This window comes from Planotetraspora kaengkrachanensis (assembly GCF_016862895.1).
Classification (GTDB): Bacteria; Actinomycetota; Actinomycetes; order Streptosporangiales; family Streptosporangiaceae; genus Planotetraspora; species Planotetraspora kaengkrachanensis.
This window is the reverse complement of the sequence record NZ_BONV01000017.1, coordinates 57128-112185: the sequence shown is the minus strand read 5'-3', so window position 1 is coordinate 112185 and position 55058 is coordinate 57128. Positions and strand designations below refer to the sequence as shown.

Below are 55058 nucleotides of genomic sequence, written 5' to 3'. Positions count from 1 at the left end.
ACGTGCCGCCGCGATCGGATCTGCGAAAAAGCGAGGAAGGCGAGCGCCCCCAATGTGACAGATGAAAGGGTCGTCGTACTGGATATGTTCACCGCGCCGAGCACGGTGAAAACGAGGGCGGTGAAAACGAGAATGTAGAGGTCGACGTTCTCATCACGAAGGGCCTGGGCGAAGGACTTCATGAGCCGGCGCATGGGGTCATTAGAGCACCGGAGGTCACCGGCGAACCACCCGCGTTCTTCCGCGGCCTCCCTATTGGTACTTCAGGCGGGCCTGGCGTGGGACGTCGCCGAACTTGCCGCCGTGGAAGTCCTGGAAGGCCTTGGTGATCTCGACCCGGCTGTTCATGACGAACGGCCCGCCCATGGCGATCGGCTCCATGATCGGACGGCCGCTGTAGATCATCAGCTGGGTGGGCCGTTCGCGGTCCCGGGTGTCGACGCGCAGTGTGCTGTCTCCCTCGGCGCCGGGCAGCGGATCCGACCAGGCGATCTCGCCGGCCAGGGCCCGGCGTCCCGCGATGGCGGCCTCGCCGGCGAGCACGTACGCGAAGGCCCGGTGAGACGCGGGGAGGTGATGGTCGACGGACGTGCCCGGCTCGAGGGTGACGATGGCGGCGGTGATCGGCCAGTGGTTGAGGGCGGGCCCTTCGACGCCGCCCGCCGAACCGGAGATCACGTCGACGGTCACACCGGGCCGGACGGTGGACACGGGACGCTTCGCGGCGAGCAGGTCCTGATAGCGCGTGTCGACCATCTTGGAGCGCGCGGGCAGGTTCAGCCACAGTTGCAGGGTGTGGGCGTGTTCGTCGCGGAAGGCCAGTTCACGGTGGATGATTCCGCGCCCGGCGGTCATCCACTGCACGTCGCCGGCCTGGAGCACCCCGGCGTGTCCGGCGTTGTCGCCGTGTTCGAGAACACCGTCCAGGATCGTGGTCACGGTCTCCATGCCCCGGTGGGGATGCCAGTCGAAGCCGGGCGAGGAGAACCAGTCCTCGCCCAGCACCAGGAACGGGTCCGTGCGCGCGGGGTCGGTCGGCGCGATGATGATCGCCCTGTCGTCCGTCTGGTCGTTGGGGCCCAGAACGATCTTCGCTTCGACGCGGTCGACGGTGCGAGCGGTGCTCGGCGCCTGAATGGTCACGGCGATCCTCCGGCAGAGGGGGCGGACCGCTCCGGTCCGCTCTGTGGTTTCCGATCTCTCGGCTCGTGACATCGGCGTGCCCGCTGTCCGGGAGATCCGGACTGTAGTCCGGTTCTGTCGAGAACCGTCGGATGTGACCGGCTATTCCATGGGCGCTCTCGCGTCGCGCGATCCCACCGGAAACTCCGCACGAATCCCGCAATCGAGACCGAATCGGTTGCCAGCTGATCAATCCGAGCGTTGCAGGATCTAATACGAAGATCTGCAACCGGAGGACCGATGTCTGAACCTGAACCATCCGAGGCCGATCTCGTCGCGGCCGAGGTGGACGTCCATGAATGGGGCCCGACGGAGGAGGACGAGGAACAGGTCCTCCGCGACCTCGGCTACGTGCTCAACCCCGTGACCGGCGTGTACGAAGGCGAGGGCCACGCGGTCGGTGACGCATGAGCGTGCAGAGCATGCTGGCGGCCGCCCGCGCGTCCCTCGGCATGGAGGGCCGCCCGAACGCCATCACCCGCGACTACGCGAAGCGCCACGGCGACGAGTTCCTCAAGGCGGCATGGTGCGACCAGGCGGTGACGTACTGGGCGAGGAAGAGCGACAACGTGGCGGCCGTCCTGCCCAACGGGGACCGCGCCTACACGGTCTGGCACGCCCAGGACGGCCAGAAACTGGGCCGATGGTTCGCGGGGACCGCGGCGAACGTGAAGGCCCACGCGAAGCCGGGCGCGATCGTGTTCTTCGACTGGGACGGGCGGGACGCCGTCGGCGGGGTCGACCACGTCGGCGTCGTCGAGCGCAACCTGGGTGACGGCCGTGTCCAGACGATCGAAGGCAACACCGGAGACGCCTGCAAGCGGCGCGTGCGCGCCGCCTCGGTGATCGCCGGCTTCTGGAATCCCGACTACAGCGTGGAGGACGACGTGCCCGAGGTGGTTTCGCTGGGAGCCGGCGTGGACCAGCAGGTCCCCGCGAACGGCGAGATCGTGGTGCGGTGGGGCACCGAGTACGTGGACGACCCCAAGGCCCACGGGGACAACGGGGTGGCGGTCCTCGCCTCCGGGTCGCGCTGGTGTCTCTGTGACGCCCTGGTGCGGATCGGCGGGCTCCAGCCTGGCGACGGGCTGGACGTCTCGTGGGCCCGTTACGACCGCGACGGGAAGAAGTTCCTCGACGACGCGTGGCGGCTCACCTGCCACGCCGGCCCGGACGGGCGCATCGAGGTCAGCCTCGGCGGCCAGTTCGGGCTGGGCACCGACAACCAGTTGCGGCTGAGGATCGTCAACGGCAGTCCTCGGGTGGCCGTCGTGGAGAAGGCCACCATGGCCAAGGTCGCGCTGTTCAAGCGCTGACCATGCGGACGCGCCCCGGGAGGGCCGACGGGACGAGCCTTCCCGCGGGTGTCCCCGCCCTGGTCTCGGCGGGCGACGATCACTCCTGTTCCGTAGGGCCCCGCCGACCTCGGCCGGGACAAGCGGCAGACTCGGAGCCTTCGGGTCCGAAGGACGCGAACTCGCATATGTGGATAAGTGGACCTACAGAATTCTCTGGGTGGAATTGACACCTTCCGTTTACTCTGAGGCGAGGCCCTCGCGGGGGCCTCCCTCGCCGAGATCTGAGATCCACGGTCTGAGATCTGGCCGGCCCGAGCGAGAGGGACGGACATGAGAGCGGTCACCGTCGGGGCGCCTCTCCTCGCCTTGGTCACCGTGTTCCTCGTCGCCCGATGCGTCGCCGCCGGTCCGACCTCGTCGGCGGCGAGTCACCACCATCACCCGGGTGAGGAGACGACCGCGGTCTCCGCGCCCGCCGTCACGCCGTCCGGCACCTTCAACGCGTCCTTCAACGCGACGGACGTCGCCTGGCTGCAACTGATGATCCCGATGACCGAGCAGGCCGTCCGATTGCTTGACCTCGCCCCGGACCAGACCGAGGACCCGCGGATCACGCGTTTTTCCCGATCCCTCAGCGCCGATTACCGTTCGGAACTTCAGCGCCTGCACGGCCTGCTGGACCGATCAGGCGTGCCGTACGTCAACGTGCATGAGGGGCACGATATCCCGGGCATGGTCACCACGGATGAGCTCAAGGTCGTCGCCGAGGCGAAGGGCGCCGCCTTCGACCGGCTCTTCACCGAGCACACGCGTGACTTCCTGACGCAGTCGGTGCTCGTCGCGCAGGGGGAGCAGGGGGCGGGGGCGGACGGCGACACCAAGGCCTTCGCCGCCGCCATGGCGGAGGCGCACGCGGGCGAGCTCGGCCAGCTCGCCGTGCTCGGAGACTGAGCCCCGCGGGCGTCGCGGCCCGTCCTTCGATTCGCCTGAGGTAGATCATTCGCCGGTCGGATGCCACCCCCCACGCATGGGTGATTCGTGCCTATATGCGTAGCCTGAAAGTGCGAGAGGGGAGGAAGGCATGAGCGATCAACGAGATGCGAGCGTCTTCTTCATCGGAAACGCGACCACGATCATTCGCTGTGACGGGTTCACGGTGCTGACCGACCCGAACTTCCTCCACCGCGGCCAGCGGGCGAACCTCGGCTGGGGGATCACCACGAAGCGCCGTACCGAGCCCGCGATGGACGTCTACGAGCTGCCGCCGCTCGACGCCGTCGTCCTGTCGCACATGCACGGCGATCACTGGGACCGGGTCGCGCGGCGCGGCCTGGACAAGGAAGTGCCGATCATCACGACCCATCAGGCCGCCCGCAGGCTCAAGCGGCAGGGCTTCCACAACGCGCTCGGCCTGGAGTACTGGGAGGAACACCGGATCCAGCGCGGCGACCGTACGCTCACGATCACCGCCACACCCGCACGTCACGCGCCCGGGCCGATGCAGATGCTGCTGCCGCCCTGCATGGGCAGCGTCTTGGACTTCACCAGGCAGGGCGAGATGGACATGCGCCTGCACATCAGCGGGGACACGATCATGGACCCGTGTCTGGCGGAGATCCCGCAGCGCTTCACCGACATCGACGTGGGCATCGTCCACCTCGGCGGGACCAAGATCCTCGGCATGCTCGTCTCCATGGACGGCTGGCAGGGGGCCGACTGGATCCAGCTGATCAAACCGGCGTCCGTGCTCCCGGTGCACTACGACGACTACGAGGTGTTCACCTCCGGCATCGACGACTTCCAGCAGCAGGTCAACCGGGCCAGGCTCTCGCATCTCGTCCACTACATCGGGCGCGGCGAGACCTACCACCTGCCTGTCCGGCGCCCGGGCACGCACCCGCAGCCGCCGCCGGGCCCGCGGTAGGCCGCGCCTCATCGCCGCACCGCGAGGGCGACCAGCAGGTACGGCACGGCGGCCACGGTGAAGATCAGCCACGGGCCGGCCCAGATGGATCCCAGGGCATAGGCGGCGAAGATGATCACCGCCATGGCCTCGACGCCGAGTCCGGCCATCGACGTGACGGTCGCGCGGGACCGGTCCGTGATCGCCTCCTGCAGTCGTGCGTCCACGGCGGCGGTGGCCCACTGGAAGATTCCGAATGCGACGGCGATGAGGGCGAAGCCGGCGGGCCGTCCGCTCGCCGCTCCGGCGGCGAGGCAGAGCCCGCCGACGGCCAGGGCGGGGGCGAGCGCCCGGGGCGCCCGTCCGGCGAGCCACCCGCCCACGGTCGCCCCGAAGGTGACCACCAGCACGAGGACGGGCACGACGGCCGTCGACACTCCGGTCGCGCGTGCGAGGAGCGGGAGGTACTCGTCGAGAGCACCGGCGCCGGAGATCACCGTGAGGAGCAGGAAGAGGCGCCGGACGAGCGGTGCCCCCCGCACCTCGCCGAGCCCGGCGCGGAGCACGCCCATGAAGGTCTCTTCCTGGCGATCCTCGGCCGAGGCTCTGGACTCGGGGAAGGTCCATCCCACCAGAGCCGTGATCAGAGTCACCGCCACGCTGGCCAGCCCCAGGGCGAGGTAACCGCCGACGGCGAAGACCGGCCCAGCGAGGGCGGAGGCGGTCATGACCGCCGTCGTGCCGATCGCCTCCGAGCGGCCGATGAGCCGGGCGTAGGCGTCGGCGGTGCCGAGGCGGTCGAGTTCCTCGTAGACGAGCGCCTGCATCGTGCCGGAACGCAGGGCACCGCCCGCGCCCCACAGAACGAAACCGAGCGCGAACGCGGGATACGAGGGCAGGAAGGTCCACAGCGCGAAACCGGAGCCGGTCAGCAGCGGCCCGACGATCAGCAGTCGCCGTCGGGAGAAGACGTCGGCCCACAGGCCGGACGGCACCTCGATCACGGAACTGGTGACCGACCAGATCACGAACAGCGACGAGATCTCGCCCGGGGACAGGCCGGTCTCGGCGAACAGCACCGCGTACACCGGATAGAGGAGCACGCAGTCTTCGGCGAAGGCATAGGCGTAGAGCCTCGCCGCGAGCGGGGATTCAGGTGAGCGTCAATGTCGCCAGGTCATGCTCCGGACTCTAACCGAGCACCCGCGCTCGTGGGCGGCCGCGGAATCATTCGTACGGTTCGAAGGGCTGCGGTATCTCGGTGACCTCGGTTGTCGTCAGCTCGGGCGGGACCGTGCCGTTCGGAATCCTGTCGGTCTTCGGGGCGATCCAGGTGCCCGTCACCTCGACCCAGGTGTCGTCCGGCGGGCGCTCGGCGTCGAGGACGGCGACCTTCAGCGCGATGGCGTCGGCGGCGCAGCAGCTCATCTGCATCCGCGTGACGTACCACCGGTCCTTCTTGCTCGAGCGCACGACGAAGCCGGTGAGCGTGACCTTCTTCCCGGCGAGCGAACGGCGGGAATCCCCCCATGCGCGGCCGATGAACTCTCCCAGCTCCATCGGCGTGGACTTGTCCGCGGGCAACGGGGCGTAGGCGCCGGCGGCGAGAGCGGGGGGCGGAGGCGGGGCCTCCTCCGAGCGGGCGGCGAAGGCGCCCAGCGGCGGAGGAGAGATCAGGAAGATGGCGAACACCGGCAGGCACAGCAGCCAGGCCGCCCGCGACACCTGGGAGTGGTCGTGCCCGTGATGGTGTCCGCGGCCTCCGGCGGCCACCCCTGTGGAAGCCGGTCCGGCGGCGCCGTCCGTGTGCGCCGGGCCGCCGGCGTCGCCCGTGTGGGCGAGGCGTTTCCCCGTGGTGTGCGGCTGACGCCACTCCTGGACCAGTCCGACGACGCCCAGCACGAGGATGACGACACCCGCCGCGATCAGGTATGGGCGGAACCCCGGCTTGACGTAGTTCACGTACGTCGTCGACAGGACGGTGACCCGCAAAACCGCGCCGCCGAGCAGGACGAGGATCAGGCTCTGGGACATCCGGTTCACAGCAGGACCTTCCCGACCACGATGCTCGCCGCGATGCCCAGCAGGAAGGTGAGCGGGACGAACCGGATCGCGAACGACCGGCCGAACGTCCCGGCCTGCAACGCGATCAGTTTCAGGTCCACCATCGGGCCCACCACCAGGAAGGCGAGCTTGGCGGTGGGTGAGAAGGAGGTGAGCGACGCCGCCACGAACGCGTCCGCCTCCGAGCAGATGGACAACACGACCGCGAGCAGGCCCAGCACGACGACCGACAACACGGGCACGCCCGCCACGGAGCCGAGCCACTCACGCGGCACGACGACGTTGAGCGTCGCCGCCGTCAGGCCGCCGACCACGAGGAACCCGCCCGCGTGGAGGAGGTCGTGGCGCATCGCGTCGCGAAAGTCCGCCCAGGCCGAGCCGGAGACAGGCGGACGCGACGGCACGCGCAGCCAGCTCGACCTGCCGAACCTGAGCCAGACCCAGCCGACGAGCACCGCGACGGCCAGCGAGGCGCAGAACCGGGAGACGACCATGAGCGGCTGCTGGGGAAAGGCGACCGCGGTGGCCACCACGACCACCGGGTTGATGGCGGGTGAGGACAGCAGGAAGGCCAGCGCGGCCGCGGGGGTGACCCCGCGCGCCATCAGACCGGACGCCACGGGCACCGAAGCGCACTCGCATCCGGGGAGCACGGCGCCCGCCGCTCCGGCGACGGGAACCGCGGCGTACGGGTGGCGGGGAAGCGCCCTGGTCCAGAACGACGGAGGCACGAAGGCGGTGATGGCGGCCGACAGCAGCACGCCGAAGACCAGGAAGGGCAGGGCCTGCACGCAGATCGCCACGAAGACGGTGGCCCAGGTCTGCAACGCCGGCGCCGTCAGCACGGGCGTCAGGACGATCCGTCCCACCAGGAGCAGGAGGATGACGAGGCCGAACACCCAGGGCATCACGGGGGCGACGGCCGACCTCCGGCCCCACGCGTCAGGGGGGATCTCAACCGCTGGGTCGGCCACGGCTCGGTCGGGCATGCGCCAATCCTGGCAGCCCGCGACCACCGCGGAAGGCGGCCTGTGGAAAACCGTCGTCAGAGCTGGCCGAGCAGCCAGCGTGGGCCGGTGACGAGCGCTCCGAGTTCCGTGACCCGCTCGCGCAGCCCCCGGTCCGCGGTGACGACGAGGACCCTCTCCCACGTCCGGGCCTCGCGCACGACCTCCACGATCGCGTCGTCGCCGCTGCCCGGCGCCACCACGACGTCGATGCCGAGACCGGGGACGGGGTCGGCGCCGCGGGCCGCGGCGCCCTCGAGGACCGCGACGATCCGCGGGAACCACTGAGCGAGTTCCGGCAGGTCTTCCGGCCGGCGGCTCAGGCCGTCCGACGCGAGCGGTAGGAGGTCGTTGAGCAACTTGTTGGCCGCGCCCGCCCGGTCCTTCCACCAGCCGTGCTCGGCCCGTGCGCCGACGATGTTGGCGACGTCGAGAACCAGGACGAGCGGGTCGAGCGCGCACCTGATCATCGGCCAGGCGTCGGCGAACCCCGGGTGGAGGCGCTTGGCGGCCACCTCGTCGGCCGCGATCCAGCGCATGTCCGCGCTCTCACCACTGGCGGGGCTCGCGTCGAGCAGGCCCGCGGCGGCGGCGATCACGGTGTGGTACGACCAGCCGCCGTGGTCGTCGACGTAGATGCCCTGGACCCTGACCTGGTCGGGGGTGAGCGCCGCCTCTTCCCACGCCTCGCGCAGGGCTCCCGTGACGGCGTCCTCGTGGCTGTCGCGGGCGCCTCCCGGGAGTCCCCAGGTTCCGCCGTGATGGCTCCACCACGCGCGCTTCTGCATCAGGACGTACGGCATGCCGTCCACCGTGTGGTGGACGGCGAGGAGCCCGGCCGCGCCGTGGACGCCCCAGTGCTGATGCCCGCGGGCGCACAACGCCCAGCCGTCCCCGTCCGTCGCCGTCATGGCCTCATCCTGCACCAGCGGGGGACCGGGACCCTGCGGTCACCAGGCCTCCAGCGGAATCTCCACTCCCGCGGCCAGGTCGAACAGGACGACGCCGTCCTCGATGCGGATCACCTGGATCTGCGTCGCGAGGCCGGAGTCCCTCATGCGCAGGGCCGCCTCGTGCGCGGCCGTCGAGGAGGCGTAGCGGTCTGCGGCTCCGAAGCTCGGGTTCGGCCGGATGGAGCGCACTTCGTAGCGATCAACCGGCCAGATGGGAGATACGGGACCTGAATGGAGCCAGTCGGACATCCTTCTCCTGTCACACCGCACTGGGAGGGGCGGTCGATCTGTGTGCGGGGCCACGGGCGTCGCGATGTGACGGGGCCGATGGCCGATCGTTATGAACCGGTAAGCGATCCTTCCCGACCCGTTCCCGCAGTTCTACTAACGTGTGAGCCCTGACTCGTGATTCCCCCATTTCAGGAGAATCAGGAGATTTCATATCAGAGTACAGAAGACGCCCGCTTCCTTTCAGCTGGAGGAGCGGGCGTTGTTCTTTTCCGGCCTCCCCGACAGGGTCTCATGTTCGCCGTCAACGATCGGTCCGTATCGCGGATGAGGTGGATGAGATCGTCCCACTTGGACCCCCGGATGGGGTGTCCATGTCGCGTTCGGCGAGCGTTCGACGTTCCTGCCGCATCCGCTGAGCGGGCGTTCAGGGGAGCGGTCCGATCTCCGGCTGCTGCGGCCCGAGATCAATGATCTTTCTGGCTCCTTCGGTTTGTTATGACATACGACACTGTGGGCTGTTTCCAGATCCAAGATCCATGATCTGGAGCAACGGCATTCAGGCGATTTGAAGCTATGTGTGAGTTTCGCGGTGAGGGTATGCGGCGATCTTTATCACTCCCATTCGCGCATTTGTGAAACCGTACAAACGGGACACCGCTTCGGGTTCGGTCGTGTGGGCGGACTGTGCCCCCCTCATCGGGCCTCGGAAGAGATCGCGCCGGGCGGTGGTCTCCGGCCGATCGGACGCCTAGCCTCGTGTCGTGGTCGTCCACGAGCTTTCTCGCACCGAGGCGCGGCGCATCGCCGTGCGCGCGCAGCTCCTGGACGGCTCGCGGCCGGCCGGGCTGCTCGACGTGGTGCGCGGTCTGACCCTGCTGCAGATCGACCCGACCGCCGCCATCGCGCCCAACGCCGATCTCGTGGCGTGGAGTCGTCTTGGGGCGTCGTACACACCGGCCATGCTGACCGCCGCACTGGCGGACCGCTCGCTGCTGGAGTTGCGGGCGATGATCCGCCCGAGTGAGGACCTCGCGCTGTACCGCGACGAGATGGCCCGCTGGCCCGGGTACGGCGAGCTGCCCTCGTGGCGGGTGTACCACCGCGACTGGGTGCGGGCCAACGACGCGTGCCGGCTGGACGTCCTCGACCGGCTGCGCTCAGCCGGGCCGCTGCCGTCGCGCGACATTCCCGACACCTGCGCGGTGCCGTGGAAGTCGACCGGATGGACCAACAACCGCAACGTCACGCAGATGCTCGAGTTCATGGTCGGGCGGGGCGAGGTCGCCGTCGCCGGGCGCCGTGGTGGCGACCGGCTGTGGGACCTTGCGGCGCGGGTCTACCCCGACGACCCGGTGGTCCCGGTGGACGCGGCGCTTCGCATCCGCGACGAGCGGCGGTTGCGCGCTCTGGGCATCGCCCGCTCCAAGGCGCAGGAACTCCCGGTCGAGCCGGCGGACGTCGGCGAGGCCGGTGAGCCTGCCGTGGTCGAGGGGGTGAAGGGCACGTGGCGCGTCGATCCGTCCCAGTTGGGCCGGCCGTTCTCGGGACGTGCAGCGTTGTTGTCACCCTTCGACCGGTTGATCCACGACCGCAAGCGTGCCGTCGAGCTCCTCGAGTTCGACTATCAGCTGGAGATGTACAAGCCCGCGGCCAAGCGCAGGTGGGGGTACTTCGCGCTGCCGATCCTGTACGGAGACCGGCTGGTGGGCAAGCTCGACGCCGCCGCCGACCGCAAAGCCGGCGTGCTGCGGGTCCACGCGATCCACGAGGACGTCCCCTTCACCGACGACATGACCGCGGCGGTCGCCGGTGAGATCAAGGAACTCGCCGCCTGGCTCGAGCTGGACCTCGTGTCATCCCGCTGAGCGCCGCTCTTCGACGCCGGAGGCACGCGATCGAACGCTCGGCGAGACGCGTCCTAGCGGCCGTTCACGGAGAAGTGCTGGTAGTCCTTGTCGCCGGACCAAGATCCGCCCCAGCCCCAGCCCACCGAGGCGAAGGCCCTGACCACCCGGTCGTCCGGGTTGATCACGCCCGGCTTCTTGAGCGGACGGCGGACGAAGGCGTCGGCGTTGCGGTGGGCGTTCGACCCGTCGGCGTAGACGTAGGGGTTCTCCCTGGGGTTGACGTCGACGGCCAGGCCGTACGCGTGGTTGGACCAGTTGCTCGACCCGGTGGCGTTGCGGCAGTTGAACGCGGAGGTGTTGTCCGCGTCGATCGAGGCGTCGTCGCTCCCCTTGTAGGCGTCGACCGGCTGCATCCGGCGGATGGGGTAGCGGAAGTCGTACAGCTTGCCGAAGACCGTGACCAGGTCGTCGGCGGCCGACTGCTTGACCACCAGCTGTCCCGTGTGCGGCTTCCCGTCGAACCCCCAGTACGTCATCGTGATCTTCCGTAGCCCGCTCGGAGAGACCGGGCAGCCGGCGTGCCACGAGTACGGCAGGTCGGCCCGGGACACCTTCTGGATCTTCGCGGAGAACTTCGGCGGCCCCGTCGGCGTCGGCGAGGGCGGTGGCGTGGGAGTGCTCGGCGCCGCCGTCGAGGGCGAGGCCGACGCCTCCGTCTGGAAGGCCGCCGGCGACGATGTGACGACTCCGGTCCCGCCACAGGCGGTCAGACCCAGTACAGCGATCGCCACCATCGCTGACCTGGGGTTCCGTATGTACGTCATACGCGCAGAGTACCCGTACCGCGCAAATCTCCGCCGGGGTTCGGAAGTTCTCGAGAGGGTCGGATCCCAGGGCTCGTGACGGCTTTTGCCGGAGCTTTTCTCGGGAAAACCTCGCGCACATGTTCGATGTCGCGCTACAGTCTTGCCCATCGGATCGAACAAGGGTTCGGTCGCCGTCTCGGCAGGTGAGGGGTGTGCAATGACAGTTCTCGCGGCGCCCGAGGCCGCACTGGCCCCGCCGCCCGGGACGACGGCCGCAGAGCCGTCCGTGGTCGCCCGGTGTGTTCCGCGCCGCCCGCGGGCGACACGCCGTAGCGCTTTCTACGGAAATCTACGACGGCCGCTATATCCCGTCATAAAGTCCGAGAGCGTGGACCCCGTGCGCAATCCTTACGCCCCCGGCGCGGGTCAGCGCCCCCCGGAACTCGCCGGACGCGACCGTGAGCTCCATCAGTTCGAGGTCGTGCTCGAGCGGGTGGCCCGTGGCCGTCCGGAGCGGAGCATGGTGCTCACCGGTCTCAGGGGGGTCGGCAAGACCGTCCTGCTCAACACCTTCAAGTCGATGGCCATGCAGCGCCTGTGGGGCACGGGCAAGATCGAGGCCCGTCCCGACCAGTCGATCCGCCGGCCGGTCGCCGCGTCGCTGCACATGGCGATAAGGGAGCTCGCGCCCCGTCATCGGGCGCCCGAGCGCATCGAGGAGTTCCTCGGTGTGCTGAAGGCCTTCGCCATGCGTGATCCTGCCGCGGCGAAGGGCACCTCCCACTGGTCGCCCGGCATCGACGTCCCGGCGTCGCGCGGCCGGGCCGACTCCGGCGACCTGGAGATCGACCTCACCGAGCTGTTCGTCGACGCCGCGGGTGTCGCGACCGATCTCGGCGTCGGCATCGCCCTGTTCATCGACGAGATGCAGGACGTGCAGGCCCCCGACATCTCCGCCCTGTGCGCCGCCTGTCACGAGCTCTCCCAGACCGGCGGGCCGCTGATCGTGGTCGGAGCCGGGCTGCCCCACCTGCCGAGCGTGCTGTCGGCCAGCAAGAGCTACTCGGAGCGGCTGTTCCGTTACGCGCGGATCGACCGGCTCGACAGGGACGCCGCCGATCTCGCGCTCATCGCTCCGGCCGAGCGCGAGGCGGTCGAGTTCACCCCGGAGGCGCTGGACGCCCTCTATGAGGCGGCCGACGGTTACCCCTACTTCGTCCAGGCGTACGGCAAGGTCGCCTGGGACCTCGCTCCGCGTAGTCCGATCACCGTGGACGACATCAAGGTGTCGGCGCCTGAGGCCGAGGAGGAGCTCGCCGTCGGCTTCTTCGGCAGCCGCTACGAACGCGCCACCCCCGCCGAGCGTGACTACATGCACGCCATGGCCCAGCTCGGGGACGATCCCGTACCGACCTCCGACGTCGCGGAGTCGCTGGGCCGCAAGCCGTCCAGCCTGTCTCCGGCGCGCGACAGCCTCATCAAGAAGGGCCTGATCTACAGCGCGGAACGCGGGGTGATCGGATTCACGGTCCCTCACTTCGGGAGGTTCCTGCGTGCCCAGCCGCTGTAACCGTCCCTCCCATTGACCTCTCTACGGCTTTCTAGAGGGGAAGCTAGAGAGCCGTAGAGAGCTTAATCGTGGTCCCTTCATGCGGGAATCTATGCCTGTATAGCGCTAGGCCGATACACGCATAGATTCCCGCAGAGGGGTGATCGGCTGACCGTCCGCGTTGACGATCGCCCACTTCACCCCGGGTCGCCGGCCGCTCAGGTAGACGGCGAAGACGACGTCGGCGCCGTCCTGCGCCGGAAAGACGAAGAACCGCCAGCACAGCTCCCGCCACGTGTCGGCGGGCTCGTCGGACATCAGCGTCGGGGCGTGTGACCGCCATGCCGTGCTGCTCTGCAGGCGGGACAGGGCCCGCTTGGCGGGAATTGCACGCTGCTCGCACGGTGCGCGGTGACGCAGCCGGGCGATCGACTCCTCGATCTCGGTCGACAGCAACAGGACCAGCGTCAGGCCGCCGGCCAGCCAGGCGGTCGTCGACCATGACCAGTCCGACAGGGCCGCGAGCCCGGGACTCTCGACCGCCACGACGACCGCGACGCCGGCGAGGAACGCCGCCCGGCCGATGGACCTCAACCCGATCGGCGCCGCGCTGACCTCACCGAAACAGCCGCATCCCACGTCGGGCCGCCTGCGGCGCAGGTCCCACAGGACGTAGGTGGCGACGGAGAAGAACGCCACCGGCATCCAGCGGGCCACCGCGTGATCGGGCAGCAGGAGCAGCACCCCGATCAGGCCCAGTTCGCCCAGCGCACAACCGATCATGGCGGCCTTGCGGAAGCGCGGCGGGGCGAGGACCGCGGGCCCGAGCCGGCCCAGGCCGCCGGGCTCGGCGTCGCCCCCGGCCATGAAGAGCTTCGCGACGCCGCCCAGGAGCAGCATCGCGATGAGGATCGGCAGGGCCGCTGCCGCGATGGTCGAGAGCATGAGTCACCCCAATCCGACGCGCGCGTTGAAGCAGCCTTTGATCAGATCCCCGCCCAGCTCGACGTACGACGTGGCGGACAACTCCACCAACCTGCCGCGGGGTGAGGTGCCGCATTCCAGGCACCGGTCGCAGAAGCGTCCGGCGATGCAGCCGCAGCCGATGATCGGCAGCGCGTTCGCCCGGCCGTCGCAGACGTTGCGGACGAACAGCATCGAGCCGACCGCCAGGTACGGCAGGCCGGCACAGGAACGCCCGGTGTCCTCGCAGTCGGCGTCCGCGGACTCCAGCATCGGATAGGTCACACCGGGTTCGGTGAAATCCCCCCACGCGGCCGCGCCGGAGATCTTCGACTGGACTCCGCGGAAGGCGGGAGGCGGCGGCGGTACGGACTTCGCCCGGTAGGGGGGTTGGGACGTCGCGGGTATGTGCGCGAGCGCGGTCCCTGCGTCCATGAGCCCGATGGCGTCGAAGAGATAACCCGCTTCGAGTTGCGGATGCCGTACTCGGATCCGTCCCGAGCTCCGGTAGGGGACGACCACCGAACGGCGCCCGCGGTGCGGGCCGCAGTCGAGCTCGATGGTGAGGTCCCGCTTCCCGGAGATGCTCAGGATGATTCCGGTCATCCGGGTCATGTTCGCCCATATGCGGTCGACCACTGTGCCCGACCGCAGGGCGCGGATGACGACCCTCGCCCCAACGGGCAGGTCGGCCGGTGGAAGTGACGCTCCGTGCCACGCGGTCGCCCAGGGGGCGATGACCATACGCCGCTCCTCGCCGTCGTCGTCCTCGACGATGATCAGGTGCGGGCTCACATCGAGGATCTCCCCGCTGACGGCGTCGAGTGTCATCCCGTCGTCGGCGGTCAGTCGCGGCGCCTCGGTGTCACGGCCGAGCACGGCCGCGGCCAGCAGGCGCCTGCGATCAACGGTTCGGTTCGTCATCACCCCTCCCCACGCCTTCTAGCCTCACATGCCGCGAATGTCGACAGGAGCGGAATGGCAGTCGATGGGGTGACTGCGGAGCAATAATCCCACCCCAGGTGGAAGGCATATCGCCCCAGTCCGGGCAAATCAGTGCCCAGCGGGGAACGCGGTGTCAGCAGAGTGGATCAGGGGTCCGCCACCGAGCTTGCGCGATCTTTGCGCACGGCTGCACGAAACCTTGTTTCCGGTTCAGCCGGATTCTGGAATGAGGCTGCCATTCTGGCACGAGATGCCTCTCAGGCCAGGTCGGTGATCGCATGATCGTGAACCATGAGGAGTTCCATACGTATGTGGTGTCCCGCGGAGCGGCCCTGCTGCGGGTCGCGCATCAGCTGACCGGGAACCCCTGCGACGCCGAGGACCTGCTCCAAGCAGCCCTCGCCAAGACCTATCTCGCCTGGGACCGGATCCAGGATCGCTCCTCGCTGGACAGCTACGTGCGCCGGGCGATGGTGAACATCAACATCTCGTGGTGGAGGCGGCGCAAGCTGGAGGAGTACCCGTCCGAAGACCTACCCGACATCCCCACGCAACATGATCCGCGGCATCAGTACGACGAACTGGAGCAGGCGCTCGACCGACTGCCCGCCAGGCAACGTACGGCGATCGTCCTGCGCTACTACGAGGACATGACGGAGATGGAGATCGCCAGGACCCTGGGGATCAGCGTGGGCACGGTCAAGAGCACCGTGTCCCGGGGGATGGCCAAGCTCCGCGGCGACCTGGTCCCCGTGGGTCGCGAGGCGATGAACTGAGGGCTGCCGGGGAGGGGAGCCCGGGTGCCACGGGAGGGGTGGTGGCATCTCCGGGATTCGTCTGACGGTTCAGCCGGTCGTGACCTGCTCCACGCGCTCCACGCCGGCCGTCGCGCACGGCCGTACGACGTCGCGGATGGTGCGAAGGGTCTCAAGGAAGGTCGCCAGCTGCTCCGGGGCCAGCAGGCTGGTGAACCAGGTGTCGATGTCCTCCAGGTGTTGCGGCATCAGGGCCGTGAGACGGTTCACGCCCGCCTCGGTGAGTGAGGCGTAGGAGGCGCGCCTGTCGGTGCTGCAGGGGCAGCGCTGGACGAGGCCCTCACGTTCGAGCCTGTCCACGACTCGGGTGATGCCGCTGGTGGACAGCGACGTCTGCCCGGCGAGGTCGCTCATCCTGAGTTTGTGCTGGGGGGAGCGGGCCAGGCGTATCAGTGTTTCGAAGTCGACCTCGGAGAGTCCGGCGGCGGAGAAAGTCTTGTTGAGCTGGGCCGCCAACCCCGTTGAGACCTCGGCCAGCAGGCCCATCGCGGTGAGCCGCGGGTCGTCAAAAGGATCCATGTGCAAAGTCTACGCGACATAGTTGACGCTGGGAATAATCCTCGTGTAGAAAGTTGTTCGCGCAAACATCAACGGAGCAAGCAGCCCAGGAGGGCACAATGAGCATTCGTGAGTGGGACGGCCTCAAGATCCCGACGGCCGGCGAATTCGCCCTCGACAAGACGCACACGCGCGTGGGTTTCGTCGCGAAGCACATGATGGTGACCAAGGTCCGGGGTCACTTCGACGAGTACGACGCGAAGATCGTGATTGCGGAGAACCCGCTTGACTCCACTGCCGAGGTCGTCATCAAGGCCGGCAGCATCGAGACCGCTGTCGCCGACCGCAACGGCCACCTGAAGAGCGACGACTTCCTGTCGGCCGACAAGCACGAGGACATCACCTTCCGCAGCACCCGTGTGAAGGACCACCGCGGCGACGACTTCGTTCTGGTCGGTGACCTGACGATCCGTGACGTCACGCAGGAGGTCGAGCTCAAGGTCGAGTTCGGCGGCGTCGGCACCAGCCCCTACGGCCACGAGGTCTTCGGCTTCACCGCCGAGACGGAGATCAACCGTGAGGACTTCGGCCTCACCTGGAACGTGGCCATCGAGGCCGGCGGCGTCCTGGTGAGCAAGAAGATCAAGATTGAGATCGAGGGCGAAGCGGTCCGCCAGGGCTGATCGGCCTTCTCCACAGACCCAGCCCTTGTCCACAGCCTGTGGATGAGGGCTGTGCATTGCCCTGGGGAAAGTCGCGTGTGTCGCTTGCCGTGTCCCGCCCGATCTGGGCATATGGTCAGCGGGAGACGTCCTTGAGGCGATACCGACAGGTGGCGGGTCCAGGCCCGCCTTCAGGTTGGATTCCGCTTTGCCGCCTCACACAATCGCCGGTACTCTGTCCTGAGCCACTCGGCAACCAGGAGGCTTCGCCTAGTCAGGTCTATGGCGCCGCACTGCTAATGCGGTTTGGGTCTTAAGCCCATCCGGGGTTCAAATCCCCGAGCCTCCGCAGATCAAAGCCCCTTTCCCGTTGATCAGGGAAGGGGCTTTTCTGATCTTCAAAGGCGCTCTAGTTGCAGTTGTCAGGCGTCGCCCCAGGAGCGAGCCTGATCCTCCCGCCTGTCGCGACCCAGGCAAGCCCGGCAGACCAGCTCGGCGGTGTGTTCGCTACCACATCGGTTCGAGCAAAAGATCGTATGAAGCTCGTCAACGAGACGTGCGTCCCCGCATCCCAGGTAACTCGGCCGTCTTAAAGTATCGGACCGATCTTGATGATCAGCGACGAGCGGAACAACCACTCGTCCACAGTTACGGGGATGAATATGCGACTCAAGCAGCTCGCACTGATAGCAGGAAGCACCCTCGCTCTGGCCACGCTCACCGGTCGGAGCGCAGAAGCCGCCGACACCACGGTGACCTTCACGGTCACCTCCGGCGCTTTGACGATCACCGCGGCGACCGGGCCGGTCAGCCTGGGCAGCACCGCGGCAGGTAACTCGATCAGCGGTCCCCTCGGGACCGTCAGAGTGACCGACGCCCGTGGCGGCACGCCAACCTCGGACTGGACCGCCAGGGTCTCGTCCACAAGCTTCATCGGGCCGAGTGACACGATCGCGGCTGCCGCCGCTGTATACACACCCGGTGCCGGCACGCTGCTCGTCGGCACCGGCACGCTGACTCCGGGCGCGCCGGGAAGTTTGGGCGCGCAGCGCATCGCCATGACTTACACAGGCGGCACCGGGAACAGCGACGCGACGTGGGATCCGACACTGTCGATCGCCGTCCCGCTGTCGGTGGGACTGGGCACTTACACCGGGACGGTGACACATTCCGTCGCCTGACTGGCTCAGACGCGTCGTGGCCGTCCTGCTGTCCGCGCTCTTCATGGGCCCGTACGGCGGGGCGGCCCCGGCCGCCCTCGCTTCGGCGGGGACAGCTCACAGCGCGGTGAGCCGCTTCGACCCCGGGGCTCCCGGCGAGGGACTCGGCGTCCGACTAGTGGACGCCCCCGTTGTCCGTCGCAAGGACCCCCGTGCCCGCACCGGCGTCGTCGACCATCTCAACCCCGGCACCACCATCAGACGGCGGCTCGAGGTCTCCAACACCACTGCCGAACCGCTGCACGTCTCGCTCTACGCCGCGGCGGCTTCCATCGAAGGCCGCACGTTCACGTTCGCACCGGAGCGTACGCCGAACGAGTTGTCGACCTGGACGACTGTCGAACCCAGGGAGATCGACCTGGCGCCGGGACACAAGCGCATCGCGTGGTTTACCGTCGACGTGCCGCAGGACGCGTGGCGCGGAGAGCGGTACGCGGTGATGTGGGCACAGACCGCCATAATGCCGGACAAGGTGCACAATGTTGGGCTCGCCAGCCGGGTCGGCGTCAGGATGTACCTCGACATCGGTCCTGGCGGAGAGCCGCCGTCGGACATGAGCATCGAGAAGTTCACCCCGGAGCGTGACGCCACCGGTCAGCCACGCCTGGTCGCCGAGGTCCGCAACACGGGTGGCCGGGCACTGGAGCTTTCGGGAGCCCTGTCCCTCTCGGAGGGGCCCGGCGGCCTGCGTGCCGGGCCGTATCCTGCCACGCTGGGTGTCGCACTGAAGCCCGGTGACGTCGGACAGGTAGTCGTGGTGCTGGATCCACGCCTGCCGAACGGGCCTTGGAAAGCCGACCTGGTCATCCAGAGCGGCCTGGTGAAGCGGACGGTGTCGGCCACGGTCGTCTTCCCTGACGCCGGAGTGGGCCAATCTGTCCTTTTCGGCGGGAATCGTTTACTCCTCATCTCCCTGCTGCTTGCGCTGATCCTTGTGATCGCGACGGGTGTTTACCTCCTCCGGCGCAGGCGTCGCCAGGCAAACCCCGGCATGGCTTGAGCGAAAGACACAGATGCACAGAAGAACAGCGTTCCTTGCCACCCCCGCCCTGTTGGTCACCTTGCTGGTCACCCTTCCCGGCCCACCGGCGGAAGCGACGCCGGGCGCCGCCACGTTCATGCTTCCCAGGGCCGGGGCGTTGACGATCACCGCGCCCGTGGCCATGTCCCTCGGCAGTGCGCCGCCCGGCGGCACTAGGACGGTGCAGATGCAGACGGTGACCGTAACGGACACCCGTGAGCCAGGCGCCGGCCCGTGGACTGCCGCTGTCTCGTCGACCAACTACACCCGCACGACAACGCCTGTCGTGACCATCGGCAGGGCGAACATGTCGTACTGGTCGGGGCCGGCCACCGCGACCCAGGGTGGCGGAACCTTCGTACCAGGCCAGCCGACCGCGGCCACGCGGGTGAACCTGAGCGCCACCCGCGTGGCGTTCTCCCATGTCGCGGTCTCCGGGGTCAACAACTGCAACTGGCGGCCGACCCTGATCATGTCCATCCCGTTCGCGGGGGTGACCACGGGCGCCTACACCGGTGTCATCACGCACTCCGTGGCGTGACCAGCCGCACGGACTCAGAACTCGATCGCCTACTTGTCCGCGCGGATACGAGCGCAGGCTAGCTTTTCGGGACAGTCGGCCTCCACCCGCGTGGCGGTCAGGTCCCGGCAGTCGGCCCCCATGCGCTCGCTCGCGCCCTTCACCTGGACGCTCGCAACGTGGGTGTAGCGCTCGGTCGTGGTGACCCGGGCATGGCCGAGGATCTCTTGGACTACCCGGATGGACGCCCTGCTCGACGAGGAGCGTCCCCGCCGTGTGGCGTGAGTTCCCCTGGACGGCCATGACGGTGGAGGCAGCGACCACACCGGCGGGCTTCCGTACGGAACGGGGTCGTAATGACCGGATCCTGTCCGCGTTAGCGATCGTTTCGGGTCGGAAGAACCACCGGCTCCGGTAATGTCGCCTCCGTTTCCGCGTGCCCCGTGGAGGATGAAATTGCAAGGGACGCAGCCGCTTCGCACGGATGATCCCCGTCAGGTAGGTGCCTTCCGGATCGCCGGTCTGCTCGGAGAGGGCGGCCAGGGCGCGGTCTACCGGGGCGTGGGGGAGAACGGCGAGTTTGTCGCCGTCAAGCTGCTGCACGCCCGATTCAGTGGGGACGCCAAGGCGCGCGCACGGTTCGCGGCGGAGCTGGCGCACGCGGGAAAGGTCGCGGCGTGGCCGCGGTCCTCGTGGTGCTGGCGCTGGTCGCCCTGCTGGTCCGCCGGTCCTGACGACTCAGCCCTGTGCGGCCTCGGTGACGGCCTCCCACTCCTCCCATACGGTGACGCGGCCCGCCGAATCAAGGGCGCCTACGGCGTCGCTTCGCGATCAGCTGCGCTGATTCTTGACACGGCGGTCCCGCCCCGGGGAGCGGCAGCTGCGAGGAGGACGGTCTCATCCCGCGGCTAGCAGCTCCTAGTGGCAGTTGTAGTCGCGGTTCCTCGCCGTTCCATGCTGTTCCAAGCGGACCGCTGAGCGGTGTTGGTCCAGGTGGGACTGATCGGGACGGGCAAGATCCGAGCTGCTAATGCGGTTTGGGTCTTAAGCCCATCCGGGGTTCAAATCCCCGAGCCTCCGCAGATCAAAGCCCCTTTACCGTTGATCAGGGAAGGGGCCGCCGAGGGCGGTCAGGAGGAACGCAGCACACCGGACGCACGTGATCGCGAAGATCTGTAGGGGACGAAGGGGATCGCCGGCGGGTACAGGGAAATATCTGTGGATTCCGGGAACCCGTGCCCATCCGCCGACACAGTCTTGGTGTGATGGACAGCCTTCCTACGGACGCCGAGCTATGGACGCGTGCAGCGGACGGGGACACCGAGGCCTTCGGCGTCATCTTCGACCGGCACGCGCGCGCCGTCTACAACCACTGCTTCCGCCGTACGGCTGACTGGTCGGACGCCGAAGACATCACCTCGGTGGTGTTCTTGGAGGCGTGGCGGCGGCACAGGGAACTGAGCCCCGAGCGGGACTCGGCTCTGCCCTGGCTCCTCGGCGTGGCCAACAACGTCCTACGCAACCGTTACCGCGCCAAACGCAATCATCGTGACGCCCTGGACCGAATGTCCGCCATGTCCGCAGAGCCCGATCCGGCCGATGACATCGCCGGACGGATCGACGACGAGCACCAGATGCGCCGTGTGCTCACCGCGGTGAACCGGCTCCCTCTCGCCGACCAGGAGGTCCTGTCCGTGTGCGTGTGGGCGGGGCTCAGCTACGACGACGCCGCGATCGCGCTCGACCTTCCGGTGGGAACGGTGCGCTCACGCCTGTCGCGGGCTCGCGCCCGGCTCAAGAAGCTGACGGCCTCATCTTCCGGGAATGCGCGGGAACCAGCAGGCGGCACGGCACACAGACCAGGTGAGCGCTCCACCGCGCTCCGGCCCCCAGTGGAGGAGTCATGACCGATCCGCTCATCCCCAACGAGCGCGACCTTCCCGGCGGCCGCCACGCGCAACGAAGGGCCCACCTCATGGCCGAGATGACCAGACATTCCCAGAACGCGCATGACGCGTCGCCCACCCCTGTGACGTCCCTCCCTCAAGAGCCCGGTTCTCCCCGGCGGTCCCGGCTGCGGCGGCCGCTCGTCGGTCGCCTGGCGATTGGGGCCGTCGCCGCCGCAGCAGCGACTGTGGCCGCGGTGGCGGGGACCGTGATGTTCGGACAGAACGCGTCCACGGCTCAGGCCGCCGTGACCTGCTCCAAAGACCATGACTACGTGGTCGCCCGCATCATGGATCCTCTCGCCGACCAGAAGCGGCTCAGGAACGACTTCCGCGCCTGCGGCTTCGACATCGACCTGAAGTTGGTCCCCGCCTCGCCCAGCGTGGTGGGGACCATCGTGATGATGGAAGGGCACCAGAAGATCGACACGATTGACGATCCTTCCTGCAGGACGGCGAGCGGCGCCCAGTGCCCGATCGGCCTGCGAATCGAGGCGGGATTCACCGGTAAAGCCACGGTGGTCCTCGGACGCGCCGCCCGCCCCGGCGAGCCCTACACCTCCACCAACACCTCGGCGGCGAAGGGCGAAGTCCTGGAAGGCGTCTCTGTCGAGGGACGCACGGTCGCCGAGGTGGAGGCACTGATCGCCCAGAAGCACCTGACGATCGCGCACTACAACGTCCAATGGTCTCTTCCGGACGGTCGGGGCTACGGGGATCTCACGCCTCGGTCGAAGATCGACCCGACGTGGCAGGTGACAAGCGTCGAGCCGTACGCTCCCGGGCAGGTCATGCTGATGATCAAGCCTGCCGGACCCGTGCCGTCGGACATCATGAAGAAGATCGAGGACGCCGGCGCGCCGCCGCCGGCCGTACCGGGGTCACCAGGGTCGCCGGAGCCGACGGCCACATCGGGGTCCTGAGATCGGGCCGATCTCCCGCTCGCTCGCCTGGCCTGGCGTCGAACCGCCGGGGCAGGCGAGCGGGGACCCGGTGGAATTTCCATCGCGACTGCTGCGAGCGGACTTCGACCGCTGCCCCTCGTGGCCTCGTAAGGCGTGATCCGCGTGCCATTGGCGCGCCATTACGGCGGTTGCCGGCGGTACGGGTACTGCAGACGCCATCTAGGCCTGGTTCGGTGCTGCGGTCGTCAAGCCGGCGACGCGGGCGAGGTCGAGCTTGGTCTCGTCTTCGCTGCCGGGGACGGCGGTATAGATGACGATCTTCAGGTCTGCGTCCGAGTCGGCGAGCACGTCGCAGTCGACGGTGATCTCACCGACCGTTGGATGCCGGATCGTCTTGCGATCCTCGCCGTGGCCGCCGACGGCGCCGGAGGGCCACAGCTGGGCGAAGCGCTGGTTGCCGTCCAGCGTCCGGCGGATCAGCTCGCTCAGGTGCGCGTCTTCCGGGTAGCGGGCGGACGCACGGCGCAGGTCGGCGACGATGGCCCGGTCGGACGCCTCCGCGTTCTCCGCGACCACCGGCCATGCCGCGATGCGCCCGCGATCGGATGCCACTGGGAAACGCGCGCGCACCAGACTGCGCTCCTCCGGCGCGACCACGGAGGGGTCGCCGAGGAGCGCCGCCCAACTGTGGTTCCACCACAGCAGTCGCCAATCGGCGGCGAACACCGCGACCGGTGCGTCGCCGAGCCGGGTGAGCACACGCTGCATCCCGGGAGGGATGTGGTCGCTGATCAAGCCGTTCCGGGGCGGCTGCAGTCCGGCGAGCCGGTAGAGGTGGTCGCGCTCCGCCCGGTTGAGTTGCAGCGCCCGCGCCAGCGCGCCGGCCGGCATACGCTTCGTGCAGATCGACGTCACCGACGACGCGTCCGTCGCCGCCGCAGCAGCCGACGTCCGTGCGCACGAGGGCCGCGTCGACGTCCTGATCAACAACGCCGGGATCGTCGGCCGACGCGTGCCCGCAGAGGAGCTGACCGGGGACGACACCCTCGAGGTCCTCCAGACGAACGTCGTGGGCATCGTCCGCGTGACAAACGCCTTCCTGCCCCTGTTGCGGAAGTCGGAGCGCCCGGCGATCGTCAACGTGAGCAGCGGCATGGGATCGTTCTCCCTGACCCACGACCCGGACAGCGTGGGATCGAAGATCGTCTCGCCGCTGTACACGTCCTCGAAGGCCGCGGTGACGATGCTCACGACGCAGTACGCCAAGGCGCTGCCCGGCATCCGTGTCAACGCCGCCGACCCCGGCTACACCGCGACCGACCTCAACGGGCACCGCGGCACCCAGACCGTGACCGAGGGCACCGACGCGATCGTCACGCTCGCGACCGAGGGCATGGACGCCGGAACGGGCCGATTCATCGACCGCTTCGGCCCCCAGCGGTGGTGACGACTCAAGCTCGCTTGCTCATCCGACAGCGTCGACCGGGCTCGGTCGCCGCGTCTTGAACAAAGCGCTCATCTCGCCGACCTGCCGATCTTCCTGATCTCAACTCCGTACGAGCCGAACCGGGGGCCGGTCGAAGACGCACGAGATCCGCCTATTGCCACTTCTTATCCAGCCGTGTAATTATTACTCGCATGGATAACAAAGTGCTCGCAAGCCTCCGTCGGATCCGCTCCCTCTTCGTCGGAATGGCGGCTGTGTCGCTGGTGACCCTGATCGTCGCCGCCGTGCTGCGGAACCGGCCCGACCTGGTGAACTGGGTGGTCTGGGTTCGTGGCGGCGCCGTGGCGGCGGCCTCGCTGTGGCTGATCTCGCTGGCCGGGCAGGCGGCCAGGGGCAAGCGGTCGGCCTACGTGCGAATCAGGACCCTGTCGATCCTGGGAACGATCGGCATCGTGCTGATCTGCGTGGCGCCCGACAGCGGATACCCGCTGTGGATGAAGGCCGACCAGGGGCTGATCGGCCTGCTGCTCGCGGGAGTCGCGGTCCTGGCCACCCGACATGCCGTACGGGCGGCGTTCCCGAGGCCCGGCCGGGCTGGCAAACTGGGCTGATCAGGCCCGGCGGGGCGGCCGCCGATCATGAAAGGTCCCGCATGCCCACACCCGCACCGGTTGACCGGGCCCGGGCGACCCAGGCCCGGAGAGAGCAGATCGTGCAGGCAACGATCGAGGTCCTGGCCGAGCGGGGTTATGCGGGGACGACCTTCGAAGCGATCTGCGGCCACGCGGGACTAAGCAGCAAGCGGCTGATCTCGTACCATTTCGCCACCAAGGACGACCTGCTCGCGGACGTGCTGACCAAGGTGCTCAGCGATGCCGCGGCGTACATGCACCCGAGGATCACGGCCGCGGAGGGCCCGCGCGAGAAGCTGGCGGCGTACATCCGCACCAACGTGGAGTTCATCACCGCCAATCCCGCGCACGTGCGCGCGGTCCAGCAGATCGTCGTCAACGCGGTGCCGGTGACCGAGGGGAGCCAGGACAGGGCACTTGACCTGCTGGCGGAGCTGTTCGAGCAGGGCCAGCGGGCCGGTGAGTTCCGCGCCTTCGACGCACAGCTCATGTCCATGGCCGTCCGGGCGACGATGGACACCGTCGCCGCCCGACTCCTCACCGGCCTCGATCCCGCCGTCGCCGCCGAGGAACTGGTCACCATCTTCGACCTCGCCACCCGCAACTGAGGTCGGGCCGTGTGCCGTGGGCCTGTCGGCTGCCTCCGGCGTACAGGGTGGCGGGAAGGCTCCGGTACCGCCTGCCTGCCTCGAAGAAGGGGTGCTGGCCGTGCAGACGGCCAGGCCCGGTGGGGGGATCGTGGGTGGGGAAAGCAGGTTCGTAGTGCAAGAGGAGGGCGTCATGTGTGCGCACTGGCCTCGATGCCCCGAAGCGAACGCCATCGACCATACGGCCGCCTGCGTCGTGTCAGCCCATCCTGAGCAGGGCTGGAGTCTGCTCTGCAACGGTGTGGTGCTCTTCGACGACAGCGGCGAACTTTTCCCCGACGGGCACGCGGTCGCACCGCGCGGACGGCTCTGCACGGCTGCCTGAGCGGAACGGCTGAGCGGAACGGCTGAGCGACGATCAGGACGGCGCCGCCGGCATCCGTGGCGAGCCCGTCAGGAGGAGCGCTGCAGGGCGCGGCGGAACCGGGCCGGCGTGGTACCGGTGGCCTGGCGGAAGGCCCGGTTGAACGCCGATTCCGAGTCGTACCCCACCCCGGCCGCGACGGCGGCGACGGTGAGGTCGGTCTCGACGAGGCGCTCGGCCGCGATCATCATCCGGACCTGCGTGACGAACTCGCCCGGCGTGAGCCCCGTGGACCGCGAGAAGTTGCGGGCGAGCGTGGCCCGTGACATGGCCGCCACCTCGGCCAGTCGCGGGACCGTCCAGTCGCCGCCGGGATCTCGCAGCACCGCCTCGATGACCAGCCGGAGCCGTGGATCGTCGGCGGCGGTCCACGCGGGCGTCCCGACGTACCGGCTCGGCGATGTCCGCAGCACCATGGCGAGCAGCGCGTTGCACAGGCAAGACAGGATCGCTCCGGTGCCGAGCCCGTCATGGCGGGCTTCCCGCCGCATGAGAGTGCTCAGCATCCGCACGATCTCGTCGGCCTGGCCGAACGACACGTGCAACGGGTCGGGCAGGCTCCGGAACAGCATGGCCCCGGCGCCGGAGCCGAACGCGTAATGGCCGCAGAGCAGGTCCATGACGATCTCGCCGCCGCTCGGGCTGCGCATGATCGAAAAGGTGTCGCCCGGCTCCTCGACGGCACCTCGGCCGCCGGCACCGGCCGTCCGGACGTGGTGGGCCTGGCCGCCGGGCAGCAGCACGACGTCGCCCGCCGTCAACGGGATGTGCCGGCCGGGCGCCTCGATGGTGCACACGCCGTCGAGCAGCACATGGAAGGCCGCCTTGCCCGTGCCGTACGCGGGCACGTCCATCGTCGTCGCGCCGGCGAAGAGGCAACGCTTGTCCAGGACGGCCTGCGGCCTCGCCAGGCGGACGATCTCACTGATCCAGTCCATGATGAGACGATCCCGAAGAAAAATGAGATGAATCTGTCTTATACGCTCAATCATAGGCGGTCAAGACTGGCGTCATGGCCATCCACAACCACGTTCTCCACGCAGATGTCCTGGTCATCGGCTTCGGGAAGGGCGGCAAGACCGTGGCCGCCGAGATGGGCCGCCGTGGCAGGAACGTCGTGCTCGTTGAGCAGTCGGACCGCATGTACGGGGGCACCTGCCCGAACGTCGGATGCGTGCCGACGAAGGCGCTCGTGCACCACTCCGGCAGGCGCCGTGCCGACGACTCTCCGCAGGAGTGGTACGAGCGCGCCGTCGGCAACGTCCAGGCGCTCACCACGCTCTTCCGCGGCGGCAACTACGACGCGCTCAACGACGCCGACACCGTCACGGTCGTCACGGGCCGCGCCGCGTTCGTCGACCCGCACACGGTGATCGTCCGAACGGGCGAGGATCAGGTCACCGTCACCGCCGAGACCATTCTGATCAACACCGGCTCCGAGCCGATCGTCGCGGACATTCCCGGCATGCGTGCCAGCAAGCGGGTCGTGACCAGCGCCGACCTCATCCAGACGACGGAGTTGCCGGAGCGGCTCGTGATCATCGGTGGCGGGTACCTCGGCATCGAGTTCGCCTCGATCTACCGCCGCTTCGGCTCGCGGGTCACCGTGCTGGAGTCGGCCCCCGAGATCCTCGGCCGGCTGGACGACGACGTCGCCGCCGTGGCCGAGAGCATCCTCGTGGGCGAGGGGGTCGAGATCGTCACCGGCGTGCACGTCACTGAGGTGCGCGACGGCGAGAGCGCAACGACCGTCGTCTTCGAAGAGAACGGCAGGCGGCGGACCGTCGAGGCCGACGCCGTGCTCGCCGCGACCGGGCGCGCCCCGGCGATCCGCGATCTCGGGCTCGAGGCCGCCGGTGTCCGGACGACCGATCGCGGCGCGATCGAGGTCGACGGGCATCTGCGGACCAGCCGGCCGCACATCTTCGCTCTCGGCGACGTCAACGGCGGGCCGCAGTTCACCTACGTCTCCCTCGACGACAGCCGCATCGTCCTTGATCAGCTCGTCGGGGAGGGCCGTCGCTCGACGGCGGACAGGGTGGCGATCCCGAACACACTCTTCATGACCCCGCCGCTGGCCACCGTGGGCATCACGGAGAGGCAGGCCCGCGAGACGGGCCGCCGGGTGAAGATCGCCGGCGAACTGGTGGCCGACATCGTGGCCATGCCCCGCGCGTACGTCGTGGAGGAGACGCGCGGGATCATGAAATTCGTCGTCGACGCAGAAACCGACGAGATCCTCGGGGCGGCGCTGCTGAGCATCGACGCGCAGGAGCTGATCAACACCGTCGCGCTCGCCATGCGGCACGGCATCAAGGCGGCCGACCTGCGCGACGCCGTTTACACCCACCCCAGTTCCACGGAGGCGTTCAACGAGGTGCTCGGCACGATCGTGCGCTGAGGATCGCCGCTTACTCCATGACGCCGCGGTCTTCGCGCCGCATGTCCCCGATGCCGAGGCTTTCCGCGTTGAGGCCGTAACGCAGGAGCACGGCGCCCTTGGGCGAGGTGACGGGCGGCTCGAGGAGTGTCAGGTTGGCGGGCACCGCGCCGCCGTCGAACACCTTCTTGCCGACGCCGAGCACGATGGGGAAGATCCACAGGTCGAGCCGGTCGAAGAGGCGCTCGTGCAGGAGCGTCTGCACCAGGTTCAGGCTGCCGATCACATGGATGTGCTCGTGCTTGTCACGCAGTTCGCGCACGGCGCCCACCAGGTCGGGCCCCAGGTGCGTCGAGCCCGCCCAGTCCAGCTCCGGGTTACTACGCGAGGCGACGTACTTCGGGATGTTGTTGAACAGCGTGGCGATCCCGCCGTCGACGCCGTCGACCTGGCTCGGCCAGTACGCGGCGAAGATGTCGTAGGTCCTGCGGCCGAGGAGCAGGGCGTCCATGCCCTCCATTCCTGCGCCGACGTGCCGGCCGACCGTCTCGTCGAACAGGGGCGCCTGCCATCCGCCGTACGGAAAGCCGTCGGGGTCCTCCTCGGGATGACCCGGCGCCTGGCCGACCAGGTCGAGCGTCGCGAACAGGTCGATGTGGATCGTGCCCATGCCGTCTCCTTTTCTTGTGTTCCGGCACGGACTCAGACCGGAGACCGGGCGCGAACTCATCGAAGACGTTCCTGCGCCTCCACGACTCGATGGCCGTCAAGGACTGTTCGGTGGGCTCCAGGACGCGGTCCGCGTCGCCGTCCAACCGCTCACCTCAGGCCCGTCGCCAGGCGACGAGCCCCTCCGGAGCGTCGGCCTGGACGAACCCCGCACCCACGAGTTCCGCTTGGAGGGTCTCCCACCTGGGGCGATAGGCCCAGCCCACGATCTCGTCCGCGCTGATCACCTTGTCGTCCTGTGTGACCCGGTAGAGGTAGCGGACCGGACCTTCATCGCCTCGTCGCCCGACTCGAGAGTCTCGGACGAGCAGGTGTAGGTGTGCCGGCCCACCTGGCGGGAGTCCGTCTCCTCCAGTGGACGCGGCGGCGGGGGGCCGCCACCGCGCCAGGTGAAGACCAGGAGGCCGCCGGGTTCCAGCTGTCGCGCCAGCACCGGCCAGAGCCGCTTGCGATAGTCGTGTTCCAGGGCGTACATCACGTTGATCATCACTACTGCTTCGACCGGCTCGTCCAGATCGACGCTCAGCGCGTCGCACGGGAGCACGGTGACCCGCTTGAGCAACTCCGGCTGCGCGCAGAGCCGGGAGAGCAACACCCCTCGCATGCCGGCCGACGGCTCCAGGGCCGGACGCCCGGGTCATCGGGCGGCTCTCGTGTATCGCGCGAGAACTGCCGCGCCGACCCGCTCGGCCGACAGGCACTCCAGGTACGCGGGCGGGCCGCCGGCAGGGAAGAGCCGCTCGCCGGCGCCGAGGATCGTGGGGAAGGTCAGCAGCCGGTACTCATCGATCAGGTCCTCGGCCATGAGCGCCCGCACGACGCTCAGGCTTCCCGTGATGACCACATCGCGCTGCTCGCGCTTGACGGCGTCGAGCAGGTCGCCCTCGATGACCTGCGAGTTCGCCCATGCCGACGTGTCGGTCAGCGTACGGGAGGCGACCAGCTTCCGTGCCGCGTTCATCCGCGCGGAGAACGGGTCGTCGCGCCCCGGCCAGAGCCGGGAGAACAGCTGCCATGTCGTACGCCCCAGCAGCATGGTCCCGTCGTCCAGCACGTTTCCCAGCCGGAACTTGTCCCCGGCGACCGTTTCAGGGCCGTGCCGGAAGGCCCAGCCGCCGGTCGCCGTGCCGCCGCGCCCGTCCGGGTCGGACACGATCCCGTCCAGGGTGATGAACTCGATGACGATGACGCTCACGATGGATGTCCCTTCTGTCGATGCTCACCTGTACGTACCGGCGGCATCGGCCTGACTCATCGCGCCCGGTGAAAGTCGTCGAAGGAAATCCGTTTCGGCAGTTCGAAGGCGTCGAAGACGGCTGGATCAGCGAACACGACGTTGTGCGTGACATGGCCGCCGTCGACCGTGAGGACCTGAAGGGTGTGCAGCCGATGCCCTCCGCCGGGCTCCGGCGCGTACGCGGCGAGCGCGGGCTGCCCGTTCGCGGTGAGATGCCTCATGCGCCAGTTCCTCCCGCGCATCTCGAACACGCGGCGCATGAACAGGCCATAGTCGCGGCTGCCCCGGTACCACAGCGGCACCGGCGGCATCTCCAGGACCGCGTCGTCTGTGAGAAGCCGTACGAGCGCGCGTACGTCGGCCGCCTCGAACGCCAGCACGTAGCGGTGGATCACCGCGCGTACCTCGGGCTCGTCCGGCTCGGCGACCTCCGCGATGTCACCCAGGTTCGCGAGGACGGCCCGGGCACGCTGCAGGGCGCTGTTGACTGCCGGGACCGTGGTTCCCAGTTGGGCGGCGACTTCGGCGGCGCTGAACTCCAGCACCTCGCGGAGCACGAGCACGGCCCGCTGCCGCGGCGCCAGGACCTGCATCGCCGCCACCAGTGCGAGCCGCATGTCGGCCCGCGTCCCCGTGTCGAACCGGGAGTCGGGAAACGGTTGCAGCCATGGGATGTCGATGGCCGGTGTGAGCGGCGCCTCGGGATCGTCGTTCGGCGCGCCCAGCCCGGACGGCAACGGACGCCGCGCCCGTCCCTCCAGCGCGGTCAGGCACGCGTTGGTCGCGATCCGGTACAGCCAGGTCCGTACGGTCGCGCGGGTGTGGTCGTACCGGTCGCGAGCCTTCCACGCCCGCAGCATCGTCTCCTGGACCAGGTCCTCTGCCTCGTGGAACGAGCCCAGCATCCGGTAGCAGTAAGCCACGAGCTCACCCCGGTACGGCTCGAAATCCACGGATCCATCATGGCGTGCCGGGCCACTCCCAGTCCGCAGAAAAACGACGAACAATGACACACTGACCGGGGATCTCCGAGGGAGTCTGATGACCGACACACCTGCTTCAGCGGCACGGCGGAAGCGATCGCTGCGTAAGCCGCTGCTCTGGGCACTGGCCGCCGTCGCTGTGCTCGTCGCCGTGTTCGCCTTCTTCCCTCGTGACGACTCCGAGCAGGCCGGCCTCCCGTTCGTCATGAGCCGGATCCAGGAGGACGAGGTCCGCAGTGCCACGCTCGATGACGGCGCCCGCCGCATCGAGATCACGACCACCGATGGTCGGCGCTTCCACGCCGAGTGGCAGAACCCCGGTCAGGCGCGGGAACTGACTGACGCCCTGCTGGAAGCGCAGCCCGTGGACGGGTACACCGTCGAGGTGCAGGGGACCCGCTTCCTCTGGGACCCCTTCTCGGTGAGTTTGCTGGGCGCGGTCGTGGCCGCGGTCGTGGCGGTCCTGGTCACGGTTCCGCGCCGCGCAAGGCGGCGTGTCGGGAGGATCCCGGACTGACCTGCCGCGCCGACCGCCGCACGCAGGAGGCGTCTGCTGCCTCGTAGCGGGGACCCTGTGTCTCAGGACCGGTTCAGCACCTCGAGAAGGGCCTGCACCCCACCGAAGAGCCCCGAGTAGAAGAGGGCGAGAACCAGCCAATTGAGTCCGATGGCCGCCAGGCAGCCATAACGGCCGCTCATCCGGCGAGGGGCGGGTTCCTGAGGCCCCAGCCCACGCCACAGCGCACGGGGCTCGAAGAACAGGAACAGGATCGCGCCGATCTCACCGATCGTGAAAAGCCAGAACCACGCCCATCGACTGCCGAGACGTGGCCGCGCCGTACCGATCATGATGACGAACGCGGCGATCCAGGCCACCTTGACCAGCCAGTCCACGCTCGGAACGGGAACCTTGAACGGCCAGTTGGGAAACGGCCCAAACCTGGCGTCCTTGCTTGAAACCCATCGCACCACCGGACGTGAAGCCGTCGTGCCGGGATCGATCATCAGGTCAGGCCGCCTGCGGGTCGGCTCCGTCAGCCCTTTGACCCGATACCAGAACAGGGAGCCGGTGGACCAGCGCAGACCGCGTACGTCACCGTCTTCACCGCCGTGCTCGTAGATGACGTAGGTGACCTGCCCCGCGCGCAGCGCCGCCTGGAAGTCGGCGGCGGATCGGTCCCGAGGATTCGCGCTGAGCACAGTCAGCAGACCGCCCCACAGCAGCACGACCAGCAGGATCACCCGCACCCACAAGCCGGCGATCCGAACGGGCTCCCGCAGAACCGGCGTTTCCTGGTGCGGGTGCATGGTCTCCCCTGTCATGTCATTTTCACAGGAAACGGTACGCGATCTCCCTCCAACGGGCACGGCCGAATATCGAGGCATTTGTGGGGCCGCGTGACCGGGCGCATGTAGCGGAACGGACCGCCTCCCGTCACCTTCCCGCGCCGGCGGAGAACCAGGTGCGCGCGCCGTGAGTCACATGGTGTGAAGGATCCGCCAATGTCCACAGGGAGGTTACGGAATGCCTTCTCACCTCGTCAGCCGCCGGGTGCTCCGCGGCGCAGCGGCGCTGACGCTGGCGCTCGGCACGGGGCTCGCCGTCCCGGTCGCCCTCGCCGGCACGGCCGGTGCCACGGCGCAGCCGGCCAGCGCCGCAGTCGGCGACAACGGTCTTCGACTCTTCTACACGGCCGCCGCCGGCCAGACCAACAAGGTGACGGTCACGGAGTCGTTCACCAGCGGCTACACGGACATCGTCTATGTGATCGACGACGTCGTCCCGATCCAGGCGGGAGCCGGCTGCGGCTACCCCGCGAGTACGGACCACACCCGGGTCTCCTGCAAGGTCGCCACCCTGGACAGCCAGGACCCGTACTCCACCATGAAGATGGACCTGCGCGACGGCGACGACACCGTCGCCTTTCGCAACAACACCGGCCAGGTCTACTACTTCAACCTGATCTATCTCGGCACCGGCAGGGACAGGCTGACCGACACCGGCAGGGTCGACGGCAACAACGTCTGGGGCCAGGCGGGCAACGACACCGTCACCGTGGGTGAGGCGTCGATGGTCTTCGCCGGTGACGGCAACGACACGGTCCACGCCGTCGGCAACTACACCCGCGTCGAAGGCGGCAAGGGCAACGACGTGATCCGCGGCGGCGCCGGCGGTCAGGTTCTGTACGGCACCGACGGAAACGACAGGATCTACGGCGGGAAGGGCAACGACCTGCTGTACGGAGGCAAGGGCGACGACATCCTGTACGGCAACAGCGGCAACGACAAGCTGTACGGGAACAGCGGCGTCGACAGGCTGTACGGCGGGCCGGGCGAGGACGGGCTCTCCGGCGGTCCCGGCCCGAACGTCGTTCGTCAGAACTGACGGACGGCGCTCGCCGACACGAGCGAAGCCCCTTCCCCGCGAATCAGGGAAGGGGCTTTTCAATCGTCACGTCAGGGTGGTCGCTCAGGACTGCGGCAACCAGCCGTGGGTCGCGGTCAGCGACACGCCGATCTGGATGTCGAAGTACGCGACGAGGTCGTCGTCGTGGACGGCGCCGCGACTCGCGTCGATGATCACAATCGTTCCGGCCACGATGCCGGCGAAGCTGGTGCCGGTCTTCCGGGACTGCTCGATGCGCTCGGTGACGGGCCCGCGGACCGCGTCGGTGAGAAAGGTGAGCCCGTGCGGGAACTCCTGACTGAGCGGATGCTTCTGCCGTCCCGACTCGATCAGGCTGCCGATGCCGAACTGGGCCGAGACGATCTGATCGCCACGGAGGCCGACCCGGAAGTAGCCGTTCGACTGGGGACGGTTGCAGCTCTGCTGAGGCGGATAGAAGCAGTCGTAACCACCCGCGCGAAGGTCGCCCACGGCTGAGCTCATCGTGGTCGCGTAGTGCTCGCCGCCGAACGGCCAGCGCCGTACGGAGGCGTCCCTGGCGGTGACGATCAGCCCGTCGATCGAGGAGTAGTCGTAGTCCGCGTGCTCGTCCTGCCAGTCCACCCGGGGCAACCCGTCCTTGAACGGCCCCTTGTGGTCCTGGAGGTCGCGGTCGAAGTCGCCGATCTCCTGCCGTACACGGTCACGGGCGTCGGGCCAGATAGCGGCCAGCGCCGGTGCCGCGGCGGCGGGAACCTGATCCCACCCCTCGTCGTCCACCGACGGCTGGGGAGGCGGAAACCACGCCCAGGCGAGCCGGTCGTCGTGGTCGAGCAGGAACTCCGCCGTCTGCGCATGGACCATGTCCGCCTCGTCGCGGCGAGCGATCCTGCACCACAGCGCGCGGCCGTCCGCATTGGCTCTGACCTGTGCGCAGAACCAGCCGGCCGCCCGCAGCGGCTGCGTGACGGCCCCGGCCGGGCCGTCGGTCGGGGCCGGCTTGGCCGATGAGTCCTCATTCGCCGGGCCGTGGTCGTAGACGCCGGCGGGGGGCAACGACGGAGGCTCGGCCGGACCGGTGCAGCCGGTCAGTGCCAGAGTGCTGAGCACCAGGGTCGTCAGGACGGTGACGGTCGTTCGGCGGATCGGTCGAAAGCGGTTCACAAGGGGGGAGAACGGACGGGGCATGGGGTCAATCGAAGCCACATGACCGACGCTTCGGCAAATCCGGAGCGGACGTAGATAGCGGTCCTGAAGGACGCCCCTCGGCAGGCGGGCTCTCACGAAATAGAGGAGTTCGTCCAGAAACGCGGCGTTTGACCTGGAGTGCACTCCAAGTTCTAGTGTCACTTCGTGAACAGCGAAGACGCCTTCTCGCAGCAGCCGGAACCACTCACCATCGCCCGGATGGCTGAGCGCACCGGATTGTCGGCCGACACTCTGCGCTACTACGAGAAGGCGGGGCTGATCGAGCCGATCGGGCGTAGTGCCGGCAACCAGCGGCGCTACGCGGTGACCGACGTCGACTGGGTGGAGTTCCTGCTGCGGTTGCGCACGACGGGGATGTCCATCGTCTACATGCAGCGGTTCGCCCGGCTGCGAGCCGTCGGCGATGCCACGGTCGCCGATCGGCTGGCCCTTCTCCGCGAACACCGCAGCGAGCTCGACGAGCGCATCAGGACGCTGCGGGAGAACGCGGACGCGCTGGACCGGAAGATCGACCACTACGAACGGCTGCTGTCCCCGCAGCAGGAAACGGATCACGCATGACCACCTCCCCCGCTGAGACCCGCCAGGATCGTTTCGCCCGCGGCTTCGAGATCCTCACCCGCATCGACGGGGAGGGCGGCCAGAGAGTGATCGATTCTCTGGCCGACATCTCTCCCGAGCTCGGTCACCAGGTCGTGGCCTGGGCCTTCGGCGACATCTACGCCCGCCCGGGCCTGGTGCCGCCCGACCGGCAGCTGGTCACCCTCGGCGTGCTCACGGCCCTCGGCGGTTGCGAGCCCCAGCTCGAGGTGCACATCAACGCCGCCCTGAACGTCGGCCTCACCCCCGAAGAGGTCATCGAGGCGCTGTTGCACGCCGCCGTCTACTGCGGCATCCCCAGGGCGCTCAACGCCACGTTCGTCGCCAAGAAGGTGTTCGCCGAACGCGGTCTGCTCCCTTCCGCTGAGGCGGAGTAGCCGTTCTGTGCGGCCGTTTCCGTGCCGGGCCTCGCGGGAGGGGCCCGGTACAGAAACCGTCGCGCCGAGGCGGCACTGAGGCGGCGCCCTGAAGTAGCACAGAAACCGGCTCAGAACTCGGCGTAGAAAGCCGCTTCCTAACAGTTGACGTGACCGAAGCGTAAAAGTAACCTTTGGGCAACGTCCTGCAAGATTCTTGCAAATAACTGTTCATTTCTCTCTATTCTCCGCAACTTCTGGTTGGAGCGCACTGCGTCCGTGCACCCGGCCCCGCCCCCATCCCCCATGGAGGCCCCCGGTGATGTCGGCTACCGCATTGCGTGGCCGGTCGCCGCCCCAGGCGGCACCGACCAGCGCTTTCCTCACTCTGCGTTGACGAAGCTCCGCGTTGAGATCAGCACCCCCACCACGGCTCTGCGCCGCCCCTGCGTCCCTGACGAGAGATAGAGAACGCAATGAGCAAAAGGCATCCTGTTCTACGGCTGGTCGCGGCGTTGCTCGCGGCCGGTCTGCTCGTTTTGGCGGGTCCGGTGTTACCGGCCTCGGCCGCGGGTCCGAATCTGGCGGCCGGCAAGACCGTCACGGCGAGCAGTTTCGCGGACGTCTACCAGGCGGGCAACGCCAACGACGGCAACCAGAACACCTATTGGGAGAGCGCGAACAACGCGTTCCCGCAGTGGATCCAGGTGGACCTCGGGTCGGCCGTCAGCGTGAACCAGGTGGTGCTGAAGGTCCCCGCACCCAGCGCGTGGCAGACCAGGACGCAGACGTTGTCGGTCCTGACCGGCACGTCGAGTCCGCCGTCGACCACGACGGTGGGTTCGGCCGGGTACACCTTCAACCCGGCGACCGGTAACACGGTGACGATCAACTTCACCGCGACGACCACCCGATATGTGCGGGTGAACATCACCGGCAACACCGGATGGCCGGCCGGTCAGATCTCCGAGTTCGAGGTGTACGGGCCGGTGACCGGCGACACCCAGGCGCCGAGTGCGCCGTCGAACCTGGCCTTCACCGAGCCCGCCTCCGGTCAGATCCGCCTGACCTGGGGCGCCTCCACCGACGACGTGGGCGTGACCGGGTACGACGTCTACGCCAACAACGCGCTGCGCGCCAGTGTCGCGGGCAACGTGCTGACCTACACCGACACCCAGCCCACCACGGCCACGGTGTCCTACACGGTGCGGGCCAAGGACGCCTCCGGTAAGCAGTCGGCCGACAGCAACACCGTGACCCGCACCGGCAGCGGCGGGGGCGGCGGCTCCAACCTGGCCGTGGGTAAGCAGGTCACCGCGTCGGGGTCGGTCTTCACGTTCGTGCCGGCCAACGCCGTCGACGACAATCTGGCGACGTACTGGGAGGGCGCGAGCGGTTCCTATCCGAGCACGCTGGCCGTCGGGTTGGGTGCCAACGCCGACGTCAACCGGGTCGTGGTCAAGCTCAACCCCGACAGCGCGTGGGGCACCCGTACCCAGACCATCCAGGTTCTCGGCCGTGAGCAGAGCGCGTCCGGTTTCACCAGTCTGGTCGCCGCGGCGCCGTATGTGTTCAATCCGGCTTCGGGTAACACGGTGACGATCCCGGTTACTGCGCGGGTCGCCGACGTGCAGTTGCGGATCACCTCCAACACCGGCGCTCCGGCCGGGCAGGTCGCCGAGTTCCAGGTCTTCGGCACCCCGGCACCCAACCCCGACCTCACCGTCACCGACCTGTCGTGGACCCCGGCCTCCCCGAACGAGACCAGCGCGATCACCCTGTCGGCCACGGTCAGGAACGCGGGCACCGCGGCCTCCGCCGCCGACACCGTGAACTTCAACCTGGGCGGCGCTCTGGTCGGCACCGCGAACATCCCCGCGCTCGCCGCAGGCGCCACCACCACGGTCACGCAGAGCATCGGCACCCGGGGCGAGGGCAGCTATGCCGTCAGCGCCCGGGTCGACGCCGACAACACGGTCTTCGAGACCAACGAGACCAACAACCTCTACACCGCGGCCTCCCAACTGGTGGTCGCCCAGGCTCCCGGCCCCGACCTGCAGGTCCTCAGCATCAGCTCCAACCCGCCGAACCCGGCGGTCGGCGCGGCGGTGTCGTTCACCGTGGCGGTGAAGAACCGCGGCACCACAGCCTCCGGCACGACCACGGTGACCCGCGTCGCCGTGGGCGGCACGACACTCAACACCAACACGGCGTCGATCGCCGCCGGAGCCACGGTCAACGTGGCCGTCAGCGGCACCTGGACGGCCACCGCGGGCGGAGCCACCATCACCGCGACCGCCGACGCGACCGGCGTCGTATCCGAGACCAACGAGACCAACAACTCGTTCTCCCAGGCCATCGTCGTCGGGCGCGGGGCGGCGGTCCCATGGGTCGAGTACGAGGCGGAGAACGCCAGTTACCAGGGCACCCTGCTCACGGCCGACCCGTTGCGCACCTTCGGGCACACCAACTTCGCCACGGAGTCGTCCGGCCGCCAGTCCGTACGGCTGAACAGCACCGGGCAGTTCGTCGAGTTCACCTCGACCAACGCCACCAACTCGATCGTGGTGCGCAACTCGATTCCCGACGCCCCGAACGGCGGCGGCATCGACGCCACGATCAGCCTCTACGTCAACGGCGCCTTCGCCCAGAAGCTGACCCTCTCGTCCAAGCACAGCTGGCTGTACGGCAACACCGACGGGCCGGAGGCGCTGACGAACACTCCGCAGGCCGACGCCCGGCGGTTGTTCGACGAGGCGCACGCGCTGCTCCCGCAGTCCTACCCGGCGGGCACCAAGTTCAGATTGCAGCGCGACGCGACCGACACGGCGTCCTTCTACATCATCGACCTCATCGACCTGGAGCAGGTGGCGCCTCCGGCGAGCCAGCCGGCCGGCTGCACCTCGATCACGGCCTACGGCGCGGTGCCGAACGACGGGCTCGACGACACCACAGCCATCCAGCGGGCGGTGACGGACGACCAGAACGGCGTCATCAGCTGCGTGTGGATCCCGGCGGGGCAGTGGCGCCAGGAGCAGAAGATCCTCACCGACGACCCGCTGAACCGGGGTCAGTACAACCAGGTGGGAATCAGCAACGTGACGATCCGCGGCGCGGGCATGTGGCACTCCCAGCTGTACACCCTGACCGAGCCGCAGGACGTGGTGGGCGGCATCAACCACCCGCACGAGGGCAACTTCGGTTTCGACATCGACGACAACGTCCAGATCTCCGACATCGCCATCTTCGGCTCGGGCCGCATCCGCGGCGGCGACGGCAACGACGAGGGCGGCGTCGGCCTGAACGGGCGGTTCGGCAAGAACACCAAGATCTCCAACGTGTGGATCGAGCACGCCAACGTGGGTGTCTGGGTCGGCCGCGACTACGACAACATCCCCGCCCTTTGGGGCCCCGGCGACGGGCTCGAGTTCAGCGGCATGCGCATCCGCGACACCTACGCCGACGGCATCAACTTCACCAACGGCACGCGCAACTCCAAGGTGTTCAACTCGTCGTTCCGCACCACCGGCGACGACGCCCTGGCGGTCTGGGCCAACCAGGCCGTGAAGGACCGGGTCGTCGACAACACCCACGACAACCACTTCGTCAACAACACCATCCAGCTGCCCTGGCGCGCGAACGGCATCGCGATCTACGGCGGCTACGACAACTCGATCGAGAACAACCTGATCTACGACACCATGAACTACCCGGGCATCATGCTGGCGACCGACCACAGTCCCCTGCCCTTCTCGGGGACCACGCTGATCGCCAACAACGCCATCTACCGTGGCGGCGGCGTCTTCTGGAACGAGGATCAGGAGTTCGGCGCCATCACGCTGTTCCCGTCGAGCCTGGACATCACCGGGGTCACCATCCGCGACACCGACATCTACGACTCGACCTACGACGGCATCCAGTTCAAGACGGGCGGCGGCAACATGCCGAACGTCGCGATCACCAATGTGAAGATCGACAAGTCGAACAACGGTGCGGGGATCCTGGCCATGAGCGGCGCACGCGGCAACGCGACGCTGACGAACGTGACCATCACCAACTCGGCCAAGGGCGACATCGTGAAACAGCCGGGATCGCAGTTCACGATCACGGGCGGCTGATCGGCGCGCTCGCGCGATCCGCTACGTGAACGACGGCCGGCCGTACGCGTGTCCCGGTTCCTCAACCGGGGCACGTCGACGGCCGGCCGTGTCGTTTCCTTTCGAGCGTTCCCACGCGCCGGGTCAGGCCAGGGCTGCGGAGATCCGTCGCCGGAGGAGTTCCTCGTTGTCCGGCCCGGTGAGCAACGCGACGGTCAGCCCGGCGTCAGCCGCATCGGCCAGGACCGCCAGCAAGGTGGCGAACTGTTCGGGAGGCTCGGCGTTCAGCAGCTCCTCGGCGTGCTCGACGACGATGGCGGCGTTCCCGGACTGCGTCGCGTCGCGCAGGGAGTCGGTGAGCGCGTCCCAGTTGCGGCCGAAGTAGCCGGGGAGACGCAGAGCCCGCGCCGCCTCCTCGAAGAAGGCGGCACGGGTCCTGGATTCGCGCCCGTCGACGACCGCCGGCGCCGGGCCGGTGGACACCGTCAGCCATGGCGGCAGCGGACGTTCGGCGGATGTCATGGAAGTCCTAGAGCCGGTAGAAGTCGACGTAGTGGTTCGGAGAGAACCAGGTCACGCCGGTGCTGCGGTTGACGACGATCCGGTACGCGTCACGCGCGGCGCCCCGGTTGCGGGAGTAGACGTCGTACTCGTAGTAGGTGCCCCCACTGGGGAGCTGGCCCTCACGGTTCTGGAAGCGTCCGCCAGTGTAGTTGTACTTGCCGCCCGACCAGGTGTACCAGCCGGCGGTGGTGGGGTAGCCCTTGGACTCCCAGATCGCGTCGGCCGATCGGGCGTCGGCGCACCGGGAGATGGTGCAGGAGTTGAAGACCGACGCGCCGGCGGGGGTGACGCCGACCAGGCCGATCAGGGACGTGAGAACGGCGAGCATGACGGTGAGCCGTGCCGGCCACGCAAGTCGGGGGCGCTGCAGGGTGTGCACGAAGCCTCCTTGTGGGGGGAACTGCCGGGGGACGAACACTTGTCAGGATCACCGTCAACCCGTGTCAGATAAAGGGGAAGATCGCCAAAGCTCCGGTGAACAGTTCGCGGCACCAGGCCGTCGCCCTGCTCTGTCGCGCTGCTCTGTCGCCCGGTTCTGTCGTCCTGCTCTGTCGGACTGCCTCCGTGGTCGGCCGCCCGTCGGCCGTGGCCGTACGGCCGGACGTGTCGGCGGCGCTCGACTTCCGGACCTGAGCCCATCTCGCCGGAGGCAGGGCTTCATCCCGGACATGATCGCTGGCATGCTGGTGATCCACGGTCCGCGCCGACCGGGGGACAGGCGCCGGACCGGGCTGAAGTTCGCCGCCAGCGAGATGAGGAAACCCCATGAGCGCCCCCAGCAACGCCACGCTCTCCGTCGCCGCGATCCTCAAAGAGACCGCCGAGCGCGCGCCCGACAAGACAGCGATCGTCATCGGCTCCTCCACGGTGACGTACGCGGAGTTGTGGGACCAGACGCGCCGGTACGCGGGCGCTCTCCGGGCGCAGGGGGTCAAGCCGGGTGACGCGGTCGCGATCCTCATCCCGAACGTCCCCGACTTCCCGCGCGTGTACTACGCGGTGCTGAGCCTCGGCGCCGTCGTCGTCCCCATCCACGCGTTGCTGAAGGCCGACGAGATCGAGTACGTCCTCAAGGATTCGGGGGCGACCGTCCTCGTCTGCGCGGCGCCGTTGCTCGGCGAGGGGGCGAAGGGGGCGGAGCAGGCCGGCATCCCGGTGATCTCGGTGCTCACGCCCGAACCGATCGAGGGCATCTCGGGACTCGAGCAGCTCGCCGCGGACGCGGAGCCCATCACGACCTACGAGCCGTGCCGTCCGGACGCGACCGCGACGATCCTCTACACGAGCGGCACGACCGGTAAGCCCAAGGGGGCGATGGGCTCCCACTTCTCCCTGATCGAGCAGACCAACACCCTGCTGCTCAGCACCTTCGACATGGGACCTGACGACGTCGTGTTCGGCGCGCTTCCGCTGTTCCACACGTTCGGCCAGACGTGCACGCTCAATACCGGCTTCCGGGCGCAGGCCAAGGTCGTCCTGCTGCCCAGATTCGACGGCGAGACCGCGCTGCGCAGCCTCATCGACAACGAGTGCACGATCATGATGGGCGTCCCGACGATGTACGTCGCGCTGCTCGAGGCCGCCAAGACCATCCAGGAACGACCGAGACTGCGTTACGCCGTCTCGGGAGGCGCCTCCATCCCCCTCGCCGTCATCGAGCGTTTCCGCAAGGAGTTCGGCGTCGAGATCTACGAGGGCTACGGGCTCACCGAGACCTCGCCGGTCGCGTGCTTCAACCACATCGGCCGCACTCCCCGCGCCGGCAGCATCGGCACCCCGATCTGGGGAGTGGACCTGGAGATCGCCAGGGCGGACGTCGACGACCGCATCGAGCTGCTCGGGGTCGACGAACTCGGTGAGATCGTGATCCGCGGCCACAACATCATGAAGGGCTACCTGCACCTGCCCGAGGAGACGTCGAAGGCCATCGTCGACGGGTGGTTCCGCAGCGGCGACCTCGGGAGGAAGGACGCCGACGGGTACCTCTGGATCGTCGACCGCAAGAAGGACATGATCATTCGCAACGGGTACAACGTGTACCCGCGCGAGGTGGAGGAACTGCTGACCGCCCACCCCGCCGTCTCGACCGCGGCCGTCTTCGGCGTCGCCGACGAGGTGCACGGAGAAGAGATCATGGCCTGTGTCGTGCTCGCACCGGGCGCCGACGTCGATTCCGCGACCCTCGCCGCGTACGCGAAGGAGAAGCTCGCCGCCTACAAGTACCCGCGTCGCGTCGAGATCGTGGAGGCCCTCCCGCTGGGGCCGAGTGGCAAGGTGCTCAAGCGTGAGCTCGTCGCCCGATACGCCGCAGACCCGTCGCAGTCCCCGGCTTAGGCGACCGCGGTCAGCTGAAGAGCTTGACGATCACCCAGATGATGAGCACCCAGGAGGCGAGCCCCATGAGGGTGACGGCGATCAAACCGCGAAGGCGGTATCGCTTGCCGGGCGGGTCGGACTCGTCGCTCACTCGGGCTCCGCGTCAGGCAGTGGGTCGATCCATGTGACTGCCTGATACCCCTCCGTAATCCCCGGCCCCCGCGCGGGGCGCGAGGGCATGAAGGTGTATCGGTAACGTCCGGATCGCCGCAGCAAGCACTGGACGTGCGGAAACGCTCTTGCCGGGGGCAGGTTCGCAGATGCGCGGGCGCCCCCTGGCGTACGGGCGGTGCCGTACGCCAGGGGGCGCGGAAAGCGGGTCCGGTGTCAGGCGGACCGGATCATGCGGCGATGCTCACCGGAACGCGCGACGGTCGGCGTGCAGGCGCTGCGAGAGCCGTACGGTGATGAACTCGTCGTTGTCCGCCTGGCCCGGCGTGCGACCCGAGGAGAACGGGAAGTTGTTGTCGTTCAGGACGGCCACGGTCTGGTCGTCGAGCAGGGTGACGTCCTCGATGGTCTGGAACGGGAACCGGAACGTCTTGCCGAAGCCGCCGAGGCCCTTCGGGTTGGCGAGGTCGAGCAGGTCCGCGACCAGGGTCTTGTCCATGACGCCATCGCGGTTGCGGTCACGGGTGTCGGCCAGGTAGAGGCGCTTGATCTTGGCGGCGTCGCCCTGCTCGTTGTCCCGCTCGATGATCAGGAAGCGGTGGTCGTCGATGGAGATGGCGTCGCCGATGGAGTTGCCGGGAGCCTCGAGGCGGTAGATGAAGCGCTTGCCGGTGTAGCGGCCCTTGCGCAGGTCGAACTGGTTCATCCGCAGGTCGCCGGGGGTGTCGCCGGCCACCGTGCCCTCGAGGAGCGGGTAGAGGTAGCGGCCGTCCAGCCCGCGAGCCATGCCCTCATAGCCCTTGCTGCTGTTGAGGTTCGGCTGCCCGCCGTTCAGGTACGGGTTCTCCGGAGCCTTCACGCCCTCGAGGGGGATCGGAGCCTGCAGGAGCCTGCCGGACTTCGAGAAGTGCAGGAGGAACGGGCCGAACTCGTCACCGATCCAATAGGTGCCGTCGGAGGCGCGCACGATCGACTCGACGTCGAAGTCGGAGCCGGTCAGCACCCGGTCGGACCGCGTGAGAGCGAAGGGCACCTTGTGGTCGGGGTCGCTCAGGTTGAAGCCGCCGAGGACCTTGACCTTGCCGGTCCTGGTGTCGGGCTTGATGTGGTGGACCCGCAGGAGGAAGTCGCCGCTGTTGGCCTTGTTGCCGTAGCCGTTGTCCGACAGCACGTTGAACGTGCCGTCGTGGTTGTCGATGACACCGCTGAAGCCCTGGATGGGCTGCCCGGGGAAGGGAACGGGGACGCCGTTGATCGGGCCGGGTCCGGCGAGGGCGCCGGAGGGAAGGCTGCCGGGCACGTAGGACTGCGCCGGGAGCGAGGCGAAACCGGTCAGCGTGGCCCGACCGTACGCCGAGTGGGCGGAGTCCGCCACGGCGGGGGTGGCGAGCCCGGCAGCCAGCGCGAGGGCGCCAAACATGATCGAGATTCGTTTCATGGGCCGCACGTTAGAAAGGCCGGATGACGCGCGCTCCAACAGGAGGCGACGGGACGCGGAATCGTGTGGCCTGGCCCTCGCGGTTCCCGAGAATTAGGGTACGAGGTATGCGGATCTTCAACGACGTCGCCGAATTGAAGGCGGCCAAGGGCGAACATCTGGGATACACCGACTGGCGGGAGATCACCCAGGAGCGGGTGAACGGCTTCGCCGACGCCACCGATGATCATCAGTGGATTCACGTGGACGTCGACCGGGCCAAGGAGGGTCCGTTCGGGTCGACGATCGCCCACGGATATCTGTCGCTCGCGTTGATCCCCTCGCTCGCCGGCGAGCTGTACCGCGTCGACGGGCTGAAGATGGGGATCAACTACGGGCTGAACAAGGTCAGATTCATCCGGCCCATTCCGGTCGGCTCGCAGATCCGGGCCGGCGCGGAGATCGCCGACGTGAAGGGCACGCCGTCAGGGACGCTGGCCACCGTCCGGGTCGTCATCGAGGTCGCGGGCGTCGACAAACCCGCATGTATCGCCGAGACGCTCTCCCTGCTCGTCCCGGACTTCTGACCGATTCGTCTCCTGCCTGGTCGAGGGCTGTCGGTGCAGAAAGGATCTCTGGCCGGGGCGGCTCCGTGGGTTGCCGGACGGCAAAGTTATTGGCTCTGGCAGGGGTACGGGGTCTGGTAGAGTTCTTGTCGTCGCACTGCTCTGCAGGTCAGAGCACCAAGACGAGCGGCCGTAGCTCAATGGATAGAGCATCTGACTACGGATCAGAAGGTTGGGGTTTCGAGTACCTCCGGCCGCACCCCAGGTCAAGGGCCACTTCCGATCATCGGAAGTGGCCTTTTTGATCTCCGTACAGCAGCGAAATGTCTCTGTCCACCCTGCTTGCGGCATCTGCGTAGCCGTCAGGAACGAGCGTAATCCGCGCGCCTGTAGCCACCTCAGCACCAGTTGTTCGATCCGATAGGCGTTCCCGCCGGTCGGCAGGGCCATGGTCTCGTGCAGCTTCCAGCCGTATCGCTCATGTTCCTGCACTCGGCTGGGGCGTACGTTAGTGCCAGTTATGCCGATCTTCACGGCGCCGTGGCCGGGATGGGTCATGACGTACAGCAGGGCGGGGGCGGCGGGGTCGAGACCACGCTTTGCGCAGTACAAGCAGCCGCGTCCTGGTCGGTGCCGGAGATTGTTAAGACGGGGATAGACCTCATTGTCGCAGTTCAGGCACTGGCTCTGCCATGGTTCTCCGAGTCCGGGGAAGGAGACGAGCGGTTCGAATCCTCTGTCGCGCATCTCGCTCTCGGGATGCTCGACGGCCAGCGAGCGGATAAGGCGCACCGCTGATGCGCGGTTTGACGGGCAGCGTCACTCACCGACCACACCGGGGCGCGCTGGAACCTTCGTCAGGTCGGTGACTCTCCACCCGCGGCGAACCGCTGTGCCTGATAAGGAGCGCACACCAGGTGGAACGTCTCTCACGAACCGGAGCGAGGCGGCGCGGCCGGCCCGGAGCATGCCGTAGTCGCCGCCCTGGAAGGTCATCTCCGCTGAGACGAGGTTGTTGGACACTTTCGAGCGAAACGCGAACTCAGGCGTCTACCAGCGCCTAGCCCAGCGGAAGGCGTAAGCGACGAACACGTCCAGCTGACAGTTCTCCACCCGGACCGCACCGTGCGACGCCTGTGGCAGGCGACGCCGTCAGCGCCAGCCGAGTGCGGGGGCGACGTGGGTGAGAATCGATGAGAGCAGATGGGCGTTGTAGTCCACGCCGAGTTGGCTGGGCACTGTGAGCAGGAGCGTGTCGGCTGTTGCGATTGCCTCGTCGGCGGCCAGTTCTTTGACGAGCACGTCGGGCTCAGCGGCGTACGTACGTCCGAAGATGGCCCTGGTGGTGGCGTCGATGAAGCCGATCTGATCGGAGCTGGCTCGCTCGTGACCGAAGTAGGCGCGGTCCGTCTCGTTGACGATCGGCATGATCGAACGGCTTACCGACACCCGTGGCTCGCCCTCGTGACCGGCCTCCTTCCATGCCTGCCGGTAGGCCGCGATCTGCTCGGCCTGCTGCACGTGAAAGGGCTTGCCGTTCTCGTCGTCCTTGAGGGTGGAGCTCATCAGGTGCATGCCGAGCCCGGCGGCCCACTTGGCGGTGGCGTTCGAGCTGGAACCCCACCAGATGCGCTGTCGCAGTCCTTCCGAGTGCGGTTCGAGGCGCAGCAGCCCGGGCGGGTTGGGGAACATCGGCCGAGGATTCGGCTGGGCGAACCCCTCACCCTCCAGCCGATTGAGGAAGACCTCCGCATGCCTGCGCGCCATGTCGGCCTCGGTCTCGCCTTCGGCCGGCTGGTAGCCGAAATAGCGCCAGCCGTCGATGACCTGCTCGGGTGATCCGCGGCTGATGCCGAGCTGGAGCCGCCCGCCCCCGATGAGGTCGGCCGCGCCGGCGTCCTCGGCCATGTAGAGGGGGTTCTCGTAGCGCATGTCGATGACGCCCGTGCCGATCTCGATCCGGCTTGTCCGCGCGCCGATGGCTGCCAGCAGCGGAAACGGGCTGGCGAGCTGCTGGGCGAAGTGGTGGACACGGAAGTAGGCGCCGTCCGCACCGAGCTCCTCGGCGGCTACTGCCAGCTCGATCGACTGCAGCAGGGTGTCGGACGCGTTGCGCGCCTTCGAATAGGGCGTCGTCGACCAATGCCCGAAGCTCAGAAAACCGATCCTCTTCATACGCCCCTCAACCTTCCCCACGTCAAGGACATTCCGCGATTGACGCCCGCCGCCGCACCGACGTCCGGGGCTACGAGGGCCGGCCGGTGACCGTCGTCGGCGGCGCCAACTCGGCCGGGCAGGCGGCCCTGTCCCTCGCCGCCCGCGGCGCGACGGTCGATCTGGTCGTCCGCGGCCACGACCTCGCAGCCCGCATGTCGTCCTACCTGACCGACCGGATCCAGGCCCATTCCCGGATCCGAGTCCACACCGGCAGCACGGTCAGCGAACTGGCCGGCGGCGACACCCTCACGTCGGTCGTCGTCGAACGGCCCGGCGAGCGGCCGCAACGGCTGGCCAGCCGTGCGCTGTTCTGCTTCGTCGGCGCCGACCCGGTGTCGGGCTGGCTGACCGGAGTGGCCAAGGCAGAGGACGGGTTCGTGCTCACCGACGTCGGACTGCCCGCCGGATCGGCCTTGCCGTACCAGACGAGCGCACCCCGGGTCTTCGCGGTCGGCGACCTGCGCTCGGGTTCGACGAAACGCGTGGCCACGGCCGTCGGCGACGGCGCGAGCGCGGTCTCGTCCGTCCACGCTGCGCTCGCGGGAGATTGACGTACGCAGATGCCACACCAGGAGGATGAGCATGGACGTCGCGGAATACTCGAACAGATACGGGACGCAACCACCTTTCGGCGTGCTTTTGGCGATCCGATTTGTTCGAGCGGGCGCTGGGCATCGCCGAGGCGGCGTATGGGCCGGACCATCCTCAAGCCGCATCCCTGCGCCGCGTCTTGTCGACCAAATGATCTTGCTAACGCTGCTGCTAACAGCAGCCGTGGACGGTCCTGGACGGTGCTGTACCGAATTACCTCATCGACACCACCCGACCAGGGTCAACAAGATAACGGTGGACGGTCCTGGACGACCGTGTTCTAACTCGTAATGAAGTTGCTGCCGCGCGGCTTCCGGTCCTCGGGCCTGACGGCCCTGCGGTCCGGGTCCAATTGCCATCGAATTACGTCCGATACGGCAGGGGCCGCTTCTACAACAGCGGCTCGCACGCAGTGGAGGGGGAGGCGGGACCGGCTGGTCTGCGCCTCGACGGCGAGGACCTCGTTCTCGTGCTGCCCGAGTTCCATGAGGCGACGGTTCCGCACCTGCCGTTCGAGCGGCTGCGGGAGGCGTTCGACGAGATCGGTCGGCCCTCGCCAGTTGACCGCCATGGGAGCCACCCTTTGCTAGCAGCGTCACAGGCTGCGATTCACCACCGCCGCGACCACGAACACCGCCGCCGCGATCACTCCGAACCTGAACATCGCGCCGACCGCACCGTACGCGCCCTTACGCAGGCCGGGGACTGAGGCTTGCGTCTTCTTCCAGTACTGCCACGCGCTCAGCATGGCCTGGAACTTGCGGCCGGCGACGAACAGGGCGATGCCGATGATGATGAACAGCAGGATTCGGGCGTCCGATGAGAGCTCCACTGTCCGCTCCTAACGGGGGGTGATGGCGAACCAACTCACGGTACGCCGTTACCGCTCACGCGGCCAGGTCAGTCCTCGACGCTTTCGACCAAACTGGGCCGACTGACCCCGGGCGTCCTCAGGGTTCACCTCGACCTCCGCAGGCTCCTTGTAACGGCGCACGAACTCAGATCGAACACGTAGCCCATTGATCGGCGACTGTCCGGAACTAGTACGTCGGGCAGATGTACTTCCGCACCGCCGCGAGGATTTTCGCCGCCTTGGCCTTGCCGAACCCGTCAAGGTGGCCGGGAGCTCGGAACCGCTTGTTCGTAAGGTCTACCAACTGGGCCTGATCGTTCGGCCGATCCTTGACCACGCTGCACAGGCTGCGCGCCCAATCCACGGCCATCTCTTTCCTGGTGACGATCTCCCCATCGATGCTGTTAAGCGCCGTTATGAACCCTGCCTGGGTTTCACTGTCCGGCTTGGGCGGGAACCCGGACTCAGCCTCAATACTCGCGATCGCGTTCGGTGAGAGCGTGCCGGATGTGTCGTCCGTCGAGCCGCAGCCGGCCAGAGCGGCGAGCAGTACAGCAGAGGCGATCAGAGCGGGGGGTCTCATGCCCCGCGACGGTACGCGACACCGCGTTAATCCCAGAACCGGGGGTCATGGCTGGGCTTCATGTCGGTTCCAGGGGTGACTCTCTTGCTGTTCGAATCGCTTGATCAGCAGAGTCGGGATGAACTCGCTGATTGGCTTGGGACATTCGGCGCCGTACCCAAGGCACTCGCCGACCACCGGCCCGCCGCCGCTCCGGTTGAGGGATCGACTATTTGAAGGTGCGGCTCAGAGACAGATAAGGCAGCCTTGGCCGCGTGATAACCGTCCCACCGACCTGAGAGGCGGCCATTCAATGGCGGCGGGTGGTCTGACTTTTCGGTGCTGGCGCGACGGGGATCTCGTGACCCTCTCGGACCTTCTCACGGCTCTGGGTCCGATGATCGAGGGCTACCGGTGGCGGCTGGTGATAGACGAACTAATCAGCCCCCGCTATCAGGAGATCGCGGAAGCCGCAGAAGGCTCCCTCATGGAAACTGAGCAACTTGTCACGATGTTCGGAAACGATGCTCAGCTCATTAGCGGCGAGTTGACCGCTCATGATGCGGACGGAGCGATCGTCGATCTGACGATTTGCGCCCTGGACAGCACGTGGTGGGACGTGGAGACGACCATGCGGGAGGTCCTGGACAAGATCTCGCTGCTCTATCCCGACGCGAAGGTGCTGCCCTGGCGATCGCCTGATGAGGGCTGATCCCCGTACGGAGTTGGAGGCGATCGACAGTCCGGGAACTCGTTCCTGAGCCCCGGACCACCAAGCACCACGGCGACTACCAGGAGCCTGGCGCGTCAACGATGAGATCGTCAGGCCGCGGGAGCGTGGCCGGCTCGTCTTCTATGGAGTAGATCTCCAGGCACGAAAGGTGGCCTCCCTCGACGAAGAGCAAGACACCATCGTCGCGCCCGTGCACGCTTGCCGAGATCAGCTCCGCGGGACATGCACGGGATGATCTCCCTCGAACCCGCCGGACCATAGGTGGTCAGCGCACCGAACTGTCGGAACGCTCGAAGATTAATCCACTTCTAATCCGATGGTCCTTTGTCCTCCTCGCTGCTTCCCGAATGTGCGATACGGGTCTTCAACGGGTGGCGAAGCAGCCTGGACTGGCCTCGCACGCCATCCGTTGTGTTCTCTACCGATCAGCGGTCTGTGAGTACGGGGACGACGACCTTTCGGGAGCGCTTGGCGGCGATGGCTCGATTGATCAAGATCGCCGCGCCGGCGAGGAGTGTCACGCCGCCGGAAGGCACAGCTTGCAATGCGGCACCGGTTTCGCCGTCCGGGTCGCCGACTCCGGGAGGCCGGCCGTCGAGCCATCGGATCGCGGCTATCGCCTGAGTCATGATCAGAGCCCCGAACGCGAAGGTGATCCCTCCCAGGACGAAGCCCGGAGCCGTCGGGCGGGGTCGTTTGTTCCACGGACTGGCCTTCCAGGCTCCGACCGCTAGTGTGATCGGGACCGTGAGGAACTGGCCGGCGTCCAGCCCTATGAGTGCGGCCAGGCGTATGTGCTCGAATTCGTCGCCCCGCTGAATCCATAAGACGGGAAGCATCGCAATCCCGCTGAGAAACCCGATGGCAAGGAAGCGGTTGAACCACACGGTCGACATGATCTCGGAGGGCAAAGGGGGTCGGTCGAGCGCTAGGAGAATCGTCGGCGCTGCGATTCTGGGACCCGTACACCGTTTTACCAGGGAGTCCCTTGATCCACAGGGACTCCCTGGGGTGAACTGCAGCCGCGGCGATGGTTCACTGCGGTTCACGTCCCTTCACGATCACCTGAATTCTTCCTACGGCGACCAGCACATGAAAGCGTCTGTGGTGCCCGCCCTGGTCACCATTCCGGTACCGAGGTCCACAACGACGACGGGCACGGGCTTGGTCTCCGATGGGACACAAGTGACCTGGCCGATGTACGTCCAATCGGTGAAGGTGCCCGGTGCGTCGGGCCAGGCCTCGCCTATCCGCGGCCGGCCAGTTGGCCAGTCGGGCCCCTTGACGCCCACAGCGTAGAACTCGGCTGACCATTTCAGGGTGAGGCCTGTCCCCTTGGCGTAGAGGTAGTTCACGCCTCCGGCGCCACGCCTGGTCATGACACTCACTCCGCCGAGTGGGACCGCCGCAGGGTCCGCCAGTGAATAAGCCGCGCTCTCGTTCTCCATCCGCGCCATGCGCCTCTGGACGGACGTGACACATGCGCGGTCAGACGGGTTGGCCAGGCGCCACTCGTAGCCCGGCATGCAGTACATGGTGTTCAGCAGCTTGTGCGATGGGCTGCTGCTGTTCTCCGCCGCGACATCGGTACGCCTCTCCGGCCACGTGCACACCAGATCGCCGGCGTTAGCCAGGCGCCACACTCGGCCCTGTGCACAGGTGTACGGGCCCCACGGCAGAGGATCCGCCGCCGCCGGCGAGACGGGCAACACACCTCCGACCAGAGCGAGGATGGCAAGCGAAACGCCGAAAAGGCGCTGTAGGGCTGCTCGCCGACTCCCTGCTCGCCGTCTTGTGAAGCCGACTGATCTGAGTTCCATACAGTCCCTCCGACGTTCGATCGCGCACGCTGTTGCGCCCTGATCGTGATCGATCGGCGGGCCCACGTCATGAGTGGAAACACTTGGTTCCTCCGGGAGCCAGCACCTACCGAGTACGGGTGCTGGCCCCCAGAAGGCCCTTGAGCAGGGGGACGGGCGGATGTGTACAGAGGCGCTCAGCGTCGTCCGCGGCTTCCCCGCTTGCGCACAGCCAGATGCATCGCTATCTTCCTAGGAAGATGGTTTCCTAGGAAGAAACAATGGTCACGGGCTTGTGAGTGATTCAGATTTCAGTCCCGGGGTCCCCAACTGCGGGGATCCCGACGACGGAGCGCCGTCCAGCGCCCCTCGCGTCAGCGGTCCCGACCCCATGGGCGTGGCCGCCCTCTGGCAGCGGGAACTACCGGATCTCGACGTCACCAACATCGTGCTGGCGTCAACGGTCCACCGGATCGCGCAACTCCTCGAACAGGACTTCGCGGAGCTCACCAAGGAGTACGACCTGCTGCCGTCCGAGATGCGGATCCTGCTGGCCCTGCGCCGATCCCCGCCGGATTACGCGCTCAGCCCGACCCAGCTGTTTCGCGGGCTCATGGTCACCTCCGGTGCCGTGACCAAGCAGGTGAACCGGCTGTGCGAACGCGGCCTGGTGAGCAGGCACCTCGACCCGCAGACGCCACGCGGCCAGTTGGCCCGCCTGGAACCGGCCGGACGGCACATCGCCGACCAGGCGGTCCGGCGGATGTGCACGGTGCATGCGGGGCTGGAGACCCTCGACAGAGCCGAGGCGCATCAGGACATCGTGATGTTGCAACGGGTGCTGGCCGCGCTGGACCCCTCCGTCGGCTCTCCTGACTCACACGGCCACGCATGACCCACGCCCATGACCCACGAACCACACGAACCGAAGGACACGAAGTGAGCGAGAAGATCGTCCTCATCACCGGAGCCAGCAGCGGAATCGGCGCCGCCACCGCACTGCGGCTCGCCGCGACGGGTCACCACGTTGTGCTCGGCGCCCGTCGCGCCGACCGGCTTGCCGCCCTGGTCGCCGCCATCCGCAAGGGCGGCGGCTCCGCCGAGCACATGGTTCTCGACGTGACCAGCCCGGACAGCGTCGACTCCTTCGTCCAGGCGGCCCACCGCCGGCACGGGCGCATCGACGTCTTCGTCAACAACGCCGGCGTCATGCCCCTGTCGCGCCTTGACGCGCTGCGCGTCGAGGAGTGGAACCAGATGATCGACGTCAACCTCCGCGGCACCCTGCACGGCATCGCAGCCGTGCTCCCCCTGATGCGCGCGCAACGGTCGGGCCACGTGATCAACGTGTCCTCCACCCTGGGCCACGACGTCGTACCCAACTCCGCCGTCTACAGCGCCACCAAGTTCGCGGTCCGCGCTCTGGCCGAAGGGCTCCGTAAGGAACAACAGGACATCAGGGTCACCGTGATCAGCCCGTCGTTCACGGACTCCGAACTGAACACGCTGGGCGGCGATCCCGACACCATGGCCTGGGTGCGCACCATGGCGGACAAACTCAACATGCCGGCGGACACCGTGGCCGACGCCATCGCCTACGCGATCGAGCAACCCGCCTCCATCGACGTCAGCGAGATCGTCATCCGCCCCATCGCCGAAGCCGCCGCCTGACCCGATCGCACCCGGGAGCTGAACGACGTACTGCACGCGTCGGCGATGGCGCGGCCGAGACGCTTGGCCGAGCAGGTCAGCCGACTTGGGTGAGGGCGTCGATCGCGGTGACGTCTTCGGTTGTGAGGTCGAAGCCCTGCAGGTCGAAGTTGGCGGCGACGCGTTCCCGCTTGGAGGACCTGGGCAAGATCACGATGTCGTGTTCCAGGTGCCAGCGGAGGACGACCTGGGCGGAAGTGACCTCGTGCCTCTGGGCGATCTCGGTAAGGACGGGGTTGTGCAGGTCGGTGTTCTTCAGGCCGCTGTAGCCCTCGACGACCACCCCTCGGGTGCGGTGCTCCTCCAGCAGGGCCGGGTCGTGCTGCGCCGGGCTCCACGGAATCTGGTTGACCGCCGGCTGCCGTCCGGTGGCCTCGGTCAGCAGATCGATCAGTTCCGGGCTGTAGTTGCTCACCCCGACGTTGCGGACCAGTCCGGCGTCCTTGGCGGACAACATCTCCTGCCACGACGAGATGAGTTCGTCCTGGTCCGTCGGCCAGTGGATCAGCCACAGGTCCAGGTAGTCGGTGCCGAGCAGCCGAAGACTCGACTCCAGCGTTCGACGGGCATGCCGCGCGTCAGCCGGGCGGAGCTTGGTGGTGACGAAGACCTGCTCCCGGTCCAGGCCGCTGTCTTTCACGGCTTTGCCGACTTCCGCCTCGTTCTGGTACAAGGTCGCCGTGTCGACATGCCGGTAACCGATCTCGAGCGCCGCACGCACCGACTCGTACGCCTGCTCAGGCGCCAGCTGCCAGGTCCCAAAACCGATCAACGGCAGAGCAGTACCGCCAGGCAGGTTCACTGTCTTGGTCATGCGGAGCATTCTGCACCAACGCCCTGACTCGATCGACGGCCCCTAGCCGCCCACAGCACAGCTGTGGGACTCGGCTGTTAACGCGCGTGGTCAGCAACCGCCATCTCGAATTTGTGCATATAACTTCCACTACGAGCCGGTATGGCCCATCATTTCGCCGGTGCGTGATGCAGTCGGGTCAGGTGGGAGCGATGCTCCGGCTACTGACGTCGATCTGCGAAACAGGCTCGTGGCATCCGAGCCGGCGAAGGCGCCGACGGAGCCTCAGCGACTCTGGGCCGACCCGGCCGACCTGTCGGCTGCGGTGGCCGCCGCTCAGAGCGGCGACGAGGGCGCCTTCCGGGTGATCTACCGGGCCGCCCAACCTGGCCTGCTGCGGTACCTGCGGGTCCTTGTGGGCGACGACGCCGAGGACGTGGCGTCCGAGGCGTGGCTGCAGATCGCCCGCGACCTCGGGTCGTTTCGAGGGGACTCCGAAGGGTTCCGCGGCTGGGCGGCGACGATCGCGCGTCACCGTGCCCTGGACCACCTGCGCCGGGAGCGTCGCCGGCCCAGCCACAGCATGCCGATGGAGCAGCTGGCGGACCGACCGAGCGACGACGACACGGCTGGGTCCGCGCTGGACGCGGTGGCCTCCGACGCCGCGCTCGCGTTGATCGCGCGGCTGCCCCGCGACCAGGCCGAGGCGGTGCTCCTGCGCGTGGTGATGGGGCTGGACGCGCAGAGGGCCGGGCAGGTGCTCGGCAAGCGGGCCGGGGCGGTTCGGACGGCGGCCCACCGCGGGTTGCGCAAGCTGGCCAAGCTCCTTGAGCGCCCCGGTACGGCCCTTCCTGCCGAAACCGGCCACGGCGTCACCGGAGCCGCCGAAGAAGACGAGACGACGCAATGAACAGGAGGAGTGACACAAACGGGGGCTTCGACGCTGAAGGACATGAGATGAGCACACACCGATCTCACCGAATCGACCGGTTCACCGCGGAGCGGCTGCTGCGCGGTGAACCGGCCGGTCCGGATCGGCTCGCCGAGCTTCTCGCCGCCGCGGCCGCCCCGGCCGAGTACGGCGTGCAGGCCGGCGAGGAGGCGGCCGTGGCGGCCTTTCGTGAGGCCCATCTCATCCCCGCCCTTCAGCAAAGGAAGCAATCGATGATCAAGACGGCGCTGCTGAAATTCGTCACGCTGAAGGTGGCCGCCACCCTCGGCGCCACCGCCGTGGGCAGCGCCGCACTCGTCGCCGGTACCGGACACCTCCCCGAATATCTGGGCTTCGGCGTGCCGAGTGCCCGGCCGACTGCGACTCACGACGCAGGCAAGGCCCCCGCAGCCGGCGGACGCCTCCCTGGCGT

61 protein-coding genes and 2 tRNA genes (2 of these 63 running past the window's edge) are annotated in these 55058 nt (G+C 67.9%); 33 read left to right on the top strand and 30 right to left on the bottom strand.

All coding sequences use genetic code 11. The features are described from left to right. Both Pka01_RS19850 and Pka01_RS19845 read right to left on the bottom strand, forming a co-directional pair. On the bottom strand, window positions 1-194 hold the beginning of the coding sequence (locus tag Pka01_RS19850; protein WP_203884302.1) for a DUF5919 domain-containing protein. It extends 1114 nt beyond the left edge of the window; only the first 194 of its 1308 coding nucleotides appear in the window; its start codon is at window positions 192-194; its stop codon lies beyond the left edge, outside the window. A gap of 58 nt (window positions 195-252) precedes the next feature. Beyond that, on the bottom strand, window positions 253-1143 hold the full coding sequence (locus Pka01_RS19845; RefSeq protein WP_203884301.1) for a pirin family protein: 891 nt from the start codon (window positions 1141-1143) through the stop codon (window positions 253-255). A 279-nt stretch (window positions 1144-1422) separates the two neighbouring features. Between Pka01_RS19845 and Pka01_RS19840 the strand changes: the two genes are divergently transcribed. From Pka01_RS19840 to Pka01_RS19825, 4 genes are all read left to right on the top strand, one after another. Beyond that, window positions 1423-1593, top strand: a complete 171-nt coding sequence (locus tag Pka01_RS19840; RefSeq protein WP_203884300.1) for a hypothetical protein — start codon at window positions 1423-1425, stop codon at window positions 1591-1593. After that, complete coding sequence (locus Pka01_RS19835) at window positions 1590-2498, top strand: CHAP domain-containing protein (protein WP_203884299.1); 909 nt, start codon at window positions 1590-1592, stop codon at window positions 2496-2498. The genes Pka01_RS19840 and Pka01_RS19835 overlap by 4 nt, the downstream gene beginning before the upstream one ends. Before the next feature lie 312 nt (window positions 2499-2810). Then, window positions 2811-3431 (top strand): DUF305 domain-containing protein, encoded by a 621-nt coding sequence (locus Pka01_RS19830; protein ID WP_203884298.1) that lies wholly within the window; start codon window positions 2811-2813, stop codon window positions 3429-3431. A 130-nt stretch (window positions 3432-3561) separates the two neighbouring features. Beyond that, on the top strand, window positions 3562-4404 hold the full coding sequence (locus tag Pka01_RS19825; RefSeq protein WP_203884297.1) for an MBL fold metallo-hydrolase: 843 nt from the start codon (window positions 3562-3564) through the stop codon (window positions 4402-4404). Window positions 4405-4412: 8 nt separating this feature from the next. On the opposite strand, the gene Pka01_RS19820 is transcribed toward Pka01_RS19825, so the two are convergent. The 5 genes from Pka01_RS19820 to Pka01_RS19800 form a co-directional block, all read right to left on the bottom strand. Next, window positions 4413-5486, bottom strand: a complete 1074-nt coding sequence (locus Pka01_RS19820) for an MFS transporter (protein ID WP_239115141.1) — start codon at window positions 5484-5486, stop codon at window positions 4413-4415. 124 nt (window positions 5487-5610) lie between these two features. After that, the gene (locus tag Pka01_RS19815) at window positions 5611-6417 is read right to left on the bottom strand and encodes a TIGR03943 family putative permease subunit (RefSeq protein ID WP_239115152.1); all 807 of its coding nucleotides are present in this window, start codon (window positions 6415-6417) and stop codon (window positions 5611-5613) included. A gap of 5 nt (window positions 6418-6422) precedes the next feature. Further along, complete coding sequence (locus tag Pka01_RS19810; protein ID WP_203884295.1) at window positions 6423-7436, bottom strand: permease; 1014 nt, start codon at window positions 7434-7436, stop codon at window positions 6423-6425. Window positions 7437-7492: 56 nt separating this feature from the next. Beyond that, complete coding sequence (locus Pka01_RS19805) at window positions 7493-8365, bottom strand: NUDIX hydrolase (protein ID WP_203884294.1); 873 nt, start codon at window positions 8363-8365, stop codon at window positions 7493-7495. A 39-nt stretch (window positions 8366-8404) separates the two neighbouring features. Beyond that, window positions 8405-8596: a hypothetical protein gene (locus Pka01_RS19800; RefSeq protein WP_203884293.1), complete on the bottom strand. Its 192-nt coding sequence runs from the start codon at window positions 8594-8596 to the stop codon at window positions 8405-8407. 803 nt (window positions 8597-9399) lie between these two features. On the opposite strand from Pka01_RS19800, the gene Pka01_RS19795 reads away from it, so the two are divergent. Then, a complete protein-coding gene (locus Pka01_RS19795) occupies window positions 9400-10503 on the top strand; it encodes a DNA glycosylase AlkZ-like family protein (protein WP_203884292.1) in 1104 nt (367 codons plus the stop codon). Window positions 10504-10556: 53 nt separating this feature from the next. Here Pka01_RS19795 and Pka01_RS19790 read toward each other — a convergent pair whose 3' ends face one another. Then, window positions 10557-11309, bottom strand: a complete 753-nt coding sequence (locus Pka01_RS19790) for a M15 family metallopeptidase (RefSeq protein WP_239115140.1) — start codon at window positions 11307-11309, stop codon at window positions 10557-10559. A gap of 370 nt (window positions 11310-11679) precedes the next feature. Here Pka01_RS19790 and Pka01_RS19785 point away from each other — a divergent pair, with 370 nt between their 5' ends. Then, window positions 11680-12861 carry an ATP-binding protein gene (locus Pka01_RS19785; protein WP_203884291.1) on the top strand — a complete coding sequence of 394 codons (1182 nt, stop codon included), beginning with the start codon at window positions 11680-11682 and terminating at the stop codon, window positions 12859-12861. Window positions 12862-12966: 105 nt separating this feature from the next. Here Pka01_RS19785 and Pka01_RS19780 read toward each other — a convergent pair whose 3' ends face one another. Both Pka01_RS19780 and Pka01_RS19775 read right to left on the bottom strand, forming a co-directional pair. Further along, window positions 12967-13785 (bottom strand): MauE/DoxX family redox-associated membrane protein, encoded by an 819-nt coding sequence (locus tag Pka01_RS19780; protein WP_203884290.1) that lies wholly within the window; start codon window positions 13783-13785, stop codon window positions 12967-12969. Between the two features lie 3 nt (window positions 13786-13788). Further along, window positions 13789-14727, bottom strand: a complete 939-nt coding sequence (locus Pka01_RS19775) for a hypothetical protein (RefSeq protein ID WP_203884289.1) — start codon at window positions 14725-14727, stop codon at window positions 13789-13791. A gap of 299 nt (window positions 14728-15026) precedes the next feature. Between Pka01_RS19775 and Pka01_RS19770 the strand changes: the two genes are divergently transcribed. Then, complete coding sequence (locus tag Pka01_RS19770) at window positions 15027-15524, top strand: SigE family RNA polymerase sigma factor (RefSeq protein ID WP_203884288.1); 498 nt, start codon at window positions 15027-15029, stop codon at window positions 15522-15524. A 69-nt stretch (window positions 15525-15593) separates the two neighbouring features. Here the strand turns inward: Pka01_RS19770 and Pka01_RS19765 are convergent, their stop codons facing one another. Continuing rightward, window positions 15594-16082, bottom strand: a complete 489-nt coding sequence (locus tag Pka01_RS19765) for a MarR family winged helix-turn-helix transcriptional regulator (RefSeq protein ID WP_239115139.1) — start codon at window positions 16080-16082, stop codon at window positions 15594-15596. A 98-nt stretch (window positions 16083-16180) separates the two neighbouring features. Here Pka01_RS19765 and Pka01_RS19760 point away from each other — a divergent pair, with 98 nt between their 5' ends. The 7 genes from Pka01_RS19760 to Pka01_RS19730 all read left to right on the top strand — a co-directional run bounded on the left by Pka01_RS19760 (window position 16181) and on the right by Pka01_RS19730 (window position 22353). After that, window positions 16181-16744, top strand: a complete 564-nt coding sequence (locus Pka01_RS19760; protein ID WP_203884286.1) for a YceI family protein — start codon at window positions 16181-16183, stop codon at window positions 16742-16744. A 238-nt stretch (window positions 16745-16982) separates the two neighbouring features. Then, window positions 16983-17072: transfer RNA gene (locus Pka01_RS19755), tRNA-Ser, on the top strand. 262 nt (window positions 17073-17334) lie between these two features. Next, window positions 17335-17904 (top strand): hypothetical protein, encoded by a 570-nt coding sequence (locus Pka01_RS19750; protein WP_203884285.1) that lies wholly within the window; start codon window positions 17335-17337, stop codon window positions 17902-17904. A gap of 16 nt (window positions 17905-17920) precedes the next feature. Beyond that, on the top strand, window positions 17921-18943 hold the full coding sequence (locus Pka01_RS19745) for a hypothetical protein (RefSeq protein WP_239115138.1): 1023 nt from the start codon (window positions 17921-17923) through the stop codon (window positions 18941-18943). 13 nt (window positions 18944-18956) lie between these two features. Continuing rightward, window positions 18957-19505 carry a hypothetical protein gene (locus Pka01_RS19740; protein ID WP_203884284.1) on the top strand — a complete coding sequence of 183 codons (549 nt, stop codon included), beginning with the start codon at window positions 18957-18959 and terminating at the stop codon, window positions 19503-19505. Between the two features lie 1244 nt (window positions 19506-20749). Further along, the gene (locus tag Pka01_RS19735) at window positions 20750-21391 is read left to right on the top strand and encodes an RNA polymerase sigma factor (RefSeq protein ID WP_203884283.1); all 642 of its coding nucleotides are present in this window, start codon (window positions 20750-20752) and stop codon (window positions 21389-21391) included. Beyond that, the gene (locus Pka01_RS19730) at window positions 21388-22353 is read left to right on the top strand and encodes a hypothetical protein (RefSeq protein ID WP_203884282.1); all 966 of its coding nucleotides are present in this window, start codon (window positions 21388-21390) and stop codon (window positions 22351-22353) included. The genes Pka01_RS19735 and Pka01_RS19730 overlap by 4 nt, the downstream gene beginning before the upstream one ends. Window positions 22354-22554: 201 nt before the next feature. Here Pka01_RS19730 and Pka01_RS19725 read toward each other — a convergent pair whose 3' ends face one another. Further along, complete coding sequence (locus Pka01_RS19725) at window positions 22555-23226, bottom strand: MmyB family transcriptional regulator (RefSeq protein ID WP_203884281.1); 672 nt, start codon at window positions 23224-23226, stop codon at window positions 22555-22557. 7 nt (window positions 23227-23233) lie between these two features. On the opposite strand from Pka01_RS19725, the gene Pka01_RS19720 reads away from it, so the two are divergent. The 4 genes from Pka01_RS19720 (at window position 23234) to Pka01_RS19705 (ending at window position 25386) form a co-directional block, all read left to right on the top strand. Then, entirely contained in the window at window positions 23234-23782 is a 549-nt protein-coding gene (locus Pka01_RS19720; protein ID WP_275414482.1) for an SDR family NAD(P)-dependent oxidoreductase, read from the top strand. 191 nt (window positions 23783-23973) lie between these two features. Beyond that, the gene (locus Pka01_RS19715; protein WP_203884279.1) at window positions 23974-24393 is read left to right on the top strand and encodes a hypothetical protein; all 420 of its coding nucleotides are present in this window, start codon (window positions 23974-23976) and stop codon (window positions 24391-24393) included. A 41-nt stretch (window positions 24394-24434) separates the two neighbouring features. After that, on the top strand, window positions 24435-25022 hold the full coding sequence (locus Pka01_RS19710; protein WP_203884278.1) for a TetR/AcrR family transcriptional regulator: 588 nt from the start codon (window positions 24435-24437) through the stop codon (window positions 25020-25022). Window positions 25023-25194: 172 nt separating this feature from the next. Continuing rightward, window positions 25195-25386 carry a DUF5999 family protein gene (locus tag Pka01_RS19705; protein WP_203884277.1) on the top strand — a complete coding sequence of 64 codons (192 nt, stop codon included), beginning with the start codon at window positions 25195-25197 and terminating at the stop codon, window positions 25384-25386. A 68-nt stretch (window positions 25387-25454) separates the two neighbouring features. Here Pka01_RS19705 and Pka01_RS19700 read toward each other — a convergent pair whose 3' ends face one another. Continuing rightward, window positions 25455-26363, bottom strand: a complete 909-nt coding sequence (locus Pka01_RS19700) for an AraC family transcriptional regulator (protein WP_203884276.1) — start codon at window positions 26361-26363, stop codon at window positions 25455-25457. A 74-nt stretch (window positions 26364-26437) separates the two neighbouring features. Between Pka01_RS19700 and Pka01_RS19695 the strand changes: the two genes are divergently transcribed. Next, entirely contained in the window at window positions 26438-27826 is a 1389-nt protein-coding gene (locus Pka01_RS19695; protein ID WP_203884275.1) for an FAD-dependent oxidoreductase, read from the top strand. A gap of 10 nt (window positions 27827-27836) precedes the next feature. Here Pka01_RS19695 and Pka01_RS19690 read toward each other — a convergent pair whose 3' ends face one another. From Pka01_RS19690 to Pka01_RS19675, 5 genes are all read right to left on the bottom strand, one after another. Beyond that, window positions 27837-28475 (bottom strand): dihydrofolate reductase family protein, encoded by a 639-nt coding sequence (locus Pka01_RS19690; protein ID WP_203884274.1) that lies wholly within the window; start codon window positions 28473-28475, stop codon window positions 27837-27839. A 154-nt stretch (window positions 28476-28629) separates the two neighbouring features. Continuing rightward, window positions 28630-28761: a hypothetical protein gene (locus tag Pka01_RS41285; protein ID WP_275414481.1), complete on the bottom strand. Its 132-nt coding sequence runs from the start codon at window positions 28759-28761 to the stop codon at window positions 28630-28632. After that, complete coding sequence (locus Pka01_RS19685) at window positions 28758-29138, bottom strand: class I SAM-dependent methyltransferase (protein ID WP_203884273.1); 381 nt, start codon at window positions 29136-29138, stop codon at window positions 28758-28760. The genes Pka01_RS41285 and Pka01_RS19685 overlap by 4 nt, the downstream gene beginning before the upstream one ends. 33 nt (window positions 29139-29171) lie before the next feature. Further along, on the bottom strand, window positions 29172-29729 hold the full coding sequence (locus Pka01_RS19680) for a dihydrofolate reductase family protein (RefSeq protein ID WP_203884272.1): 558 nt from the start codon (window positions 29727-29729) through the stop codon (window positions 29172-29174). Window positions 29730-29785: 56 nt separating this feature from the next. Next, entirely contained in the window at window positions 29786-30724 is a 939-nt protein-coding gene (locus Pka01_RS19675; protein WP_239115137.1) for a sigma-70 family RNA polymerase sigma factor, read from the bottom strand. Window positions 30725-30812: 88 nt separating this feature from the next. Here Pka01_RS19675 and Pka01_RS19670 point away from each other — a divergent pair, with 88 nt between their 5' ends. After that, window positions 30813-31271, top strand: coding sequence for a hypothetical protein (locus Pka01_RS19670; RefSeq protein WP_239115136.1), 459 nt, complete (start codon window positions 30813-30815; stop codon window positions 31269-31271). Between the two features lie 62 nt (window positions 31272-31333). Here Pka01_RS19670 and Pka01_RS19665 read toward each other — a convergent pair whose 3' ends face one another. Next, the gene (locus Pka01_RS19665; RefSeq protein WP_203884269.1) at window positions 31334-31996 is read right to left on the bottom strand and encodes a hypothetical protein; all 663 of its coding nucleotides are present in this window, start codon (window positions 31994-31996) and stop codon (window positions 31334-31336) included. A 283-nt stretch (window positions 31997-32279) separates the two neighbouring features. Here Pka01_RS19665 and Pka01_RS19660 point away from each other — a divergent pair, with 283 nt between their 5' ends. Next, window positions 32280-33140 carry a calcium-binding protein gene (locus tag Pka01_RS19660; protein ID WP_203884268.1) on the top strand — a complete coding sequence of 287 codons (861 nt, stop codon included), beginning with the start codon at window positions 32280-32282 and terminating at the stop codon, window positions 33138-33140. 84 nt (window positions 33141-33224) lie between these two features. On the opposite strand, the gene Pka01_RS19655 is transcribed toward Pka01_RS19660, so the two are convergent. After that, a complete protein-coding gene (locus Pka01_RS19655) occupies window positions 33225-34346 on the bottom strand; it encodes a hypothetical protein (RefSeq protein ID WP_239115135.1) in 1122 nt (373 codons plus the stop codon). 147 nt (window positions 34347-34493) lie between these two features. On the opposite strand from Pka01_RS19655, the gene Pka01_RS19650 reads away from it, so the two are divergent. The 3 genes from Pka01_RS19650 (at window position 34494) to Pka01_RS19640 (ending at window position 39423) form a co-directional block, all read left to right on the top strand. Beyond that, window positions 34494-34910 carry a MerR family transcriptional regulator gene (locus Pka01_RS19650; RefSeq protein ID WP_203884267.1) on the top strand — a complete coding sequence of 139 codons (417 nt, stop codon included), beginning with the start codon at window positions 34494-34496 and terminating at the stop codon, window positions 34908-34910. Next, window positions 34907-35326 carry a carboxymuconolactone decarboxylase family protein gene (locus Pka01_RS19645; protein WP_203884266.1) on the top strand — a complete coding sequence of 140 codons (420 nt, stop codon included), beginning with the start codon at window positions 34907-34909 and terminating at the stop codon, window positions 35324-35326. Before Pka01_RS19650 ends, Pka01_RS19645 begins: the two co-directional genes overlap by 4 nt. A gap of 455 nt (window positions 35327-35781) precedes the next feature. Next, window positions 35782-39423 (top strand): CARDB domain-containing protein, encoded by a 3642-nt coding sequence (locus tag Pka01_RS19640; RefSeq protein WP_203884265.1) that lies wholly within the window; start codon window positions 35782-35784, stop codon window positions 39421-39423. Between the two features lie 123 nt (window positions 39424-39546). Here Pka01_RS19640 and Pka01_RS19635 read toward each other — a convergent pair whose 3' ends face one another. Continuing rightward, complete coding sequence (locus tag Pka01_RS19635; RefSeq protein WP_203884264.1) at window positions 39547-39924, bottom strand: barstar family protein; 378 nt, start codon at window positions 39922-39924, stop codon at window positions 39547-39549. A 7-nt stretch (window positions 39925-39931) separates the two neighbouring features. Next, on the bottom strand, window positions 39932-40345 hold the full coding sequence (locus Pka01_RS19630; protein WP_203884263.1) for a ribonuclease domain-containing protein: 414 nt from the start codon (window positions 40343-40345) through the stop codon (window positions 39932-39934). A 386-nt stretch (window positions 40346-40731) separates the two neighbouring features. Between Pka01_RS19630 and Pka01_RS19625 the strand changes: the two genes are divergently transcribed. After that, complete coding sequence (locus Pka01_RS19625; protein ID WP_203884262.1) at window positions 40732-42300, top strand: long-chain-fatty-acid--CoA ligase; 1569 nt, start codon at window positions 40732-40734, stop codon at window positions 42298-42300. Window positions 42301-42310: 10 nt separating this feature from the next. On the opposite strand, the gene Pka01_RS41280 is transcribed toward Pka01_RS19625, so the two are convergent. Both Pka01_RS41280 and Pka01_RS19620 read right to left on the bottom strand, forming a co-directional pair. Next, on the bottom strand, window positions 42311-42433 hold the full coding sequence (locus Pka01_RS41280; RefSeq protein ID WP_275414480.1) for a hypothetical protein: 123 nt from the start codon (window positions 42431-42433) through the stop codon (window positions 42311-42313). A 264-nt stretch (window positions 42434-42697) separates the two neighbouring features. After that, the gene (locus Pka01_RS19620) at window positions 42698-43891 is read right to left on the bottom strand and encodes an esterase-like activity of phytase family protein (protein ID WP_239115134.1); all 1194 of its coding nucleotides are present in this window, start codon (window positions 43889-43891) and stop codon (window positions 42698-42700) included. Between the two features lie 107 nt (window positions 43892-43998). On the opposite strand from Pka01_RS19620, the gene Pka01_RS19615 reads away from it, so the two are divergent. Further along, a complete protein-coding gene (locus tag Pka01_RS19615) occupies window positions 43999-44457 on the top strand; it encodes a MaoC family dehydratase (protein ID WP_203884261.1) in 459 nt (152 codons plus the stop codon). 165 nt (window positions 44458-44622) lie between these two features. After that, a tRNA-Arg gene (locus tag Pka01_RS19610) sits at window positions 44623-44695 on the top strand. 893 nt (window positions 44696-45588) lie between these two features. Here Pka01_RS19610 and Pka01_RS19605 read toward each other — a convergent pair. Then, window positions 45589-46611, bottom strand: a complete 1023-nt coding sequence (locus Pka01_RS19605) for an LLM class flavin-dependent oxidoreductase (protein WP_203884260.1) — start codon at window positions 46609-46611, stop codon at window positions 45589-45591. Here Pka01_RS19605 and Pka01_RS19600 point away from each other — a divergent pair. Beyond that, a complete protein-coding gene (locus Pka01_RS19600) occupies window positions 46509-47204 on the top strand; it encodes an NAD(P)/FAD-dependent oxidoreductase (protein WP_275414483.1) in 696 nt (231 codons plus the stop codon). The two genes, Pka01_RS19605 and Pka01_RS19600, sit on opposite strands and share 103 nt — an antisense overlap. A gap of 635 nt (window positions 47205-47839) precedes the next feature. On the opposite strand, the gene Pka01_RS19595 is transcribed toward Pka01_RS19600, so the two are convergent. Both Pka01_RS19595 and Pka01_RS19590 read right to left on the bottom strand, forming a co-directional pair. After that, complete coding sequence (locus Pka01_RS19595) at window positions 47840-48076, bottom strand: hypothetical protein (RefSeq protein WP_203884258.1); 237 nt, start codon at window positions 48074-48076, stop codon at window positions 47840-47842. 208 nt (window positions 48077-48284) lie between these two features. Continuing rightward, a complete protein-coding gene (locus Pka01_RS19590; protein ID WP_203884257.1) occupies window positions 48285-48680 on the bottom strand; it encodes a hypothetical protein in 396 nt (131 codons plus the stop codon). A gap of 340 nt (window positions 48681-49020) precedes the next feature. Here Pka01_RS19590 and Pka01_RS19585 point away from each other — a divergent pair, with 340 nt between their 5' ends. Then, window positions 49021-49371 (top strand): hypothetical protein, encoded by a 351-nt coding sequence (locus Pka01_RS19585; protein ID WP_203884256.1) that lies wholly within the window; start codon window positions 49021-49023, stop codon window positions 49369-49371. Window positions 49372-49817: 446 nt separating this feature from the next. Here Pka01_RS19585 and Pka01_RS19580 read toward each other — a convergent pair whose 3' ends face one another. Then, window positions 49818-50279 carry a hypothetical protein gene (locus Pka01_RS19580; protein WP_203884255.1) on the bottom strand — a complete coding sequence of 154 codons (462 nt, stop codon included), beginning with the start codon at window positions 50277-50279 and terminating at the stop codon, window positions 49818-49820. 189 nt (window positions 50280-50468) lie between these two features. After that, window positions 50469-50771 (bottom strand): hypothetical protein, encoded by a 303-nt coding sequence (locus tag Pka01_RS19575; RefSeq protein WP_203884254.1) that lies wholly within the window; start codon window positions 50769-50771, stop codon window positions 50469-50471. A gap of 715 nt (window positions 50772-51486) precedes the next feature. Between Pka01_RS19575 and Pka01_RS19570 the strand changes: the two genes are divergently transcribed. Together Pka01_RS19570 and Pka01_RS19565 are read left to right on the top strand one after the other, a co-directional pair. Continuing rightward, complete coding sequence (locus Pka01_RS19570; protein ID WP_203884253.1) at window positions 51487-52086, top strand: MarR family winged helix-turn-helix transcriptional regulator; 600 nt, start codon at window positions 51487-51489, stop codon at window positions 52084-52086. A 44-nt stretch (window positions 52087-52130) separates the two neighbouring features. Further along, window positions 52131-52862 (top strand): SDR family oxidoreductase, encoded by a 732-nt coding sequence (locus Pka01_RS19565; protein WP_239115133.1) that lies wholly within the window; start codon window positions 52131-52133, stop codon window positions 52860-52862. Window positions 52863-52938: 76 nt separating this feature from the next. Here Pka01_RS19565 and Pka01_RS19560 read toward each other — a convergent pair whose 3' ends face one another. Then, complete coding sequence (locus tag Pka01_RS19560; RefSeq protein ID WP_203884251.1) at window positions 52939-53715, bottom strand: aldo/keto reductase; 777 nt, start codon at window positions 53713-53715, stop codon at window positions 52939-52941. A 229-nt stretch (window positions 53716-53944) separates the two neighbouring features. Between Pka01_RS19560 and Pka01_RS19555 the strand changes: the two genes are divergently transcribed. Both Pka01_RS19555 and Pka01_RS19550 read left to right on the top strand, forming a co-directional pair. After that, entirely contained in the window at window positions 53945-54604 is a 660-nt protein-coding gene (locus tag Pka01_RS19555; protein WP_239115132.1) for an RNA polymerase sigma factor, read from the top strand. A 47-nt stretch (window positions 54605-54651) separates the two neighbouring features. Next, window positions 54652-55058 carry the 5' portion of a hypothetical protein gene (locus Pka01_RS19550; protein WP_203884250.1) on the top strand. It continues 367 nt past the right edge of the window, so the window shows 407 of its 774 coding nt (coding positions 1-407); the start codon lies at window positions 54652-54654; its stop codon lies beyond the right edge, outside the window.

Excerpts from the sequence above, each read along its gene's own strand:
- Pka01_RS19660 (WP_203884268.1), top strand. The coding sequence starts at position 32,280 with ATGCCTTCTCACCTCGTCAGCCGCCGGGTGCTCCGCGGCGCAGCGGCG.
- Pka01_RS19740 (WP_203884284.1), top strand. The coding sequence starts at position 18,957 with ATGCACAGAAGAACAGCGTTCCTTGCCACCCCCGCCCTGTTGGTCACC.
- Pka01_RS19735 (WP_203884283.1), top strand. The coding sequence starts at position 20,750 with ATGGACAGCCTTCCTACGGACGCCGAGCTATGGACGCGTGCAGCGGAC.
- Pka01_RS19790 (WP_239115140.1), bottom strand. The coding sequence starts at position 11,309 with ATGACGTACATACGGAACCCCAGGTCAGCGATGGTGGCGATCGCTGTA.
- Pka01_RS19690 (WP_203884274.1), bottom strand. The coding sequence starts at position 28,475 with ATGGGCACGATCCACATCGACCTGTTCGCGACGCTCGACCTGGTCGGC.
- Pka01_RS19635 (WP_203884264.1), bottom strand. The coding sequence starts at position 39,924 with ATGACATCCGCCGAACGTCCGCTGCCGCCATGGCTGACGGTGTCCACC.
- Pka01_RS19760 (WP_203884286.1), top strand. The coding sequence starts at position 16,181 with ATGAGCATTCGTGAGTGGGACGGCCTCAAGATCCCGACGGCCGGCGAA.
- Pka01_RS19725 (WP_203884281.1), bottom strand. The coding sequence starts at position 23,226 with ATGCCGGCCGGCGCGCTGGCGCGGGCGCTGCAACTCAACCGGGCGGAG.
- Pka01_RS19750 (WP_203884285.1), top strand. The coding sequence starts at position 17,335 with ATGATCAGCGACGAGCGGAACAACCACTCGTCCACAGTTACGGGGATG.
- Pka01_RS19715 (WP_203884279.1), top strand. The coding sequence starts at position 23,974 with ATGGATAACAAAGTGCTCGCAAGCCTCCGTCGGATCCGCTCCCTCTTC.
- Pka01_RS19775 (WP_203884289.1), bottom strand. The coding sequence starts at position 14,727 with ATGACGAACCGAACCGTTGATCGCAGGCGCCTGCTGGCCGCGGCCGTG.
- Pka01_RS19805 (WP_203884294.1), bottom strand. The coding sequence starts at position 8,365 with ATGACGGCGACGGACGGGGACGGCTGGGCGTTGTGCGCCCGCGGGCAT.
- Pka01_RS19770 (WP_203884288.1), top strand. The coding sequence starts at position 15,027 with ATGATCGTGAACCATGAGGAGTTCCATACGTATGTGGTGTCCCGCGGA.
- Pka01_RS19730 (WP_203884282.1), top strand. The coding sequence starts at position 21,388 with ATGACCGATCCGCTCATCCCCAACGAGCGCGACCTTCCCGGCGGCCGC.
- Pka01_RS19670 (WP_239115136.1), top strand. The coding sequence starts at position 30,813 with ATGACCGACACACCTGCTTCAGCGGCACGGCGGAAGCGATCGCTGCGT.
- Pka01_RS19810 (WP_203884295.1), bottom strand. The coding sequence starts at position 7,436 with ATGCCCGACCGAGCCGTGGCCGACCCAGCGGTTGAGATCCCCCCTGAC.
- Pka01_RS19685 (WP_203884273.1), bottom strand. The coding sequence starts at position 29,138 with ATGCGAGGGGTGTTGCTCTCCCGGCTCTGCGCGCAGCCGGAGTTGCTC.
- Pka01_RS19705 (WP_203884277.1), top strand. The coding sequence starts at position 25,195 with ATGTGTGCGCACTGGCCTCGATGCCCCGAAGCGAACGCCATCGACCAT.
- Pka01_RS19625 (WP_203884262.1), top strand. The coding sequence starts at position 40,732 with ATGAGCGCCCCCAGCAACGCCACGCTCTCCGTCGCCGCGATCCTCAAA.
- Pka01_RS19695 (WP_203884275.1), top strand. The coding sequence starts at position 26,438 with ATGGCCATCCACAACCACGTTCTCCACGCAGATGTCCTGGTCATCGGC.
- Pka01_RS19835 (WP_203884299.1), top strand. The coding sequence starts at position 1,590 with ATGAGCGTGCAGAGCATGCTGGCGGCCGCCCGCGCGTCCCTCGGCATG.
- Pka01_RS19575 (WP_203884254.1), bottom strand. The coding sequence starts at position 50,771 with ATGACCAGGCGTGGCGCCGGAGGCGTGAACTACCTCTACGCCAAGGGG.
- Pka01_RS19640 (WP_203884265.1), top strand. The coding sequence starts at position 35,782 with ATGAGCAAAAGGCATCCTGTTCTACGGCTGGTCGCGGCGTTGCTCGCG.
- Pka01_RS19780 (WP_203884290.1), bottom strand. The coding sequence starts at position 13,785 with ATGCTCTCGACCATCGCGGCAGCGGCCCTGCCGATCCTCATCGCGATG.
- Pka01_RS19620 (WP_239115134.1), bottom strand. The coding sequence starts at position 43,891 with ATGAAACGAATCTCGATCATGTTTGGCGCCCTCGCGCTGGCTGCCGGG.
- Pka01_RS19560 (WP_203884251.1), bottom strand. The coding sequence starts at position 53,715 with ATGACCAAGACAGTGAACCTGCCTGGCGGTACTGCTCTGCCGTTGATC.
- Pka01_RS19615 (WP_203884261.1), top strand. The coding sequence starts at position 43,999 with ATGCGGATCTTCAACGACGTCGCCGAATTGAAGGCGGCCAAGGGCGAA.
- Pka01_RS19605 (WP_203884260.1), bottom strand. The coding sequence starts at position 46,611 with ATGAAGAGGATCGGTTTTCTGAGCTTCGGGCATTGGTCGACGACGCCC.
- Pka01_RS19825 (WP_203884297.1), top strand. The coding sequence starts at position 3,562 with ATGAGCGATCAACGAGATGCGAGCGTCTTCTTCATCGGAAACGCGACC.
- Pka01_RS19710 (WP_203884278.1), top strand. The coding sequence starts at position 24,435 with ATGCCCACACCCGCACCGGTTGACCGGGCCCGGGCGACCCAGGCCCGG.
- Pka01_RS19645 (WP_203884266.1), top strand. The coding sequence starts at position 34,907 with ATGACCACCTCCCCCGCTGAGACCCGCCAGGATCGTTTCGCCCGCGGC.
- Pka01_RS19700 (WP_203884276.1), bottom strand. The coding sequence starts at position 26,363 with ATGGACTGGATCAGTGAGATCGTCCGCCTGGCGAGGCCGCAGGCCGTC.
- Pka01_RS19840 (WP_203884300.1), top strand. The coding sequence starts at position 1,423 with ATGTCTGAACCTGAACCATCCGAGGCCGATCTCGTCGCGGCCGAGGTG.
- Pka01_RS19815 (WP_239115152.1), bottom strand. The coding sequence starts at position 6,417 with ATGTCCCAGAGCCTGATCCTCGTCCTGCTCGGCGGCGCGGTTTTGCGG.
- Pka01_RS19590 (WP_203884257.1), bottom strand. The coding sequence starts at position 48,680 with ATGAGACCCCCCGCTCTGATCGCCTCTGCTGTACTGCTCGCCGCTCTG.
- Pka01_RS19765 (WP_239115139.1), bottom strand. The coding sequence starts at position 16,082 with ATGGATCCTTTTGACGACCCGCGGCTCACCGCGATGGGCCTGCTGGCC.
- Pka01_RS19830 (WP_203884298.1), top strand. The coding sequence starts at position 2,811 with ATGAGAGCGGTCACCGTCGGGGCGCCTCTCCTCGCCTTGGTCACCGTG.